53 protein-coding genes, 1 tRNA gene and 7 pseudogenes (2 of these 61 only partly in view) are annotated in these 57,146 nt (G+C 51.0%); 37 read left to right on the forward strand and 24 right to left on the reverse strand.

The window, feature by feature from the left end; translation table 11 throughout:
* The 3 genes from HBM92_RS21220 to HBM92_RS21230 form a co-directional block, all read right to left on the reverse strand.
* Positions 1-1,621, reverse strand: the 5' portion of a protein-coding gene (locus tag HBM92_RS21220; protein ID WP_001546341.1) for an Ag43/Cah family autotransporter adhesin. It extends 1,226 nt beyond the left edge of the window; only the first 1,621 of its 2,847 coding nucleotides appear in the window; its start codon is at positions 1,619-1,621; its stop codon lies beyond the left edge, outside the window.
* A 371-nt stretch (positions 1,622-1,992) separates the two neighbouring features.
* On the reverse strand, positions 1,993-2,865 hold the full coding sequence (locus HBM92_RS21225; RefSeq protein ID WP_001069743.1) for a GTPase family protein: 873 nt from the start codon (positions 2,863-2,865) through the stop codon (positions 1,993-1,995).
* Between the two features lie 84 nt (positions 2,866-2,949).
* Complete coding sequence (locus HBM92_RS21230) at positions 2,950-3,867, reverse strand: hypothetical protein (RefSeq protein WP_000250228.1); 918 nt, start codon at positions 3,865-3,867, stop codon at positions 2,950-2,952.
* A 1,096-nt stretch (positions 3,868-4,963) separates the two neighbouring features.
* On the opposite strand from HBM92_RS21230, the gene HBM92_RS25745 reads away from it, so the two are divergent.
* Complete coding sequence (locus tag HBM92_RS25745; protein WP_001333284.1) at positions 4,964-5,161, forward strand: hypothetical protein; 198 nt, start codon at positions 4,964-4,966, stop codon at positions 5,159-5,161.
* On the opposite strand, the gene HBM92_RS21235 is transcribed toward HBM92_RS25745, so the two are convergent.
* Together HBM92_RS21235 and HBM92_RS21240 are read right to left on the reverse strand one after the other, a co-directional pair.
* Positions 5,067-5,669: a hypothetical protein gene (locus HBM92_RS21235; RefSeq protein ID WP_000813435.1), complete on the reverse strand. Its 603-nt coding sequence runs from the start codon at positions 5,667-5,669 to the stop codon at positions 5,067-5,069. The two genes, HBM92_RS25745 and HBM92_RS21235, sit on opposite strands and share 95 nt — an antisense overlap.
* A 95-nt stretch (positions 5,670-5,764) precedes the next feature.
* Positions 5,765-5,971 carry a helix-turn-helix transcriptional regulator gene (locus HBM92_RS21240; protein WP_000211308.1) on the reverse strand — a complete coding sequence of 69 codons (207 nt, stop codon included), beginning with the start codon at positions 5,969-5,971 and terminating at the stop codon, positions 5,765-5,767.
* A gap of 743 nt (positions 5,972-6,714) precedes the next feature.
* Here HBM92_RS21240 and hha point away from each other — a divergent pair.
* Positions 6,715-6,894 (forward strand): annotated as a pseudogene (gene hha, locus HBM92_RS21245) (hemolysin expression modulator Hha); the annotation flags it as partial.
* Positions 6,895-7,225: 331 nt separating this feature from the next.
* Here the strand turns inward: hha and HBM92_RS25510 are convergent.
* The gene (locus HBM92_RS25510; protein ID WP_001547002.1) at positions 7,226-7,423 is read right to left on the reverse strand and encodes a hypothetical protein; all 198 of its coding nucleotides are present in this window, start codon (positions 7,421-7,423) and stop codon (positions 7,226-7,228) included.
* A 199-nt stretch (positions 7,424-7,622) separates the two neighbouring features.
* On the opposite strand from HBM92_RS25510, the gene HBM92_RS21250 reads away from it, so the two are divergent.
* The 6 genes from HBM92_RS21250 (at position 7,623) to tnpC (ending at position 11,789) form a co-directional block, all read left to right on the forward strand.
* Entirely contained in the window at positions 7,623-8,192 is a 570-nt protein-coding gene (locus tag HBM92_RS21250) for an inovirus Gp2 family protein (protein WP_000221530.1), read from the forward strand.
* Between the two features lie 259 nt (positions 8,193-8,451).
* Positions 8,452-8,853, forward strand: coding sequence for a putative zinc ribbon protein (locus HBM92_RS21255; RefSeq protein ID WP_000270962.1), 402 nt, complete (start codon positions 8,452-8,454; stop codon positions 8,851-8,853).
* The gene (locus tag HBM92_RS21260; protein WP_001221615.1) at positions 8,841-9,275 is read left to right on the forward strand and encodes a zinc-ribbon domain-containing protein; all 435 of its coding nucleotides are present in this window, start codon (positions 8,841-8,843) and stop codon (positions 9,273-9,275) included. Before HBM92_RS21255 ends, HBM92_RS21260 begins: the two co-directional genes overlap by 13 nt.
* A gap of 354 nt (positions 9,276-9,629) precedes the next feature.
* The gene (gene tnpA, locus HBM92_RS21265) at positions 9,630-10,010 is read left to right on the forward strand and encodes an IS66-like element accessory protein TnpA (RefSeq protein WP_001171523.1); all 381 of its coding nucleotides are present in this window, start codon (positions 9,630-9,632) and stop codon (positions 10,008-10,010) included.
* Positions 10,007-10,354: an IS66 family insertion sequence element accessory protein TnpB gene (gene tnpB / locus HBM92_RS21270; protein ID WP_000612591.1), complete on the forward strand. Its 348-nt coding sequence runs from the start codon at positions 10,007-10,009 to the stop codon at positions 10,352-10,354. The genes tnpA and tnpB overlap by 4 nt, the downstream gene beginning before the upstream one ends.
* 49 nt (positions 10,355-10,403) lie before the next feature.
* Positions 10,404-11,789 carry an IS66 family transposase gene (tnpC, locus tag HBM92_RS21275; RefSeq protein WP_000998019.1) on the forward strand — a complete coding sequence of 462 codons (1,386 nt, stop codon included), beginning with the start codon at positions 10,404-10,406 and terminating at the stop codon, positions 11,787-11,789.
* Between the two features lie 238 nt (positions 11,790-12,027).
* Here the strand turns inward: tnpC and HBM92_RS21280 are convergent, their stop codons facing one another.
* Positions 12,028-13,386 (reverse strand): esterase-like activity of phytase family protein, encoded by a 1,359-nt coding sequence (locus HBM92_RS21280; protein ID WP_000823243.1) that lies wholly within the window; start codon positions 13,384-13,386, stop codon positions 12,028-12,030.
* 281 nt (positions 13,387-13,667) lie between these two features.
* On the opposite strand from HBM92_RS21280, the pseudogene HBM92_RS21285 reads away from it, so the two are divergent.
* Positions 13,668-13,799 (forward strand): annotated as a pseudogene (locus tag HBM92_RS21285) (IS3 family transposase); the annotation flags it as partial.
* Between the two features lie 159 nt (positions 13,800-13,958).
* On the opposite strand, the pseudogene HBM92_RS21290 reads toward HBM92_RS21285, so the two are convergent.
* Both HBM92_RS21290 and ykiE read right to left on the reverse strand, forming a co-directional pair.
* Positions 13,959-14,656 (reverse strand): annotated as a pseudogene (locus HBM92_RS21290) (IS1 family transposase).
* 86 nt (positions 14,657-14,742) lie between these two features.
* Positions 14,743-14,811, reverse strand: a complete 69-nt coding sequence (gene ykiE, locus HBM92_RS25515) for a protein YkiE (RefSeq protein ID WP_211180522.1) — start codon at positions 14,809-14,811, stop codon at positions 14,743-14,745.
* Between the two features lie 136 nt (positions 14,812-14,947).
* Between ykiE and fecI the strand changes: the two genes are divergently transcribed.
* The 7 genes from fecI (at position 14,948) to fecE (ending at position 22,493) form a co-directional block, all read left to right on the forward strand.
* On the forward strand, positions 14,948-15,469 hold the full coding sequence (gene fecI / locus HBM92_RS21295; protein WP_001283626.1) for an RNA polymerase sigma factor FecI: 522 nt from the start codon (positions 14,948-14,950) through the stop codon (positions 15,467-15,469).
* Positions 15,466-16,419 carry a ferric citrate uptake sigma factor regulator FecR gene (gene fecR, locus HBM92_RS21300; RefSeq protein ID WP_001068910.1) on the forward strand — a complete coding sequence of 318 codons (954 nt, stop codon included), beginning with the start codon at positions 15,466-15,468 and terminating at the stop codon, positions 16,417-16,419. Before fecI ends, fecR begins: the two co-directional genes overlap by 4 nt.
* Positions 16,420-16,505: 86 nt before the next feature.
* Entirely contained in the window at positions 16,506-18,830 is a 2,325-nt protein-coding gene (gene fecA, locus HBM92_RS21305; RefSeq protein ID WP_000188262.1) for a TonB-dependent Fe(3+) dicitrate receptor FecA, read from the forward strand.
* Positions 18,831-18,874: 44 nt separating this feature from the next.
* Positions 18,875-19,777 carry a Fe(3+) dicitrate ABC transporter substrate-binding protein FecB gene (gene fecB / locus HBM92_RS21310; RefSeq protein WP_000879148.1) on the forward strand — a complete coding sequence of 301 codons (903 nt, stop codon included), beginning with the start codon at positions 18,875-18,877 and terminating at the stop codon, positions 19,775-19,777.
* Entirely contained in the window at positions 19,774-20,772 is a 999-nt protein-coding gene (gene fecC, locus HBM92_RS21315; protein WP_000125187.1) for an iron-dicitrate ABC transporter permease FecC, read from the forward strand. The genes fecB and fecC overlap by 4 nt, the downstream gene beginning before the upstream one ends.
* On the forward strand, positions 20,769-21,725 hold the full coding sequence (gene fecD / locus HBM92_RS21320) for a Fe(3+) dicitrate ABC transporter permease subunit FecD (protein WP_000684856.1): 957 nt from the start codon (positions 20,769-20,771) through the stop codon (positions 21,723-21,725). The genes fecC and fecD overlap by 4 nt, the downstream gene beginning before the upstream one ends.
* On the forward strand, positions 21,726-22,493 hold the full coding sequence (gene fecE, locus HBM92_RS21325; RefSeq protein ID WP_000175457.1) for a Fe(3+) dicitrate ABC transporter ATP-binding protein FecE: 768 nt from the start codon (positions 21,726-21,728) through the stop codon (positions 22,491-22,493). It begins immediately after the preceding gene.
* 557 nt (positions 22,494-23,050) lie between these two features.
* Here fecE and HBM92_RS21330 read toward each other — a convergent pair.
* Positions 23,051-23,308 (reverse strand): hypothetical protein, encoded by a 258-nt coding sequence (locus HBM92_RS21330; protein ID WP_000177060.1) that lies wholly within the window; start codon positions 23,306-23,308, stop codon positions 23,051-23,053.
* Positions 23,309-23,390: 82 nt separating this feature from the next.
* Positions 23,391-24,295, reverse strand: a pseudogene (locus HBM92_RS21335) (IS3 family transposase); the annotation flags it as partial.
* On the opposite strand from HBM92_RS21335, the pseudogene HBM92_RS25520 reads away from it, so the two are divergent.
* Together HBM92_RS25520 and HBM92_RS21340 are read left to right on the forward strand one after the other, a co-directional pair.
* Positions 24,283-24,363, forward strand: a pseudogene (locus HBM92_RS25520) (hypothetical protein); the annotation flags it as partial. The pseudogenes HBM92_RS21335 and HBM92_RS25520 sit on opposite strands and share 13 nt — an antisense overlap.
* Positions 24,360-25,511, forward strand: coding sequence for an IS30-like element IS30 family transposase (locus tag HBM92_RS21340; RefSeq protein WP_001254876.1), 1,152 nt, complete (start codon positions 24,360-24,362; stop codon positions 25,509-25,511). The pseudogene HBM92_RS25520 and the gene HBM92_RS21340, both read left to right, overlap by 4 nt.
* Before the next feature lie 12 nt (positions 25,512-25,523).
* On the opposite strand, the pseudogene HBM92_RS21345 reads toward HBM92_RS21340, so the two are convergent.
* A pseudogene (locus HBM92_RS21345) lies at positions 25,524-25,781 on the reverse strand (transposase); the annotation flags it as partial.
* Between the two features lie 100 nt (positions 25,782-25,881).
* Here HBM92_RS21345 and HBM92_RS21350 point away from each other — a divergent pair.
* Complete coding sequence (locus HBM92_RS21350) at positions 25,882-26,454, forward strand: hypothetical protein (protein ID WP_000227281.1); 573 nt, start codon at positions 25,882-25,884, stop codon at positions 26,452-26,454.
* 48 nt (positions 26,455-26,502) lie between these two features.
* Here the strand turns inward: HBM92_RS21350 and HBM92_RS21355 are convergent, their stop codons facing one another.
* Together HBM92_RS21355 and HBM92_RS21360 are read right to left on the reverse strand one after the other, a co-directional pair.
* Positions 26,503-27,327: an AbiJ-NTD4 domain-containing protein gene (locus HBM92_RS21355; protein WP_000594912.1), complete on the reverse strand. Its 825-nt coding sequence runs from the start codon at positions 27,325-27,327 to the stop codon at positions 26,503-26,505.
* Positions 27,328-28,364: 1,037 nt separating this feature from the next.
* Complete coding sequence (locus HBM92_RS21360) at positions 28,365-28,829, reverse strand: helix-turn-helix domain-containing protein (protein ID WP_000749342.1); 465 nt, start codon at positions 28,827-28,829, stop codon at positions 28,365-28,367.
* Between the two features lie 240 nt (positions 28,830-29,069).
* Between HBM92_RS21360 and HBM92_RS21365 the strand changes: the two genes are divergently transcribed.
* The gene (locus HBM92_RS21365; RefSeq protein ID WP_000145203.1) at positions 29,070-29,564 is read left to right on the forward strand and encodes a membrane protein; all 495 of its coding nucleotides are present in this window, start codon (positions 29,070-29,072) and stop codon (positions 29,562-29,564) included.
* Between the two features lie 60 nt (positions 29,565-29,624).
* On the opposite strand, the gene HBM92_RS21370 is transcribed toward HBM92_RS21365, so the two are convergent.
* Positions 29,625-30,470, reverse strand: a complete 846-nt coding sequence (locus tag HBM92_RS21370; RefSeq protein WP_000331917.1) for a hypothetical protein — start codon at positions 30,468-30,470, stop codon at positions 29,625-29,627.
* Positions 30,471-30,483: 13 nt separating this feature from the next.
* Positions 30,484-31,044 carry a recombinase family protein gene (locus HBM92_RS21375; RefSeq protein ID WP_000190110.1) on the reverse strand — a complete coding sequence of 187 codons (561 nt, stop codon included), beginning with the start codon at positions 31,042-31,044 and terminating at the stop codon, positions 30,484-30,486.
* Between the two features lie 192 nt (positions 31,045-31,236).
* On the opposite strand from HBM92_RS21375, the pseudogene HBM92_RS21380 reads away from it, so the two are divergent.
* Positions 31,237-31,703: pseudogene (locus HBM92_RS21380) on the forward strand (DUF1643 domain-containing protein).
* 1,005 nt (positions 31,704-32,708) lie between these two features.
* Positions 32,709-33,041, forward strand: a complete 333-nt coding sequence (locus HBM92_RS21385) for an NIPSNAP family protein (protein ID WP_001261095.1) — start codon at positions 32,709-32,711, stop codon at positions 33,039-33,041.
* A 132-nt stretch (positions 33,042-33,173) separates the two neighbouring features.
* Here the strand turns inward: HBM92_RS21385 and HBM92_RS21390 are convergent, their stop codons facing one another.
* Together HBM92_RS21390 and HBM92_RS21395 are read right to left on the reverse strand one after the other, a co-directional pair.
* Positions 33,174-35,084: a site-specific integrase gene (locus tag HBM92_RS21390; RefSeq protein WP_000083138.1), complete on the reverse strand. Its 1,911-nt coding sequence runs from the start codon at positions 35,082-35,084 to the stop codon at positions 33,174-33,176.
* Between the two features lie 90 nt (positions 35,085-35,174).
* Positions 35,175-35,259: transfer RNA gene (locus HBM92_RS21395), tRNA-Leu, on the reverse strand.
* 195 nt (positions 35,260-35,454) lie between these two features.
* Here HBM92_RS21395 and ahr point away from each other — a divergent pair.
* Together ahr and HBM92_RS21405 are read left to right on the forward strand one after the other, a co-directional pair.
* Positions 35,455-36,474, forward strand: a complete 1,020-nt coding sequence (gene ahr, locus HBM92_RS21400) for an NADPH-dependent aldehyde reductase Ahr (RefSeq protein ID WP_000061768.1) — start codon at positions 35,455-35,457, stop codon at positions 36,472-36,474.
* A gap of 129 nt (positions 36,475-36,603) precedes the next feature.
* A complete protein-coding gene (locus tag HBM92_RS21405; protein ID WP_001332879.1) occupies positions 36,604-38,106 on the forward strand; it encodes a helicase HerA-like C-terminal domain-containing protein in 1,503 nt (500 codons plus the stop codon).
* A 118-nt stretch (positions 38,107-38,224) separates the two neighbouring features.
* Here the strand turns inward: HBM92_RS21405 and lptG are convergent, their stop codons facing one another.
* From lptG to ytgA, 3 genes are all read right to left on the reverse strand, one after another.
* A complete protein-coding gene (gene lptG, locus HBM92_RS21410; protein WP_001295681.1) occupies positions 38,225-39,307 on the reverse strand; it encodes an LPS export ABC transporter permease LptG in 1,083 nt (360 codons plus the stop codon).
* A complete protein-coding gene (gene lptF / locus HBM92_RS21415) occupies positions 39,307-40,407 on the reverse strand; it encodes an LPS export ABC transporter permease LptF (protein WP_000584109.1) in 1,101 nt (366 codons plus the stop codon). Before lptF ends, lptG begins: the two co-directional genes overlap by 1 nt.
* 62 nt (positions 40,408-40,469) lie before the next feature.
* The gene (gene ytgA, locus HBM92_RS25525) at positions 40,470-40,520 is read right to left on the reverse strand and encodes a protein YtgA (protein WP_211180521.1); all 51 of its coding nucleotides are present in this window, start codon (positions 40,518-40,520) and stop codon (positions 40,470-40,472) included.
* A gap of 153 nt (positions 40,521-40,673) precedes the next feature.
* Between ytgA and pepA the strand changes: the two genes are divergently transcribed.
* From pepA to valS, 3 genes are all read left to right on the forward strand, one after another.
* Positions 40,674-42,185 (forward strand): leucyl aminopeptidase, encoded by a 1,512-nt coding sequence (gene pepA, locus HBM92_RS21420; protein WP_000397144.1) that lies wholly within the window; start codon positions 40,674-40,676, stop codon positions 42,183-42,185.
* 353 nt (positions 42,186-42,538) lie between these two features.
* Entirely contained in the window at positions 42,539-42,982 is a 444-nt protein-coding gene (holC, locus tag HBM92_RS21425; RefSeq protein ID WP_000786398.1) for a DNA polymerase III subunit chi, read from the forward strand.
* Entirely contained in the window at positions 42,982-45,837 is a 2,856-nt protein-coding gene (gene valS, locus HBM92_RS21430; protein ID WP_000416368.1) for a valine--tRNA ligase, read from the forward strand. The genes holC and valS overlap by 1 nt, the downstream gene beginning before the upstream one ends.
* Positions 45,838-45,883: 46 nt before the next feature.
* On the opposite strand, the gene HBM92_RS21435 is transcribed toward valS, so the two are convergent.
* The gene (locus tag HBM92_RS21435; RefSeq protein ID WP_001000681.1) at positions 45,884-47,071 is read right to left on the reverse strand and encodes a YjgN family protein; all 1,188 of its coding nucleotides are present in this window, start codon (positions 47,069-47,071) and stop codon (positions 45,884-45,886) included.
* A 192-nt stretch (positions 47,072-47,263) separates the two neighbouring features.
* On the opposite strand from HBM92_RS21435, the gene HBM92_RS21440 reads away from it, so the two are divergent.
* Entirely contained in the window at positions 47,264-47,686 is a 423-nt protein-coding gene (locus HBM92_RS21440; protein ID WP_001103490.1) for a GNAT family N-acetyltransferase, read from the forward strand.
* A 177-nt stretch (positions 47,687-47,863) separates the two neighbouring features.
* Here HBM92_RS21440 and rraB read toward each other — a convergent pair whose 3' ends face one another.
* Positions 47,864-48,280, reverse strand: coding sequence for a ribonuclease E inhibitor RraB (rraB, locus tag HBM92_RS21445; protein ID WP_000002950.1), 417 nt, complete (start codon positions 48,278-48,280; stop codon positions 47,864-47,866).
* Between the two features lie 161 nt (positions 48,281-48,441).
* Here rraB and argF (HBM92_RS21450) point away from each other — a divergent pair, with 161 nt between their 5' ends.
* On the forward strand, positions 48,442-49,446 hold the full coding sequence (argF, locus tag HBM92_RS21450) for an ornithine carbamoyltransferase (protein ID WP_000012936.1): 1,005 nt from the start codon (positions 48,442-48,444) through the stop codon (positions 49,444-49,446).
* Between the two features lie 44 nt (positions 49,447-49,490).
* On the opposite strand, the gene HBM92_RS21455 is transcribed toward argF (HBM92_RS21450), so the two are convergent.
* Positions 49,491-49,943: a YhcH/YjgK/YiaL family protein gene (locus HBM92_RS21455; protein WP_000635216.1), complete on the reverse strand. Its 453-nt coding sequence runs from the start codon at positions 49,941-49,943 to the stop codon at positions 49,491-49,493.
* Positions 49,944-50,620: 677 nt separating this feature from the next.
* Between HBM92_RS21455 and arcA the strand changes: the two genes are divergently transcribed.
* The 8 genes from arcA to pyrI form a co-directional block, all read left to right on the forward strand.
* On the forward strand, positions 50,621-51,841 hold the full coding sequence (arcA, locus tag HBM92_RS21460) for an arginine deiminase (RefSeq protein WP_001346533.1): 1,221 nt from the start codon (positions 50,621-50,623) through the stop codon (positions 51,839-51,841).
* A 10-nt stretch (positions 51,842-51,851) separates the two neighbouring features.
* The gene (arcC, locus tag HBM92_RS21465) at positions 51,852-52,784 is read left to right on the forward strand and encodes a carbamate kinase (protein WP_000428627.1); all 933 of its coding nucleotides are present in this window, start codon (positions 51,852-51,854) and stop codon (positions 52,782-52,784) included.
* 23 nt (positions 52,785-52,807) lie between these two features.
* Complete coding sequence (gene argF, locus HBM92_RS21470) at positions 52,808-53,812, forward strand: ornithine carbamoyltransferase (protein ID WP_000235828.1); 1,005 nt, start codon at positions 52,808-52,810, stop codon at positions 53,810-53,812.
* Between the two features lie 56 nt (positions 53,813-53,868).
* On the forward strand, positions 53,869-55,272 hold the full coding sequence (locus HBM92_RS21475) for a YfcC family protein (RefSeq protein ID WP_001298046.1): 1,404 nt from the start codon (positions 53,869-53,871) through the stop codon (positions 55,270-55,272).
* A gap of 115 nt (positions 55,273-55,387) precedes the next feature.
* Positions 55,388-55,876, forward strand: a complete 489-nt coding sequence (locus HBM92_RS21480; RefSeq protein ID WP_000666045.1) for an arginine repressor — start codon at positions 55,388-55,390, stop codon at positions 55,874-55,876.
* 89 nt (positions 55,877-55,965) lie between these two features.
* Positions 55,966-56,100, forward strand: coding sequence for a pyr operon leader peptide (gene pyrL, locus HBM92_RS21485; protein WP_001296693.1), 135 nt, complete (start codon positions 55,966-55,968; stop codon positions 56,098-56,100).
* Positions 56,101-56,103: 3 nt separating this feature from the next.
* A complete protein-coding gene (pyrB, locus tag HBM92_RS21490; protein ID WP_000013046.1) occupies positions 56,104-57,039 on the forward strand; it encodes an aspartate carbamoyltransferase in 936 nt (311 codons plus the stop codon).
* 12 nt (positions 57,040-57,051) lie between these two features.
* On the forward strand, positions 57,052-57,146 hold the beginning of the coding sequence (gene pyrI / locus HBM92_RS21495; RefSeq protein ID WP_000148581.1) for an aspartate carbamoyltransferase regulatory subunit. It continues 367 nt past the right edge of the window; 95 of the gene's 462 nt are visible here — the first part of the coding sequence; its start codon is at positions 57,052-57,054; its stop codon lies off the right edge, out of view.

The raw sequence follows: 57,146 nt of genomic DNA on the forward strand, positions 1-57,146 counted from the left end.
CACCATTAATCACCAGCTGGTCAGAGGCATTGCTGCCATCAAGGCGAACACGCATATTGATAGTGCCACCCTGACCGGTGAGGTTACTGGTTGTCAGTTTATGGAACGTTACCGGGGCGTTGCCTTTTGCAACAGCACGGCTCAGTACGGCATCCGGTGTTGTCTGATTGTCAAAGTAAATCTCCCCTGCGTTAACAATATCGCCGGTACTGACCACATCACCATTCAGTACCATGCTGGCGCCTTTACTGAGCTGTGTTCTGCCACTCAGACTTCCCCCGGCAGCCAGCATCAGTGTTCCACGATGTCCGACAGTGGTGTTGCTGGCCTGTCCCCCGGCATTAACCGTAAAGCTGCCGCCATTTTCCAGCAGCAGGCCGCTGGCCTGACCGGATATGCCATCAATACTGAACTTACCGCTGGCATTGGTCCCCTCAACAGTGGCACCACTGTCTGCAATCAGGGCACCACCGGATGTCATGGTGACACCTGTTGCCTTACCACCGGCAGACACTGCCAGGGTACCGCCGTCATCCACCCGTGTTTTCTGCGCTGAATGGCCTTCCAGTACATCCAGGCGACCACCGGACTCCAGAACAACGCCGTCAGCCTTACCGTTTTCCACCGTGAAATTGCCCAGACGGTTGCTGCCAAGAACCGTTGCCGCAGTACTGGTGACCAGTGCTCCACCCTGTTTCAGGGTGACATGTGTGGCGGTACCACCGGCGTTCACCTGCAGTTTGCCTTTCTGGTTAACGGTGGTATTTTCAGCCACTGCCCCATCCTTCACTACCTGCCAGCCGTCACTGTTTACAACAGTGCCAGACGCTGTACCGCCGTTGTGCACATACTGGTACCCCCCATTCAGCGTGGTATCCAGTGCGTGACCATGTACCGTCTGGTCGCCGCCGGCATAAACCACAGTGGTATTTGCTGTTCCTTCAGCAGCCACAATCTGACGACCATTTTTATTGATGGTGGTACGTACGGCATTTCCGCGAACAAACTGCCCGGTATCACCATTTTCTGCATCCGGTCCCCCTTCTGCGCCGGTATTCACAACCGTGTCGGTTGCCACTGCGCCGGATTTGACGGCCTGCCAGCCCTTCTCATTAATGACGGTAACCGTTGCAATCCCGCCTTCATGTACCCACTGCTCACCGCCGTTCAGAGTGGTATTCACTGCCTGCCCCTGAAGGCTCTGTCCGCCTCCGGCACTGATAACCGTGTCTGAAACGCTTCCTCCGGCATTCACTCTCTGAAGACCACCACCGGTGACAGTAGTGTTGTTGGCGATACCGCCATTTTGTATCCATTGCCCGCCGGTATTGGCCTCGTTATCCGGCCCATACTCCAGACCGGTACTGATGGTCATTCCGTTGGCCGTACCGAAGACAATCTGGTTGTCATGATTTGTCAGTGTTCCGCCGCTCACGGTTTCTCCCGCCTGTACGACCGTGTCAGCAGCCAGTACCGGGACTGACGTGACAGCAGCAAGAGACAGCGCAACCGCCACACCGGTGCGTTTTCCCCGTGAGCGCGCCAGTTCGGAAGCCACCACCAGGGTGCCCGTAATGTGATTCCATACCAGCCTGTAGCTGGTGTTCAGATGTCGTTTCATCAGCTTTTCCTTACAGAGGGTGAATAAAAAAGCCGGTACCCACAAATGTGGATACCGGCAGGTACAAAACAGCATGGTCAGATAAAGTGGTTTTTCCCGGACATAAATGCTTCCCCTCTCTCATCCGCCAGAGAAGTATCAGTCCGTTGTGTGCAATTCCGTTCTGCATGATGAAGAGATTCAGCTGCATTTTCGCAGACCATTAACCACTATAAACGATCGATAGTAACGATCGATACCTGTTTTATCGATCGTTTTATTCTATTAACAGCAAGGCAGTCACGCAAGAGAAAGAGGTGGGTCTGAGGTGTTTGTGTCATGTTTTCAGTTGGTTAACGCAATGTAATCAGGCATTTCCCCTGGCAGAGTGTTCAGAAGAAAATCCAGTTCCATACAGCGCGGGCAACAGAGACCACCGAGTCACGGACGGCACGCAGAACCGCGCGTGCAACAGAGGCAATACAGACGCTCTCCGCAGTGTCAAATATCCGGTCCACCGCACCGGTAAACTGTTCACGGGCCTGAGACCGGACAGATTCCGTGCGCAGCTCGTCCTGCAGGCGGGTCATCAGGGGACTGGCGGCATGGTCGGGAAGCGCTGTCATGAGCGCACTGACCAGCGTATCCAGTTCCCAGCCGGTGCAGGCCGATACGGCCACAACCGGATGTACGGGCCGGAACAGCCGGAATACCGCATCTGTTTTCTCACGAATGTTCTGTGCCTGTGCGGGAGAAGGCTGAATGCCGGCCATATCCCATTCATGGCAGGGCTCCGTTTTGTCGGCCTGCGTCACCACAAACAGCACCTGCTGATGTCCCCGGTGCAGGATGTGTCGCCAGAAATACTCATCCACAGACAGGGCACGGTCATCGGCTTTAATCAGCCACAGTACCAGGTCAAGTTCAGGCAGAATGTCACGGTACAGGGCTTCATACTCTGCATCCCTGTCCCGGCTCTCGCCCACCCCGGGCAGGTCAGTGATAATCATGCTGTGACCGTGGCCACTCAGACGGAAGCGCCGCACTTCCCGGGTGCCGGCGTGAACATCACTGACCGGGGTGACCTCCCCCTGAAACAGTGCATTACAGAGTGAGGATTTACCGGCCCCGCTTTTACCCATAATGCCAATCACGGGTTCGTGACTGGTGAGTTTGCGCAGATGTTCCAGGATGTGACGGGAAAGTGAGTAAGGCAGGGAGGAGAGCGGTTTTTCAATTGCCTCAATGGCATCAGACGGATTCATACATGTATTCCCGGTGAAAAAAGACAAAACCCCCGCACACCGGAAAGGTGGCGGGGGACTCACGGAGATAATATATGTCTGAAATTATCTGGAATGTCGGTACCTTTTATACTCTTCAACAATCAGGTCATGCAGCATTTCGCCGGTACTGAGTCTTCTGACCCTCGATAATTCTTTGAGCTGCGCCCTGGTTTCTGCGTCAAGAAAAAACTGTACATTGACTTTATCTTCCTGCATTTTTTTGTACTTGCGCTGCGCCTTGGCCTTATTGAAACTGTTTCTGAAATTTTTTATATCGTCAGGTGAGGTGAGTGGACAGGTAACCCATATGTCAAATGAAAGGTGAATTGCGTGGTAAATATCAGCAGAACCAGGAAAACTGGCCAGTTTTTCCAGTGCAATATTTTTTCCCTTCAAATAATTCCATGTCCATATGCATTCATGTTCGTTCTCCGGGAGGAGGTAACTGAAAGGACTCTTTGATTTAAATGCCCGCATCCATCTGTCTTTGGTCTGGATTATCCACTCATCCCGCAAATTCTTATCAGAAAGAATATCGAGAACTCTGAGTATTTGTCTGAACTGTGTCGATGAGTCCGACGGGAAGGCATTCCCTTCCAGATACTCTTCTTTAAGATACAGTTTATTCTTTTGAAGCAAGTCTGCGCTTATTTTTGCCCTGTTATTCTGGATAAACTGCATCAACAGATACCAGGAAAATAAGCATGCGCGTTCACTGCCCGCGATCCAGGATATTTTTTCCAGGGGGACCAGGAAGGCCAGGGCCTTCAGACGCATACCAGAAATTATTTGTTCAAGTTCAAAATCTGAAAGTGTGATGTTCAGATTTTCTCTGTTTTTTTTTATGTAAGCGATAAAACGTTCCGGGGGATCATAAACATTAAGGGGCAGTACGGAGATATTACGCTCTCCAAGATAATAAGAGTAATACGCATTTGTTCTTTCATTCATAACCTTATCCGACAAAATTTTCTGAACCATCCTCTTTCTCCGGTTGCTTAAAAATTAAACATAATAAGGTGATAATAACATGATAAAAAGAAGTTTATAATAGTATATTAAGGTGGTCAATAAAAAGGCAATCTGCGCGCTGTACAGTCATTCTGACAGGAAATGCAGGAGGAAGGGAAGGTAACCGGCTTCGTTATGCTGACAGGAATACCTGTTATCATGGAAGTGCACTCATGTGGCCGACGTAGCTTAAGAGGATGGAAGAGTGGAGACTGCAGACAGGGGGTATTGAAAGGTAAACATGTTTCGCCCGCCAGCTGCACCGGGGGCCAGCATCACTTTTTTTACGTTGTAACCCGGTATGCATTCCGGCTTTGATGATTACAGTCAGAGGGAGCAGACTGACGTTATTTAACCGGACAGAAAAATTATGGACACTGAAATATCGTCTGTTAATACCTCGTTTGTCGGTGTGGTATTCCCTGTATTACCGGCGTCACCGATAAAGAGAGTTATAAACGCCAGAAAGGTACCTCCTTTATGCCGGGGAACACTTACGGAAAATGAAGTCTGAAAAGGAGCACAATGAAAAGAGGCGTGTCCCGTAAATATAACGAATCATCGCAGGATATGCATTATCAGGTGATACCAGAGGGCATTAAACTGTCGCCACGGATAAGAATATACAACATTTCTGATAACAAAACATCATAACGTGTTTCAGATATGTTCCGGCATCAGTCTGACGGATATTATTTCCCGGGAAAACAAACCTGCTACTGTGACGGTTAACTGTATCTGCATAAATTATTTATAATGAAAGAACAGTATTACGGATTCAAATATCATCCTGTTTGCATTCAGGCGGACATTCCCGGATGCCGGAAAGAATATCCTGCAGGCTGAGTGAGTCTCTTCCACAGTGCCGGGATCGCTGTCGCCACGTACATATTGTCACCAGGATGGGTATGTACCGCAGCATGCCATTTCTGGTGAATAACCGCACCTGCACATTCAGTCTGCTGAGAACCTGGCGTGCATCGGGCTGTAAAGAACATCCCTGTCCGTGGCTCCTCTGGTGGTGTTGCCTGCTCAGCAATGACAGGATGCCCTTAAGACGCCCGTCATGGCTCAGTATGATGACGACGAACACGCTCTGCAGGTGAGCATGCGGGGCCGGGAGCATCATCATTTCCGTATTTTGTCACACCTTCCGGAAGCAACCGGCATCAGTTGCGGTTATCGTCAACCGTTGTGCGGTATGCCAGGAGCACGTACTGATCCATCAGATCCGTCAGTGCTGCGCTCTGCCTCTGACGGTTGATGATCCATTCCTCCAGCTCTTTTTCTGATTTCCGTTTCAGGTTCTCTTTCCAGTCTTCAAGGCTGTTTCCGGTCATTAAATCAAGCCAGCAAAGCCAGACCAGTTTGAGGCGCAACTCCGTGCCACCAAACTGACGGAAGAGGCTAATCAGTTTATTTGCCAGAGAACGCTGCCTCAGACGTTCACATTCAGACAGGAGAATGCCTTCCAGCATCGGATGATGAACCAGCAGATGTTCACTGGTGCATAAATTCACTATCAGATCATCATCCAGGGGCGGCGTGGCCCGTTTGTCAGGGCCATAAATCAGCCGGTGCAGGCTCTGGGGTACGATGGCAATCTCCGGTTTTTCACCATTGAATGACACCCACCCGGGCGTCAGATTATGGAAGTAGTAGATATTCGGATGACACACGCCCCAGGATACGGCGTGCCGGGTGAAGCCGGTCAGCCATTTCTGGTAGCTTTCGTGGAGCAGTTCGTAACGGGTCTGATACTGTTGTTTCATTTTCATATTCCTCACGGGGGATATAACAGGCAGCAGAATGCCGCCGGCAGGCCGGGGATTACGTCTGCTGCGGGTGAACGGATAACGGTCAGAAATTACGGGCGGGGCTGTGCAATACGCGCCTGTAGCCAGGCTTCCACTTCACTTTTCAGCCAGCGGGAGCTGCGGCCCAGCTTGATGGGAGCCGGAAAGGCCCCATCCCTGATGAGCCTGTAAAACCACTTATCTGTCAGGCCGTTCAGTTGAGTGATAAATGCCATGTCGACCATCTGGTCATCCATCAGTGAAACTGGGGTGGTCATGAGAATGTTCCTCCGGATGTTGTTAATCTCAACCGGCGTTGGTGATGAAAACAACGCACCACCTTCACCGGCATAACAACCGGGGAGAAACGTAAAAAATAATCGGGAATGTGACCGTCAGGAGATAAACGGGGGGATTGCGGTGGCTGAGCCGTACCGGTATGTCGGGTGGTTGTTGCGAAACGATGCTTCCGCACGCGCACGCGATAAAGGAGGGAGGACTTTCGTGAGACAAGGGGAAAACTAGCGTTCTGATAATTGCAGAGTTGTTTTTGAAGGCGGTTGTGGTATATCAGCCTGTGACCTGTGGGCAGGCGACAGTTATCACTGGTGGGATAAGACTGTCTGATTGGTATTATAAATATATAAGAGAGATCAAACACATGAGATCAAATACATGAGTTCATATATGTGAAATAAACACTGTGAGTGCGATCAGTGGGCATGAGAACGCAGTAGCAGCAGATTGCGTTGTACCCACAGGGCTATCTCTGATAGCTGGCGTATAACCTGCGTATATAAAACGTACCTGCAACACACGTGAACAGAGTGCATTAAGCATCCGTCTGAGCGGTAAACGTATCCGACCTGGTGAGTGACAGTCTGAGAGACCGGTTAAGTGGTGGCACGGGAGTAATGAGTTTGGGGAGGGTACCAGAATGCCAGGCTGGTGCGGTATGCTGACAGCATCCTGTTAACCGCAGCATAAAGTAATGAGAGGCTAATGGAAGTTAAAACCACAGCAGTTCCGTCGTTGTTCATCCCGGGAGACGCTGGAAAAAGTGATTTCCCACACGCGTTATAAACTTACCCCTGCGGAGCTGGAAGCCTTTAACTCTGCCGTTGACAACCGGCTGGCAGAACTGACAATGAACAAACTTTACGATCGCGTGCCGGCTTCCGTCTGGAAATATGTCACCTGAATCTTGAATCCGCGCTACGATGACTCCGGTGTTATCTGTGCACCGGAAGATCGGGAACATTAAGCAGTATAACGGCAACAAAGAATTCGAAATCAAAAGGGAATGGTGTACAGAGGGGCAGGCGTTCAGGCATTACCGGCCTGTATCTTCTGAAGGGGACTCGTATTTGTCGGGGCTGAGTATTCCGCTCGATTCGATCACGGATTGGAAGAAACCTGACTGTGATTGATTCAGGTACCATTTTGCAGGGATCCGGTGCGTTACTGTCTGGCACAACAAACGCAGCGGGTCGCTCTGCCCCGCCGACTCCTGATAATCCCTCCCCTGTAACCTACTGCAACAGTACAAATACACTGACGCCTGAAACGGTAACCAGAATCAGCACCAGCAGTAACGTCAGTAAACAGAGCAGACGATCGGTCTTCCGGTAATAACCGAAGGGGTCGACAGCGCCACAATACGGGCAACAAACTGTATTATGAGTAATTGCGTTACCACAGTCCCTGCACTTCTTTTTGCGTATCACGATAGCTCCCTCGCCACGCCTTATCCGTAACCGGTTTTTTACATTAAAAAAAACAACGCCGGGAATTCAATCGTCAGTCCGGAGACGACCGTTCGGGTTATCACAGAGTGCCTGAGACAGTGTCCTGCCGGAGGTCACTTCAGGGACTCTGCGTATTTTTTACGACGTGGCTATTCCGTATGAACCATACGGAGATTTAACCATGACCTACAAATACAACCCCTTCTGGCAGCAACGTATTCGTGAGACGGTGCGGCACGCACTGAATGTTCATCCCCGCCTGACGGCATTGCGGGTTGACCTGCGTTTCCCGGATGTACCGGCAGCAACGGACGCAGCTGTGATATCCCGCTTCATCAATGCCCTGAAAGCCCGAATCGACGCTTACCAGAAACGTAAGCATCGGGAAGGTAAACGCGTGCATCCCACAACCCTGCATTACGTCTGGGCCCGGGAGTTTGGGGAGTGCAAAGGTAAAAAACACTATCACCTGATGCTGCTGGTTAACCGGGATACCTGGTGTCGTGCCGGTGATTACCGTGCTCCGGGATCACTGGCCGGGATGATTAAACAGGCGTGGTGCAGTGCCCTGGGAGTGGATGTCGGGTGCCATGCCACGCTGGTGCATTTTCCGGCCTGGCCGGCGGTGTGGCTGGAACGCGATGATGACACTGGCTTTCAGCAGGTGCTGGAACGTGCTGACTATCTGGCGAAGGAACATACCAAAGCTCACTGCACCGGTGAGCGCAATTTTGGCTGTAGCCGGAGTTGAGCACGACTGGCGCGCCAATACCCGGCAAACCAAAAGTATGGGTTGTTGTCTGGCGGCAACGATGTATCCACTCGCCCACTGACTGTTTTTTACGTCAGTGTTCCATTGTGTGACAACCACAGTGCTGTAACAGCAACCAGCCTGCTTTACCCAAACTCCAGTCCAGATTTTAACTGAACCGCCATTCACACCCTGACCACGCTGCCCGTACCGGGACGGCTGTTGCCTGCGTGTCGTCTGGCGGCTGAGGAATATGACTATGTACGCAAAATCCTTTATCGCTCTTGATGGCAACGGACGTCTGACGGGCGCCCGTACTGCACAGGCCGCACCTTATGCTCACTACACCTGCCACTTGTGTGGCAGTGCACTCAGATACCATCCGCAATACGACACTGAACTTCCCTGGTTTGAACACACTGACGACAGGCTGACAGAGCACGGTCAACAGTGCCCTTATGTCAGGCCGGAGCGCAGAGAAATACAGTTGATTAAACGTCTGCAGCAATTCGTACCGGATGCCTTACCCGTGGTGCGTAAAGCCAGCTGGCACTGCAGACAATGTCACCACGATTATTATGGGGAGCAGTACTGCACACACTGCCAGACCGGAGGATTCAGTATTCCCCGGACAACTCAGGAGGAAATATGCGAATTCTGAACTGTTATATGGCGAATGACAGCAAAGGCCATTTTGTTACGGCGAAAGAAGCTGCGAAGCACAACCGACAGGACGTTTTGTGCTGTGTGTCCTGTGGATGCCCGTTAACACTTCAGCGGGGCAATGACGGACAACCACCGTGGTTTGAACATGACCAGATGACTGTCGCTGAAAAAATCCTGCTGCGATGTACCTGGCTTGACCCGGCAGAGAAAGAGGCCCGTCGTTTGCATCTGCAGGGCATGACGGTTCCGGATTATACGGTGAAGGTGAGAAAGTGGTTTTGTGTGATGTGTGACGAAGATTATGAGGGGGAAAAGTGCTGCCCACGCTGCGGTACCGGGGTATACAGCAGGGCGTGGGGGCGGCAGGAGGTGCCGTCGGAAGATGCCAGGGCTGATAATCCGTTACAGAGGCTGTAATGGTTGCCTCCGGAGCAGTTTGCGGTGATGCCTTTCCCGGGAATGGATTGCCAGTGCGGGGACTGTGGAGCTTAATTCCGGTGTTGGTGGCCTTTCCATTGATTTTATGCCAACAGCCCCCTGTGACTGACAGGCTGCCTCGTCATTCCATTCGTATCTCCAGTAACAGGGGGTTGTATTGTATTTTATTGTACCGGTTCAGGTGTGCGTTTCCCGGCGCGTCTGCACCGGCTTAACCAAATTCAACAGGGATAAAATAGTGGTAAGCGTACAGCCTGAACCGTCTGGTCAGAATCTGACGAATTAGACAAAGTGGTGTCCACCAAATAAGTAGTGGGAACCAAAGTGTCAGATATGCAGAAAAATGTGACTCCCGGCAGGCGAAAAGGCTGCCCTAATTATCCTCCCGAATTTAAACAGCTGCTCGTTGCTGCCTCCTGTGAACCCGGGATATCCATCTCAAAACTTGCTCTTGAAAATGGCATTAACGCCAATCTGTTGTTCAAATGGCGACAACAATGGCGCGAGGGAAAGCTGCTATTACCTTCTTCAGAGAGCCCCCAGCTACTTCCTGTGACTCTCGATGCAGCTGCCGAACAGCCAGAATCGCTCGCAGAGGACCCGGAAACCCTCAGTATCAGCTGTGAGGTAACGTTCCGGCACGGGACGCTCCGCTTCAATGGCAATGTCAGCGAAAAGCTCCTGACTCTGCTGATACAGGAACTGAAGCGATGATCCCGTTACCTTCCGGGACCAAAATTTGGCTGGTTGCCGGTATCACCGATATGAGAAATGGCTTCAACGGCCTGGCTGCGAAAGTACAGACGGCGCTGAAAGACGATCCCATGTCCGGCCATGTTTTCATTTTCCGGGGCCGCAGCGGCAGTCAGGTTAAACTGCTGTGGTCCACCGGTGACGGACTGTGCCTCCTGACCAAACGGCTGGAGCGTGGGCGCTTCGCCTGGCCGTCAGCCCGTGATGGCAAAGTGTTCCTTACACAGGCGCAGCTGGCGATGCTGCTGGAAGGTATCGACTGGCGACAGCCTAAGCGGCTGCTGACCTCCCTGACCATGCTGTAAATCTCTTTATCCTGGTTGTCACAGAATAAGCCCGGTAAAATACGGGCTTATGAACGACATCTCTTCTGACGACATCTTCCTGCTGAAACAGCGCCTGGCCGAACAGGAAGCGCTGATCCACGCCCTGCAGGAAAAGCTGAGCAACCGGGAGCGCGAAATAGACCATCTGCAGGCGCAGCTGGATAAACTCCGCCGGATGAACTTCGGCAGTCGTTCCGAAAAAGTCTCCCGCCGTATCGCACAAATGGAAGCCGATCTGAACCGGCTTCAGAAAGAGAGCGATACGCTGACTGGTAGGGTGTATGACCCGGCAGTACAGCGTCCGTTGCGTCAGACCCGCACCCGTAAGCCGTTCCCTGAATCACTACCCCGTGACGAAAAGCGACTGTTGCCTGCGGCGCCGTGCTGCCCGAACTGCGGCGGTTCACTGAGCTATCTGGGCGAGGATACCGCCGAACAGCTGGAGTTGATGCGTAGCGCCTTCCGGGTTATCCGGACGGTACGGGAAAAACATGCCTGTACTCAGTGCGATGCCATCGTGCAGGCACCTGCACCTTCGCGGCCCATCGAGCGGGGTATCGCCGGACCGGGGCTGCTGGCCCGCGTGCTGACCTCGAAGTATGCAGAGCACACCCCGCTGTATTGCCAGTCAGAAATATACGGCCGGCAAGGTGTGGAGCTGAGCCGTTCACTGCTGTCGGGCTGGGTGGATGCATGCTGCCGGCTGCTGTCTCCGCTGGAAGAGGCGCTTCATGGCTATGTCATGACTGACGGCAAACTCCATGCCGATGATACCCCGGTCCAGGTACTGCTGCCGGGTAATAAGAAGACGAAGACCGGGCGGTTGTGGGCGTATGTTCGTGATGACCGCAATGCCGGGTCAGCGTTGGCACCTGCAGTGTGGTTCGCTTACAGCCCGGACAGAAAAGGCATCCATCCGCAGACTCATCTTGCTTGCTTCAGCGGTGTGCTGCAAGCGGATGCGTACGCCGGGTTCAACGAGCTGTATCGCAATGGTGGGATAACGGAAGCTGCCTGCTGGGCTCATGCCCGCCGAAAGATCCACGATGTGCACGTCCGCATCCCGTCAGCACTGACGGAAGAAGCCCTAGAGCAGATCGGTCAGTTGTACGCCATAGAGGCGGATATAAGGGGAATGCCGGCAGAGCAGCGGCTTGCTGAACGTCAGCGAAAAACGAAACCGCTGTTGAAATCCCTGGAAAGCTGGTTGCGTGAAAAGATGAAGACCCTGTTCTTCGGCTCTGGCCATGGTGGTGAGCGGGGAGCGCTACTGTACAGCCTGATCGGGACGTGCAAACTGAATGACGTGGATCCAGAAAGCTACCTTCGCCATGTGCCTGGCGTCATAGCAGACTGGCCGGTCAACCGGGTCAGCGAACTGCTTCCGTGGCGCATAGCACTGCCAGCTGAATAACACATCCCCGTCAATACGGCCCTCGCTGTACGCTTACTTTTGTTCGGACTGCTTATGGCCTTTTTCCACTGGTGTAGCAGGAAAGTTAACCGGCTGCCACCATGAGATGACGTGTAAACCGTGCAGGCATGTTTTCACGTGGTGACGCTTTCATTGGGGGTCTACGCCGGAACCCCAATATTGTTCACATACATGAATTTGAAAAACTAAGCGATACTGCTGTCCGTACCTTATAAACTTATTTCAACGCTTCCGGCAGCGTCACAATCCACAGTTCACTGTCAGACTCCGGTTTCTCCAGTGGCTTCACTCTGAGGGTCGTTTCAACCTGCTTGTCGTCAAGCGTCAGCTTTCCTTCCGCGTTCACCCGATAATCCTTGAATGTCTTGCCCTCGACCGGATGTTGCATCGCCACCTTCACGCCAAAGTCGTTATCGTTCGCCACCGCCAGCGTTTTGCTGTCGATCAGCGCCAACCCTTCAGCCTTCTCCTGCTGCCAGCCCAAGGAGCGCAGATCAACAACCTGCGTTTTCTGCGCAAGGGTAATGCCGCGCTGTGACAGGGTTTTCTCATCATCAAACTCCGGATACTCACCCGGCTTGTCGAAGCCTGACAGGTCGCTCGCCTTATTGAGATCGACCTCGTAAATCAGGTTACGCATTCTGTTGTTTTTATCTCTTCCCTGTTCGATCAGCAGGATGTGCTGGTTATCGAGCGCCACGATGTCTCCGATTTTAGCGTCGCTGTTTTTGCTGTAGGCCGCGCTGTCGATAGGATAACCGTACATCGCGGTTTTTCCGCTTGCCGGATCGAAGCTCACCAGACGCGTAAACAGCGCCTTTTTCTTGCTCTTAGCGTCGATATCCAGCGTACTTTGCACGGCGACAATAATACGCCCGTCCGGCATACGGGTGAGGCCTTCAAAGCCGCGGTTCGCCTGACGCCATTTGAGGATATTTGGCAAACCGCCCGCAATCGCTTTTTCCCCTTCCGCCGCCTGCGGACCGTGGATTGCCAGGATTTTCCCTTTACTGTCGATGTTAATCAGGAACGGGCCATACTCATCGCACAGCCAGTAACCTCCTTTACCATCCGGAGTGATCCCTTCCGTATCCAGCCCGCGATTATCCCCCTTCAGTCTATGTAACGTGTCGCTGAAGGCCACTTCATTGGTGGAGCCAATCACGTCGCTTGCCAGCGGCAGACCGTTGATCGCGCCTTTATCGTCATGCAGAGGACGGGGATCGATGGCCTCCGCTTTGCCGTTTTGTACACGAATCGTCATCAGCAGCGGCGCGAAATCTGGCGTAACGAAAATTTTAGTTTCGTTTTTCCCCTCTTTCGGTGAATCCGCGTTCGGACCGCGATCGGTAATGGTTGCGAATGTCAGGGCATCGCCCTGTTTACCGGTGAACAGCAGGCCAGAACCTATCCCAACCGGAAGGCCGTTCGGGAATGCACTGGCAAATGCGCCGGCGTAGTTCACGTGCGTGCCTTCTGGAAAACTGACGACATAGCGCTCAGCCGTAGGTTGTGCCGCCAGGGCAGAGAAAGAGAGCGTACAACCGATTAGCACGGGAATAATTTTTCTTTTCATATTGTTAGCATCCATAAAGTGAAGATCACACTACACCATAAAGAAGAAACGAGTCAGGAAAATGACATCGAATGGCAACATGCGCGGGCCTGAGGCCAAAGAAATGTAAAACACTGTTGTTATTTGTAACAACGGAAACATTTACGGAAATTATTTGTCTTTCTTCGTGATCAAAAATGCTGTGTCTTGTTGGATTGGAGTGATGAGGGCTGCGTTTAGGAAACGCCCTATATTGTACGGTTGCATTATCGCGGTAGGGGTAATGCACGTGTCAGTATGATGAGCTGACCACACTCACGTGGGTGGACTGGTATAACAATCGACGATTGCTGGAAAGGCAGGGCCATATCCCACCGGCAGAAGCAGAAAAAGCTTATTATGCTTCCATCGGAAACGATGATCTGGCAGCCTGAGTTCACAGATAAAACACTCTCCAGGAAACCCGGGGCGGTTCACTTAGCCGCGTGTCCATTATTGCTGGATAAGATCACACTTTAAAATGCCCTATATAGGGTTAACCAGTAATTATCTGTATGATAGCTTTGAGTTCGGGAGGAGGTAATGACTCCAACTTACTGATAGTGTTTTATGTTCAGATAATGCCCGATGACCTTGTCATGCAGCTCCACCGATTTTGAGAACGACAGTAACTTCCGTCCCAGCCTTGCCAGATGTTGTCTCAGATTCAGATTATGTCGCTCAATGCGCTGAGTGTAACGCTTGCTGATAACGTGCAGCTTTCTCTTCAGGCGTGATTCATACAGCGGCCAGCCATCCGTCATCTATACCACGACCTCAAAGGCCGACAGCAGGCTCAGAAGACGCTCCAGTGTGGCCAGAGTGCGTTCACCGAAGACGTGCGCCACAACCGTCCTCCGTATCCTGTCATACGCGTAAAACAGCCAGCGCTGACGTGATTTAGCACCGACGTAGCCCCACTGTTCGTCCATTTCAGCGCAGACAATCACATCACTGCCCGGTTGTATGCGCGAGGTTACCGACTACGGCCTGAGTTTTTTAAGTGACGTAAAACCGTGTTGAGGCCAACGCCCATAATGCGTGCACTGGCGCGACATCCGACGCCATTCATGGCCATATCAATGATTTTCTGGTGCGTACCGGGCTGAGAGGCGGTGTAAGTGAACTGTAGTTGCCATGTTTTACGGCAATGAGAGCAGAGATAGCGCTGATGTCCGGCAGTGCTTTTGCCGTTACGCACCACGCCTTCAGTAGCGGAGCAGGAAGGACATCTGATGGAAATGGAAGCCACGCAAGCACCTTAAAATCACCATCATACACTAAATCAGTAAGTTGGCAGCATTACCGAAATCCCCATCCTTTAGGGCAGTGAGGATGTCAATAATAGCAGACCACATCATGAGTCATTCTGACCGACACATGCCAGAAGCAGAGGCTCCATCCCATTTTATACCTACCTTATAACACTTAGAAAAACAACATGTTAAAAATGTCTATTGGAAACAATTTTATTTCCAATTGTAATGATAACCATTCTCATATTAATATGACTACGTGATAATTAACTTTTGATGCACTCCGCATGTCTGACCGCGCCACTACCACAGCTTCCTTAACGTTCGAGTCGCTTTATGGCACACATCACGGCTGGTTGAAAAGCTGGCTGACGCGCAAACTCCAGTCTGCTTTTGATGCAGATGACATTGCCCAGGACACTTTTTTGCGGGTAATGGTCAGCGAAACGCTCTCGACGATCCGCGATCCTCGCTCCTTCCTCTGCACTATCGCCAAACGCGTGATGGTGGACCTGTTTCGCCGAAACGCGCTGGAAAAAGCGTATCTGGAGATGCTGGCGCTTATGCCGGAGGGGGGAGCGCCTTCACCTGAGGAACGCGAAAGCCAACTCGAGACCCTACAACTCCTCGACAGCATGCTGGACGGGCTAAACGGCAAAACACGTGAAGCGTTTCTGCTTTCGCAACTGGATGGTCTGACATACAGCGAGATTGCGCACAAACTCGGTGTTTCCATCAGCTCCGTGAAAAAATACGTGGCGAAAGCCGTCGAGCACTGCCTGCTGTTCCGTCTGGAGTATGGGTTATGAATCCTTTGTTAACCGATTCCCGCCGTCAGGCGCTGCGTTCAGCTTCCCACTGGTATGCCGTGCTAAGCGGCGAGCGCGTCAGCCCACAACAGGAAGCGCGCTGGCAACAGTGGTATGAACAGGATCAGGATAACCAGTGGGCCTGGCAGCAGGTTGAAAACCTGCGCAACCAGCTTGGCGGTGTGCCTGGCGACGTTGCCAGCCGGGCGTTGCACGATACCCGCCTCACCCGCCGTCACGTGATGAAAGGATTACTGCTGTTGCTCGGCGCTGGCGGAGGCTGGCAGCTCTGGCAGTCGGAAACCGGCGAAGGTCTGCGGGCAGATTACCGCACCGCCAAAGGCACAGTCAGCCGTCAGCAACTGGAAGATGGCTCCCTGCTCACGCTGAATACCCAAAGCGCGGCGGATGTGCGTTTTGATGCGCATCAGCGCACCGTCCGGCTCTGGTACGGTGAAATCGCCATTACTACCGCGAAAGATGCCCTGCAACGCCCCTTCCGTGTCCTGACCCGTCAGGGCCAGCTCACTGCTTTAGGGACAGAATTTACCGTCCGCCAGCAGGATAATTTCACGCAGCTTGACGTTCAGCAGCACGCTGTGGAAGTGCTTCTCGCCAGTGCCCCCGCGCAAAAACGCATCGTGAACGCTGGTGAAAGCCTGCAGTTCAGCGCCTCTGAGTTTGGCGCAGTGAAACCGCTGGATGACGAGAGTACAAGCTGGACGAAGGACATCCTGAGCTTCAGCGATAAACCACTGGGTGAGGTGATAGCCACGCTAACCCGTTACCGCAACGGCGTGCTGCGCTGCGATCCCGCCGTTGCCGGGCTGCGCCTGAGCGGGACGTTCCCGCTGAAAAATACCGATGCGATCCTGAACGTTATCGCGCAAACGCTTCCCGTTAAAATTCAGTCTATTACGCGGTACTGGATAAACATTTCACCACTGTAAGGAAAATAATTCTTATTTCGATTGTCCTTTTTACCCTTCTCGTTCGACTCATAGCTGAACACAACAAAAATGATGATGGGGAAGGTATGACGCCGTTACGCGTTTTTCGTAAAACAACACCTTTGGTTAACGCCATTCGCCTGAGCCTGCTGCCGCTGGCCGGTCTCTCGTTTTCCGCTTTTGCTGCACAGGTTAATATCGCACCGGGATCGCTCGATAAAGCGCTCAATCAGTATGCCGCACACAGCGGATTTACCCTCTCGGTTGACGCCAGCCTGACGCGCGGCAAGCAGAGCAACGGCCTGCACGGCGATTACGACGTCGAGAGCGGCCTGCAACAACTGCTGGACGGCAGCGGACTGCAGGTAAAACCGCTGGGAAATAATAGCTGGACGCTGGAGCCCGCGCCCGCACCAAAAGAAGATGCCCTGACCGTGGTCGGCGACTGGCTGGGTGATGCGCGTGAAAACGACGTATTTGAACATGCTGGCGCGCGTGACGTGATCCGCCGTGAGGATTTCGCCAAAACCGGCGCAACCACCATGCGTGAGGTACTTAACCGCATCCCTGGCGTCAGCGCGCCGGAAAACAACGGCACCGGCAGCCACGACCTGGCGATGAACTTTGGCATCCGGGGCCTGAACCCGCGCCTCACCAGCCGCTCGACCGTCCTGATGGACGGCATCCCCGTCCCCTTCGCCCCTTACGGTCAGCCGCAGCTTTCACTGGCTCCCGTTTCGCTCGGCAACATGGATGCCATTGACGTGGTACGCGGTGGTGGTGCGGTGCGTTACGGACCGCAGAGCGTGGGCGGCGTGGTGAACTTTGTTACCCGTGCCATTCCGCAGGACTTTGGTATCGAGGCGGGCGTGGAAGGTCAGCTCAGCCCAACCTCTTCACAAAACAACCCGAAAGAGACGCACAACCTGATGGTGGGCGGCACAGCGGACAACGGTTTTGGCACCGCGCTGCTCTACTCCGGCACGCGCGGCAGTGACTGGCGCGAGCACAGCGCCACCCGCATCGACGACCTGATGCTGAAAAGCAAATATGCGCCGGATGAGGTGCACACCTTCAACAGCCTGCTGCAATATTACGACGGTGAAGCCGACATGCCCGGTGGCCTGTCTCGCGCGGATTACGACGCCGATCGCTGGCAATCCACCCGCCCGTATGACCGCTTCTGGGGTCGTCGCAAGCTGGCGAGCCTGGGCTACCAGTTCCAGCCAGACAGCCAGCATAAATTCAACATTCAGGGGTTCTACACCCAAACCCTGCGCAGCGGCTACCTGGAGCAAGGCAAACGCATCACCCTCTCGCCGCGTAACTACTGGGTGCGCGGTATTGAGCCACGCTACAGCCAGATCTTTATGATCGGCCCTTCCGCGCACGAAGTGGGCGTGGGCTATCGCTATGTGAATGAATCAACGCATGAAATGCGTTACTACACCGCCACCAGCAGCGGGCAGTTGCCGTCCGGCTCAAGCCCTTACGACCGCGATACGCGTTCCGGCACCGAGGCGCACGCCTGGTATCTGGATGACAAAATCGACATCGGCAACTGGACCATCACGCCGGGTATGCGTTTCGAACATATCGAGTCATACCAGAACAACGCCATCACAGGCACGCACGAAGAAGTGAGCTATAACGCACCGCTTCCGGCGTTGAACGTGCTCTATCACCTGACTGACAGCTGGAATCTTTATGCAAACACTGAAGGCTCGTTCGGCACCGTACAGTACAGCCAGATTGGCAAGGCTGTGCAAAGCGGCAATGTGGAACCGGAAAAAGCGCGAACCTGGGAACTCGGTACCCGCTACGACGACGGCGCGCTGACGGCGGAAATGGGGCTGTTCCTGATTAACTTTAACAATCAGTACGACTCCAACCAGACCAACGACACCGTCACTGCACGTGGCAAAACGCGCCATACCGGGCTGGAAACGCAGGCACGTTACGATCTGGGTACGCTAACGCCAACGCTTGATAACGTTTCCATCTACGCCAGCTATGCGTATGTGAACGCGGAAATCCGCGAGAAAGGCGACACCTACGGCAATCTGGTACCATTCTCCCCGAAACATAAAGGCACGCTGGGCGTGGACTACAAGCCAGGAAACTGGACGTTCAATCTGAACAGCGATTTCCAGTCCAGCCAGTTTGCGGATAACGCCAATACGGTGAAAGAGAGCGCCGACGGCAGTACCGGCCGCATTCCCGGCTTCATGCTCTGGGGCGCACGCGTGGCGTATGACTTTGGCCCGCAGATGGCAGATCTGAACCTGGCATTCGGTGTGAAAAACATCTTCGACCAGGACTACTTCATCCGCTCTTATGACGACAACAACAAAGGCATCTATGCAGGCCAGCCGCGCACGCTGTATATGCAGGGGTCGTTGAAGTTCTGATGTGTTAACGCCCGGCTTGCCGGGCTTTTAGCTGGAATGTGATTATGTTGGCATTTATCCGTTTTATTTTTGCAGGCCTGCTGCTGGTGATCAGCCACGCCTTTGCCGCCACGGTTCAGGACGAACACGGCACGTTTACACTCGAAAAAACGCCACAACGGATTGTGGTGCTGGAACTCTCGTTCGCCGATGCGCTGGCCGCCGTGGACGTCAGCCCGATCGGTATTGCCGACGATAACGATGCAAAACGCATCCTGCCCGAAGTGCGTGCGCACCTGAAACCGTGGCAGTCCGTCGGAACGCGCGCGCAGCCGAGCCTGGAAGCCATTGCCGCTCTGAAACCAGACCTGATCATTGCCGACAGCAGTCGCCATGCGGGGGTTTACATCGCCTTGCAGCAAATCGCGCCGGTACTGCTGCTTAAGTCCCGCAACGAAACCTACGCTGAAAATTTGCAATCTGCGGCTATCATCGGCGAAATGGTGGGTAAAAAGCGAGAGATGCAGGCACGCCTGGAACAACATAAAGAGAGGATGGCGCAGTGGGCCAGCCAGCTTCCCAAAGGGACACGCGTGGCCTTTGGCACATCACGCGAACAGCAATTCAACCTGCATACTCAGGAGACCTGGACCGGCAGCGTGCTGGCCTCTCTGGGGCTGAACGTTCCCGCTGCGATGGCGGGTGCGTCCATGCCGTCCATCGGCCTGGAGCAACTGCTGGCGGTCAATCCTGCCTGGCTGCTGGTTGCCCACTATCGCGAAGAGAGCATTGTTAAACGCTGGCAACAAGATCCGCTCTGGCAGATGTTAACCGCCGCGCAGAAGCAGCAGGTTGCTTCGGTCGACAGTAACACCTGGGCGCGGATGCGCGGTATTTTTGCTGCAGAGCGTATTGCCGCTGACACGGTAAAAATCTTCCACCATCAGCCGCTTACCGTTGTGAAATGACCGCGATAAAACACCCGGTGCTGCTGTGGGGGCTTCCCGTTGCAGCACTTATTATTATTTTCTGGCTGAGTCTGTTTTGCTACTCGGCCATTCCTGTTTCCGGAGCAGATGCAACCCGCGCCCTGCTGCCTGGACACACGCCAACGCTACCAGAAGCGCTGGTGCAAAACCTTCGTTTGCCACGAAGCCTGGTCGCCGTTCTGATCGGCGCAAGCCTGGCGCTCGCGGGCACGCTGCTGCAAACCCTGACCCACAACCCAATGGCCTCTCCTTCACTGCTCGGCATTAACAGCGGCGCGGCGCTGGCTATGGCGCTTACCAGCGCGCTGAGTCCGACGCCGATTGCAGGCTATTCTCTGTCGTTCATCGCGGCATGCGGGGGCGGCGTGAGCTGGCTGCTGGTCATGACCGCAGGAGGCGGATTTCGTCATACCCATGACAGAAACAAACTGATCCTCGCGGGTATCGCGCTGTCGGCCTTTTGTATGGGCCTTACCCGCATCACCCTGCTGCTGGCCGAAGATCATGCTTACGGCATCTTTTACTGGCTGGCAGGCGGAGTGTCCCACGCCCGCTGGCAGGATGTCTGGCAGCTCTTGCCGGTGGTGGTCACTGCAGTCCCTGTCGTGTTGCTGCTGGCGAATCAACTGAACCTGCTCAACCTCAGCGACAGCACCGCCCATACGCTGGGAGTGAACCTGACGAGGCTACGTTTGGTCATCAATATGTTAGTGCTGCTTCTGGTTGGTGCGTGCGTCAGCGTGGCAGGTCCGGTGGCGTTTATCGGTCTGCTGGTGCCACATCTGGCGCGCTTCTGGGCAGGCTTCGATCAGCGCAACGTACTGCCAGTGAGCATGCTGCTGGGGGCCACGCTGATGCTGCTGGCAGATGTACTCGCACGCGCACTGGCCTTCCCCGGAGATCTGCCCGCAGGCGCAGTGCTGGCGCTGATTGGCAGCCCTTGCTTTGTCTGGCTTGTGAGGAGGCGAGGATGAAAATTGCGCTGGTTATTTTCATCACCCTTGCCCTGGCGGGCTGTGCGCTGTTATCACTCCATATGGGAGTGATCCCCGTGCCGTGGCGCGCGCTGCTGACCGACTGGCAGGCCGGACGCGAGCATTATTATGTATTGATGGAGTACCGACTGCCGCGCTTGCTGCTGGCACTGTTTGTCGGTGCAGCCCTCGCCGTGGCGGGCGTGCTGATACAGGGGATTGTGCGCAACCCTCTGGCATCACCGGATATTCTCGGTGTTAACCATGCCGCCAGCCTGGCCTCTGTGGGGGCTCTACTTCTTATGCCGTCACTGCCCGTGATGGTGCTGCCGCTGCTGGCCTTTGCGGGCGGCATGGCGGGGTTGATATTGCTGAAGATGCTGGCAAAGACCCACCAGCCGATGAAGCTGGCGCTCACCGGCGTGGCGCTTTCTGCATGCTGGGCCAGCCTGACGGATTATCTGATGCTCTCGCGCCCGCAGGATGTGAACAACGCCCTGCTGTGGCTGACCGGCAGCTTATGGGGCCGTGACTGGAGCTTTGTGAAGATTGCCATCCCGCTGATGATTTTATTTCTGCCGCTGAGCCTGAGTTTTTGCCGCGATCTCGACCTCCTTGCACTCGGCGATGCGCGCGCCACCACGCTCGGTGTGTCGGTGCCCCATACCCGATTCTGGGCTTTGTTACTAGCTGTCGCCATGACATCTACCGGCGTGGCCGCCTGCGGCCCGATTAGCTTTATTGGTCTCGTGGTGCCGCATATGATGCGTAGCATCACCGGTGGACGTCACCGCAGACTGCTGCCTGTTTCGGCCCTGACAGGTGCGTTGCTGTTGGTGGTTGCCGATCTGCTGGCGAGAATTATTCATCCCCCACTGGAGCTCCCGGTTGGCGTGCTGACCGCCATTATCGGTGCGCCGTGGTTTGTCTGGTTGCTTGTGAGAATGCGATAAATGACTTTACGAACTGAAAATCTGACGGTCAGTTACGGGACAGACAAGGTACTTAACGACGTTTCACTCTCACTGCCAACGGGGAAGATCACCGCCCTGATCGGTCCTAACGGTTGCGGGAAATCGACGCTGTTAAACTGTTTTTCGCGGCTTTTAATGCCGCAGTCTGGCACCGTATTTCTCGGCGATAATCCCATAAATATGCTCTCATCGCGCCAGTTGGCCCGCAGGCTTTCGCTGCTGCCTCAGCACCATTTAACGCCAGAGGGGATCACAGTCCAGGAGCTGGTTTCGTATGGTCGTAATCCCTGGCTGTCACTCTGGGGGCGTCTCTCCGCTGAAGACAATGCACGAGTTAATGTCGCCATGAACCAGACCCGGATCAATCATCTTGCCGTTCGTCGGTTAACCGAGCTTTCCGGCGGTCAGCGCCAGCGCGCATTTCTGGCAATGGTCCTGGCCCAGAATACGCCCGTTGTATTACTTGATGAGCCAACCACCTATCTTGATATCAATCACCAGGTGGACCTGATGCGGTTGATGGGCGAACTCCGGACTCAGGGGAAAACGGTGGTCGCTGTGCTGCACGACCTTAATCAGGCTAGCCGGTACTGCGATCAACTGGTGGTAATGGCAAACGGACATGTTATGGCGCAAGGCACACCAGAAGAGGTGATGACCCCAGGATTGCTGAGAACAGTATTCAGCGTGGAAGCGGAAATACACCCCGAGCCGGTATCTGGCAGGCCGATGTGCCTAATGAGGTAGATTGCACAGGCCGTAAGAACCAAACCACGACTGAATGAAACTGGACTGGCGCCAGCAAGCCTGTTCAGACTGGGGCTGAACTTTTCCGGACTCTGAAAGATTACCAATACTCATCGTCCATCCGCTTGCTTTAGGCTGACAGGTTCATAATCAACGCAAACCAGAGCTGTACAGGCTTGGGCGCGGCTTTCAAACCAGTCGTGATCACGGCAATCAATTTTGAACTCTGCTTAACGGACATTTCTGTATAACCCTTACGGCAACGAAAAACGCGAAGTTAAAATTTTAGAAACCCAAAAACGTGACATGACTAAGTTTAGATTTCAGGGGGGGAGATCAAAAAATTTCGCTCTGTGCCAGAGCGGACATTCACGGAGCTGGTTCATTACCAATGAGGTTGGGCTTTTGAGGATAAATCAATGATCAGACGCCAACGTAAATCAAAAGCAACCCTGGAACGGAATTGCTAATCCAGTTTCTGACCATCGATTTTTCTAAAAAGTGTGCGTTTGCTACTACTTAGGTAGGTGCAGCTTTCTTAATCACCGGCAGCCACGTTATACAGGCCAGTTGATGGATCGATTGTTATCAATGATATCTTTATGAGTCGGTGTCTCACCCAGCTTACCGAAGCTGGCATAAAGTGAAGGCAGACGGGCCCGTCCTTCTCCCTTTTTCGCCAGAGGGAAAGCGCGAAGCATGGTGGCAGCCTCCCAGTCACAACAATAGGATGGTGTGCACGGCTGCTGACGCCATGATTCAGCGATAGAGCCGGAAAATACGGGGTCAAAGCCGGTATCATTAACCAGAGTCATCGTGACCTGTACTGCGGCTGGATGATCTCCTGCTACTGCAACTGCTAGGCGACCGCGGCTCCCTTCAGGTAGTCTGTTGTGGTCAACTAAAACTGGCCTCCGCGTTAGAGTTTTTCCAGTATCGGTTTTCTGATTCGTTTGGTGGTAACCCACCATTATATTCGTGCGGTCTTAGTGCGCTGTAATATCCAACGATATAGTCCGTTATTGCGTGAGCTGCATCGCTGAAGCTTACATAGCCCGTCGCTGGCACCCATTCGTTCTTCAGACTCCTGAAGAAGCGCTCCATTGGGCTGTTATCCCAGCAGTTTCCACGCCGACTCATACTCTGCCTGATCCGGTATCGCCACAGTAACTGCCGGAACTGCCTGCTCGTATAATGACTGCCTTGATCGCCTGGAACATCACCCCGACGGGCTTACCACGGGTTTCCCATGCCATTTCCAGTGCTTTCATGGTAAGCCTGCTGTCCGGCGAGAACGACATGGCCCAGCCCACTGGTTTTCTTGCGAACAGGTCGAGAACAACGGCGAGGTACGCCCAGCGCTTACCCGTCCAGATATAGGTCACATCACCGCACCACACCTGATTTGGTTCCGTTACGGCGAACTGTCGCTCAAGATGATTCGGGATAGCAACGTGCTCATGACCGCCACGCTTATACCGGTGAGTCGGCTGCTGGCAACTGACCAGCCCCAGCTCTTTCATGAGTCTGCCAGCAAGCCAGTGCCCCATCTGGTAGCCTCTCCGGGTTGCCATTGTGGCGATGCTTCTTGCTCCGGCAGAGCCGTGGCTGATGCCATGCAGTTCAAGTACCTGGCTGCGTAATACAGCCCGTCTGCCGTCTGGTTTTTCAGGACGGTTTTTCCAGTATCTGTAGCTGCTGCGATGAACCCCGAACACATGGCAGAGTGTGACCACAGGATAATGCGCTCTGAGTTTCCTGATTATCGAGAACTGTTCAGGGAGTCTGACATCAAGAGCGCGGTTGTAGATTCAATTGGTCAACGCAACAGTTATGTGAAAACATGGGGTTGCGGAGGTTTTTTGAATGAGACGAACATTTACAGCAGAGGAAAAAGCCTCTGTTTTTGAACTATGGAAGAACGGAACAGGCTTCAGTGAAATAGCGAATATCCTGGGTTCAAAACCCGGAACGATCTTCACTATGTTAAGGGATACTGGCGGCATAAAACCCCATGAGCATAAGCGGGCTGTAGCTCATCTGACACTGTCTGAGCGCGAGGAGATACGAGCTGGTTTGTCAGCCAAAATGAGCATTCGTGCGATAGCTACTGCGCTGAATCGCAGTCCTTCGACGATCTCACGTGAAGTTCAGCGTAATCGGGGCAGACGCTATTACAAAGCTGTTGATGCTAATAACCGAGCCAACAGAATGGCGAAAAGGCCAAAACCGTGCTTACTGGATCAAAATTTACCATTGCGAAAGCTTGTTCTGGAAAAGCTGGAGATGAAATGGTCTCCAGAGCAAATATCAGGATGGTTAAGGCGAACAAAACCACGTCAAAAAACGCTGCGAATATCACCTGAGACAATTTATAAAACGCTGTACTTTCGTAGCCGTGAAGCGCTACACCACCTGAATATACAGCATCTGCGACGGTCGCATAGCCTTCGCCATGGCAGGCGTCATACCCGCAAAGGCGAAAGAGGTACGATTAACATAGTGAACGGAACACCAATTCACGAACGTTCCCGAAATATCGATAACAGACGCTCTCTGGGGCATTGGGAGGGCGATTTAGTCTCAGGTACAAAAAACTCTCATATAGCCACACTTGTAGACCGAAAATCACGTTATACGATCATCCTTAGACTCAGGGGCAAAGATTCTGTCTCAGTAAATCAGGCTCTTACCGACAAATTCCTGAGTTTACCGTCAGAACTCAGAAAATCACTGACATGGGACAGAGGAATGGAACTGGCCAGACATCTAGAATTTACTGTCAGCACCGGCGTTAAAGTTTACTTCTGCGATCCTCAGAGTCCTTGGCAGCGGGGAACAAATGAGAACACAAATGGGCTAATTCGGCAGTACTTTCCTAAAAAGACATGTCTTGCCCAATATACTCAACATGAACTAGATCTGGTTGCTGCTCAGCTAAACAACAGACCGAGAAAGACACTGAAGTTCAAAACACCGAAAGAGATAATTGAAAGGGGTGTTGCATTGACAGATTGAATCTACAGTAGCCTTTTTTAATATTTCATTCTCCATTTCAATGCGTTGTAGCTTTTTCCTCAGCTTACGTATTTCGATTTGTTCTGGTGTTATCGGAGAGGCTTTTGGTGTTTTGCCCTGACGCTCATCACGCAGTTGTTTGACCCATCTTGTCATTGTGGAAAGGCCAACATCCATAGCTTTGGCGGCATCTGCCACCGTGTATGTCTGGTCAACAACCAGTTGAGCGGATTCGCGTTTAAACTCTGCGCTAAAATTTCTTTTTTTCATTGGAGCACCTGTGTTGTTCTGAGGTGAGCATATCACCTCTGTTCAGGTGGCCAAATTCAGTAAACCACTTCACCACTTCAGAGCAGACGAGACAAAAAGAATGGTTGACGCATCAGCTCAACCCCATATAGTTGTAACACTTGAGCCAAACCCTTGGGCCGCTTTTTACTTTGATATTAACATTGCTAATACAGGGAACGCACCTGCCTATAATGTTGAGGTTGTGTTTGATCCTCCACTAGTAAATGCGGAGCATAGAGAAAAAAGTGAGATTCCGTTTAGTAAGGTAAGCGTGTTAAAAAATGGGCAATCACTTACCAGCAATCTCTGTAAGTATGAACAAATCAAAGATCAAATTTATAATATTAATATAAGCTGGGCAAGCAAACCTAAATCAAACGATAGAGAAACAAATGAATATGTGTATGACATGGCGACATTTGAAGGAATAAGTTATCTAGGAGCGAGAAGCCCATTGACGCAAATTGCAGAACAAATTAAAGGTATAAGAGAGGATTGGAAACCTATTGCACAAGGAGCTAAAAAAGTAAAAGCAGACGTATATACTTCAAGCGATAGAAACGAAGAACGCACGTATCTGCAAGAGCAACACGATTTGGCAATAAAAAGGAGAGATGAGAAAAGAGAAAAAAGATTAGAGTCTGGTGAATAATTTTAAAGGGAGTGGGTAACTAACCCACTCGTAACTATAAACCTGTAATTAATCACTTATTTTTGACAACAGATAATTACTGAACGCACTGCAAGTGACTAACATAAATTTAGCTTCAGCTAAGGTAGGATTTACATCTTCTTCTGTTAGCGCATGACGTATTCCACCCTGATCACTTGTATAACCATAGAGCTGACTAAAAGCGCCTTTCATTGCAGAGTGTATATATCCTTTTTCCTCTATAGCTTTAAGACAAGCCCCCAAGGTTCCTTTATCATTGCCCGTGATTTTCCTGCATAAAGATTCAATTGCAGAGATAGACTCTTTAATCGAGTTTCTGTAGTCTGGCTGCTCTCTATCCGTCATTAGTTGTAACGCCCTTTCGAAATGGCTACGCGATGAATCAGTGCCATTATCAACTGCGTTCTGAACACTTTCAATTTCGTTATCATTTGAAATAGGAGTAATACAACCATTTATTATGGTATAACCAACGCCATGCTTTTTAAAGATGGAATTGAGATGCTTCGATAGATTAATATATGAATTAGTTCTCTCAATGATGAACTCAATTAAATCATATACCAAATACCATGCTTCCCCATATATATAATCTCGGATAGCAGTCAGCAACGTCTTATCACTTTTGTATCCACTTTCATAACGAGGAATATTATCCGCAGGTTGATTTAGATAATATATCCACACAGACTGCGCACATTTTGTTGCTGTAGCAGTTTGACGATTGTTAGTCCAAAGGAAAAGATATAAGCAATTCCACAATGCCATGCGTGTATCAGAATTAAGATCATTCAGCTGGACATGCTCTCTAACGTTAACATGACCATACCTCACAGAAAATGGCTTTATCATTCTTCCCCTGCCTGATTGTTATGTTCGTTTAAATTATGCAGTCTAAGTTTGATACAATCATATATTAAGCAATAGAATCCATAAAGCCCCGTTGGTGGTAAGACAACAAGCGGAGCCTCTTGCGACTTCATCAGGGTTATGTCAGTTAGTGAGGCTTATCAGGATGACCATGTACCCAAGGGGAGCGAGGCCGAACCGCTGGCAGAGCTTGCATATGGTCTGCAAGTACCGTGACCACCATAAACCTGTTTATCCCCTGCGGCGTCTCGCGACGGCGACAGAATGGGGGCATCGGGCTAAAATGCGCTGCACTAAAAGTTTTGGGATTGTTTAGAGACGGTGGCTACGTCATAGCTTTCAAGTTGAGTCAGTACGTGTTTGACGCTTGGAACGACACGCCGCTATGAGTTAACATCCCAATTACCACTATCAACCACAGCGGCTTTTTCAAGGGACATAACAGAGCATTTCTTACAGGCAAAAGAGACAGATTTAATCGTCTAACCAACTGTATTGTAAGGAATTTAGTAACTTGGTGCCGAAGGCCGGACTCGAACCTAAGTCTCTATAACCTGCTGTAATCACGTTCCTGTTAGCTGTTAAGAGAGCAATCGTAGGACCTTTTTGTTCTAGGGGCTACATATTAAGTTTGATCCGCTGGACGGAATCAAACCGAGTGTTCGTGGCGGCATAAAACATCAACGTGCCATACCTGCCTTTTAATGTTTCTGGAGGTCTGCCGAGTCGGGAGGAAAGAACATTTGTCAGCTATGTGGACGTTGAATAAACGCCACTGCGTTCGGATTTTGAAACCAGTTAGACCCCGGCAGACCTTGTTCAGAATAACTATTTAACTCAATGTTATTTATATGAATTAAGCCATTAAGAGCCAAAGCGAAACGCCACCGTAACGCACCCGCATTTTGCTGTTTTATTCACTCTTATAGAAACAAAGGGCTGATGAAACATAAGACTATCAGCATCTAATGAATACTGTTCATCCATACAGCATAAAAATTCATAAACTTACACTTGAGCTACTTTCTCAGTTTGTCCCACCGAACCGCTGATACGATACCCCAGTTGCCGCTAGGATTAGGCCTACGCCATTTTGCTGTCTCCATGCTACGAAGATACTCAAGAGCTTCAGCAAACGTGCCAAAACGCTTCTGAGCCGCTTTATCACCTACGCCAAACGAACCATCACGGGTGCTCGCCAAACCGGGGTGAAAACAGGAACCATCGGCTGCGTATGGAACCAACAGTTCCGAGTCGTTATCTTCAGATGGGCCAGGCGCTAACAACTGCCACGGCTCAACGCTCAGAGCGTTAGCCAGCACCTCAATCGCATCCAGAGACGCATTAGAGCCACCACGTTCAATTCTGCTCATATAACTACGTGCAAACCCGCACCGATCGGCAAAGGCCTCTTGGCTCAATCCGGTGGCAATGCGCAGTTCTTTTACCCGCTCGCCAAACTGTATTCTCAGGGATTTTTTCATGCACTGAATGTGCAATTTTGACCACTGTAAGGCCACGCTCCATATGAGATATTTTGAATCCAATCTCACTTCAGCGAGCTTAGTCACTAGCATTCATCGGCTGTATCATGACAATCCTTTTTGATTCAAAACAAACACCAATGGTGACATTTAAAACCCAACAAGTATGATGATCATCATCGGTTGGGCGTCACCAGCGTTCGCTATCAGGCGCGATGTGGTTTGGAAAGTGAGGGAATCATGACGGGAGCAGACTTTTTATTACCGATTGCAGCGGGAGCCGCGATTAGCTGGGCCAGTTATAGTGTAGTTGCCCATGCTGTATCAAAGCAGCACATCAGCACGCTACGCGCAACTGTATGGGGTGCTCTGGGCACTCTCTCATTGGTGCTGGGCGTATGCGCCTTTTCTGCTGTAGGTGCTGAGCATCAGACAGCACGAAAAGATATCGTATGTGCAGATGACAACCCGGAATGCTATGCGAAAACGCACCATAACCCGGTCAGGGAGTGCAAAAAGGTAATGGATGAGAAAGCGAAGTTTCGCCATGTGTGGCAAGAAAGCGAAGCGCCTGTATTTAATACTTATCTCTGGCACGATGAGAACGCGAAGATTATTCAGGCATTTGGGCAACAAGCTAAGGTAGTTAACAGCTTGGGGATGCTAGCTCCGCTTCAATACTTTTGTGTTTTCAACGCAAAAACAGGAGAAGTCATTGCGGCCTCTTTCGAATAAAAATGTGAGGGAATTCACCCTAACATCAAAAATAAACTTATGTAATGACCTCGCATTTAATTATTCATTTAAAGATTCAAGAAATGTCCAGCCTTTATGAGTAACATAATACATTTGTCCTTTTGCCCCTCTTTCAATCACAAAATCAAAGGATAACAGTTCGTTAAGTGCGCCCTCCCAACGGGCTACCTCTCTAGCCGAACTTCCACCAAAGGATTGATTTCCCGCTTGAATATCCGTGCCACCTAAATGCCTTATCACATAAATTGTTCCGCTATCATCGACACATGCTAATTTCAGCAAACTGAGTGCATCGGCGGACAAATTACTTTCTGGCAAAGATTGACTTGTATTCGCATCAGGAGAATTGTTAATGGTAGATATAAGAGAAGACAAATAAGGGCTACTAGAAATAATTATCGAAAGTTGCCTACGGACTTTTTCTTTGAAATCAGATAAGTCATTAAAAGACTCTATCAATCCCTTTTGCATGCACTCAGTTTTGAACAATTTAAGAGACTCATATTGTTCTCTATCAAGGCTTTCAGGGGCAACAGGCTTTGAGGAAAAGTAAATCATTGCCGGTTTTCCCGCATTCAAATGACGGTGGATTTCTTCGACTGTTCCGCTGGCCTCGTTCCCAGTCGGTGAGCCTAGACGAGTCCAAAACACACCGATTAATAAATCACAATCTACTAATAATCTTTGATTAATCAACTCCTGAGGCCTAACTCCTAATTCGGGTGATGTATGAGTTTCCCATCCAATTGGTGTCAACATTACTTTTGAACGAGCTGAATTTATATCATTCCACTCATGGATCATTTCACGAATGACTTGTCTCTCTTCAGCGACATCACCAGGAGAAGCAATCATTACAGGGATAACAGTTGCTGTGTAAGCCATAAACTCTCCATATTCAATCGGTAATAGCTGCTACAGTCGCTCTTGAAACGCCATATTGACGCGCTAACGCACTGATACTCAAACCGCTATTCTTTTTCTCTAAAATCTCTCTACGGGCTTCTGACGCGATTTTAGGAGGTCTGCCCAATTTCTTACCTTCGGCTTTTGCTCGTGATAGTCCCGCCTGAGTGCGCTCAATCAGCAGATCACGCTCCATCTCCGCAACCGCGGCGAGCATAGATAATAGCAACTTCCCAGCGGCAGAAGTGAGATCTGTGTTACCAAGCTGGTGGACAAGAACCTTGATATTACGGTCAGCCAGCGCCCTTACCGTTTGCAAGACGTCAATCGCATCACGCCCCAGACGATCAAGCTTCGCTACCACCAACGTTTCACCATCGCGGATTTTATTGAGCATTTCAGAAAATGCTTTACGTTGCATTGCCGGAACCTTCCCGCTAACAACATCGGCAAACCAGTAATCAATTTGCCACCCAGCCTGCCCAAGCTCCAGCCGTTGGTTCTCAGTATCCTGCTGCGATGTCGAAACACGTCCGTAGCCAAAAGTTGCCATTGTTATCTCCCCATCTGACCCCTGCCAGAAAACGAGGCCAACATTAGGATGGCCTGCCAGAAAAGCCAAGGCTATTTTTCCAACAGTGTGAAAGCGTGCGATTGGGAGGTGCCAGAAAACGGTCGTTTGTTGGCGCTTAAAACGGATAAAGACATGTTAGGCTGAAACCATCACTTCATAAGGACAACCGAAATGATTAAAGACGCGATTTTTCACCGTGCGGTCAATATCGCTACTCGTTATCACGAGTCTGGGACGAATCAAAACCATATGCCCTTTTCATAGGGCTAAACCCTTCATACGCCGATGCTGAGAAGGATGATCGCACCTTGAGCCGCTGCATATCGTTTGCCAAAAGCTGGGGCTACGGTGGCGTATACATGGCCAACCTGTTCGCATTCGTTCACACCCAGCGACATGAAATGATGAAAGCGTCTGATCCCATTGGCAAAGATAACGATAGCCACTTGATACGTCTTGTTAGCGGTGCCGGACTGGTTGTCGCCGCATGGGGAAATGAAGGAAGACACCTCAAACGCTCAACGACCGTCCGACAGCTATTGCCAGAGAGCACAATGTGCTTCGTCTTAAACGCTACAGGTGAGCCGAAGCACCCTTTGTATATGAAAAACGACAGTGTTCTCATACCTTTAGGTTAACATCGATAACTGCGTTCAGAATATGAACGCAGCCATATGATATATATGACTTTTCTTTAAAATGATGGTGTGCTAGCTTCTCTCCTGACACCTACCTCATGCGGTAAACCGGTCCGGGTAGGTGGAGATCACCGCTGTTTAGCGGAAGACGTCAGGATGGGAACTCTGCGTAACGTTGATTGTGGTAGGTAGGGCGCGCAAGCGTTTGATGCAGCCAAGCAGAGGGTGAAAGTAGCTATCGGCGGATTCTTGAGTAGCTTCTTTTGCGCATAATGCATCTTTCAAGAAAGGTCGTCACACCACGAGGAAGACTTGATCTTCATCTGGCAAGGGGAACCGAGCAACCTACAGGCTATCTTCTCAGATGGCCTTATGGTTGATATGTCCGGCTTCCCCCCCGAGGAAGGGTTTACATCTTAAAGAACAAGTTATGTTTTAACATTTTTAACAATTACACTTCTCTGCTGTTTGGTGTCTTATGGCGTTGCCGTCAAAAGTAAACCTGCCGTTTTTACCTCTCCTGCGTAACAACCAAATACGAACCAGAAGCTGCTAACGTTCAACGTGTTCGCGGTGTAAATGCAGCCAGATAAGTTGGGAGCGAAAAAGTGGATGCCCTAGGTTTGGAAGCGCCCCTCTCAGGCATAGCGTCCGAAAATTTCCACGGCGGCAGGCTTATCCTTATAGAGCCAAACAGACTCAAAAGTTAAGAAGCGCGGTAAAGCTTAAAGCTCGCCCAGATTTCTCATTGATTGCTCGAACTCCGCTACGCTTGTTTCAACTGGCTTCGCCAGTCACTCTATGAGAGCGCCGCGAATTCTGCACCATGATTTCGACTACCTTCTTTAAAACACTCGCCAGAGAGCCTTACAGCGCGTTTGAACCGCATATCGCAGCTTTTGCTTACGGATGACTGTCTGATTAGCAGTAGCTTCATGGCCCAGTCCGGTTTACTTTATTGCTATCAACAAGGGAGCCGTCCAGAGGCGACGCGGAGATAATGCTTTGAGAACCGTCGAGATACTGCAATACACCTTACGCAAAGGCAGCGGTGCCGCTTTTCACGCCATTATGCAGGAAATCAGTGTTCCCCTACACCAACGCCACGGGATCGATGTTGTTTCGTTTGGTAACTCTCTGCATGACCCGGACTGCTATTACCTGATTCGCGCCTTTGTCAGCCCTAAAAGCATGACTACGGTTCTCGACGCTTTTTACGCAAGCGATGACTGGCGCAGCGGCCCGCGCGAAGACATCATTGGCAACATAGAGGCCAGCATTAAAACAGTGATAAATCTACCATCAGAAAGCGTAGAAGGGCTGCGGGTGCAATCGTAGGTCATCAAGTTTCACCAAACGTGTTTTGAGCGTCTCCAAATTCAGCACTATGAAATCCACCACCCTTAATAAAAAATGCGCCAGGAAGCGTCCCAGCGCATTCAAGCATCACTCAACTGAATAGTAACTGATTCAACCTGTTTGTTTGCCACGCTTTCTTCGCAACGCATCTCTGACAGCATCCAGCCCGTCAGGAATGTTGAATTCCGCTATATCAGGTAACGAAAAATCAATTTTCTCCACGACTTCAATCATATGAATTGGTTTGAGGTCTTTGCTATATCGCACTTCCGTTTCAGTTTCGCCGCGCACATGCCCAAGTAGCTGCGCTCGTAATTCTGAGCTAACGCCCTTCTCCTTGAGCAAAGTCGAAACTGAGTGGCGAAAAGAATGGAAAGATTTGCTTCTGTTCCTCTCGAGTTTCAACCGCCCCGCAAGCAACGATTCATTGAACCATGCGGAAACTGGCCTACCATAGCCTTTTGTTTTATGTGGTTTAAGCTCCGGGAAGAGACGGGTATACCCTGCATCTTTTAAGGCGTTCACGTAGTCGATGAAACCGAGACTAATCAGCTTTGAATGGAGCGGAATCTTGCGGCGAGCATTAGCATTTTTGAGTTTCTTTCCGCTTTCATTATCGCTTTCAAGGTTCAAATAATAGACGCCGTCGTCTGCCAGAACATCACTCAGCAGTAACTGAGCGATTTCATTAACTCGCGCCCCCGTCATCAAGCCCAGCAAAGGTGCCCAATAGTTAAACGGGCAATATTGATGGAATCGCCCTTGCGCATTGCGTTCAACAGTTCCAGCCTCAAACCACGGTAACGAAAAAATCGCTTTAATTTCATGCGGTTCAAATATGTCAGTGTGATCCTGATCTCGCTCATCTTTATCATCGGATGGAAAAAAGTTTTCGCATGGCGATTTCAGTAGCTTACCGTCAGCAACAGCCCACTTCATTGCACCATAAATGCCGTTGATATACTTCCTAACGGATTCCTCAGTCATCAATTTATCGCCGCATTCTGCCGCTTTGGCGATTAACTGATCCAGCGTTTTCACTCCATATTTAGCTTTGACTAAATTACGGTTTGCTGGGATCGTGCGCAGTTTGCTCTCATAAGCCCGGAGGAAATCGCGATCAAAATCTTCCAACTGAATGTCACCCATCGCTTCGATCATAAAGCTGAAATAGTTACGGATATCACTTATAGCCGACTCCGATACCTTGCCCTTGCGCCGATGCTTTAGATATTCAGAGCATAACCACGACAGATTCTTAGTGTAATACTTTCGATTAACATACTCGTTATCGATAGTAGGGGCAGGAGCGGCAAGAGGCACGGTAGGATGAACACTAGCGACTGGAGGCGTGGTCTTAGCCAGCCAATCAAGCCTTAGGCTTTCTGCATGGACTTTATTGATCAAAAGCGTATCGGGTTTAATTACCGGCCAACCGGAGGTGAAAAACCAACCGCCTTTAGCGTCGCTTCCGGCAGTTTTGAACACCGAAGCTTCTGAATAACCGTCGCTAATAATGTTACGTAAATGTGCTGGTTGCGCAGTGAGTTGCAGATAGCCTTTAGCAACCCCCTCGATACCCTTCTCTTCGCCATAATTAAGAACGTAACTGCCATCAAGCGGGTCTAGCTCAGCCTCAGAGAGCGCTGCAACATAAAAGCCAGCCTGCCCCGTCGCCAGCCAGAATACGGGCAGATTACGGTTCATCACCGCCTGTATTAATTGCGCAACAGGCAACTCAACTGACTGAGCAAAGTTAGAAAGCGAGATCATACCCTCACCAGCAAGCAGCGGGGCGCAGTCACTTAAAGTTCGATAATCCAATTGTTCATACTCTTGTAAGGTCTGATACCAGACCGCCAACAGGAGCGCGGACTTCTGCTTTGCTTCATGAAGATCGTGAGTGCCTGTTGAAGTATGAATCTCACACTGTCCTGCGTATCGACGAAAACGTTGGGGAATGCTAATGCGGACAACATAAATGCCGCTGGTTCGACGATAGAGTTTATATCGCTGAGACATCGCCTCGTATACCCTTTTGTAAGAGGGGCTACGCGATTTCAAGCAAAATTATGGATTAAATTGTTTTAAAACAACGACTTAGATAAGACTTGGTGCCGAAGGCCGGACTCGAACCGGCACGTATTTCTACGGTTGATTTTGAATCAACTGCGTCTACCGATTTCGCCACTTCGGCACTGAAGAGGTATGCGGAAAACGTTGTGGATTATACCTGTCGCACGCCACCATGCAAGCGCCAGCTTGCACCCACCTCGCTAAGTGCTGAAATTTTCAGCATTACACTCAGCGATATGTAACCTTTGTCACACTCCAGGCACCCCGCCCTGCCATGCTCTACACTTCCCAAACAACACCAGAGAAGGACCCAAAAATGTCGATGATAAAAAGCTATGCCGCAAAAGAAGCGGGCGGCGAACTGGAAGTTTATGAGTACGATCCCGGTGAGCTGAAGCCACAAGATGTTGAAGTGCAGGTGGATTACTGCGGGATTTGTCATTCCGATCTGTCGATGATCGATAACGAATGGGGATTTTCACAATATCCGCTGGTTGCCGGGCATGAGGTGATTGGGCGCGTGGTGGCACTCGGGAGCGCCGCGCAGGATAAAGGTTTGCAGGTCGGTCAGCGTGTCGGGATTGGCTGGACGGCGCGTAGCTGTGGTCACTGCGACACCTGTATTAGCGGTAATCAGATCAACTGCGAGCAAGGTGCGGTGCCGACGATTATGAATCGCGGTGGCTTTGCCGAGAAGTTGCGTGCGGACTGGCAATGGGTGATTCCACTGCCAGAAAATATTGATATCGAGTCCGCCGGGCCGCTGTTGTGCGGCGGTATCACGGTCTTTAAACCACTGTTGATGCACCATATCACTGCTACCAGCCGCGTTGGGGTAATTGGTATTGGCGGGCTGGGGCATATCGCTATAAAACTTCTGCACGCAATGGGATGCGAGGTGACGGCCTTTAGTTCTAATCCGGCGAAAGAGCAGGAAGTACTGGCGATGGGTACCGATAAAGTGGTGAATAGCCGCGATCCGCAGGCACTGAAAGCCCTGTCGGGGCAGTTTGATCTCATTATCAATACTGTGAACGTCAGCCTCGACTGGCAGCCTTATTTTGAGGCGCTGACCTATGGCGGTAATTTCCATACGGTCGGTGCGGTTCTCACGCCGCTGTCTGTTCCGGCCTTTACGTTAATTGCGGGCGACCGCAGCATCTCTGGTTCTGCTACCGGCACGCCTTATGAGCTGCGTAAGCTGATGCGTTTTGCCGCCCGCAGCAAGGTTGCGCCGACCACCGAACTGTTCCCGATGTCGAAAATTAACGACGCCATCCAGCATGTACGCGATGGTAAAGCGCGCTACCGCGTGGTCCTGAAAGCCGACTTCTGATCCCTTTGCCGGGAGCCTGTCGCCCGGCACTTAAATCTCTTTGGAAGGCGTCTCGCAATCTGCTGAATTTAGCGGTGAAGAGTGCACAGCCGTTGCCTATACTCCAGGCAGGAAACTGGAGGAAATCTCATGAGCGAACCCCTGTTAATTGCCCGCACGCCGGACACAGAACTGTTTTTACTGCCGGGAATGGCTAACCGTCACGGGCTGATTACTGGCGCAACGGGGACGGGTAAAACTGTCACGCTGCAAAAACTGGCGGAGTCTCTATCGGAAATCGGCGTGCCGGTGTTTATGGCCGATGTGAAAGGCGATCTGACCGGTATCGCGCAGGCAGGAACGGCGTCGGAAAAACTGCTCGCAAGGCTTAAAAATATCGGCGTAAATGACTGGCAACCGCATGCTAATCCGGTGGTGGTGTGGGATATCTTTGGCGAGAAAGGCCATCCGGTGCGGGCGACGGTTTCGGATCTGGGGCCGCTGTTGCTGGCGCGGCTGTTGAATCTCAACGATGTGCAATCTGGCGTGCTGAATATCATCTTCCGAATTGCTGACGATCAGGGGCTGTTACTGCTCGACTTTAAAGATCTGCGGGCGATTACCCAGTACATCGGCGATAACGCCAAATCTTTCCAGAATCAGTACGGAAATATCAGTAGCGCATCGGTTGGTGCCATCCAGCGCGGGCTGTTGTCGCTGGAACAGCAAGGCGCAGCACACTTCTTTGGTGAGCCGATGCTGGATATCAAAGACTTGATGCGCACCGATGCCAACGGTAAAGGCGTTATTAATATCCTCAGCGCCGAGAAGCTTTATCAGATGCCGAAACTGTACGCCGCCAGCCTGCTGTGGATGATTTCAGAGTTGTATGAACAATTGCCGGAAGCGGGCGATCTGGAGAAGCCAAAACTGGTGTTTTTCTTCGACGAAGCACATCTGCTGTTTAACGATGCACCGCAGGTACTGCTGGATAAGATTGAGCAGGTGATAAGGCTTATTCGCTCAAAAGGCGTGGGCGTCTGGTTCGTTTCGCAAAACCCGTCTGATATTCCGGATAATGTGCTCGGCCAGCTCGGTAATCGCGTTCAGCACGCTTTGCGGGCTTTTACGCCAAAAGATCAGAAAGCGGTAAAAGCTGCGGCGCAAACCATGCGGGCCAATCCGGCGTTTGATACCGAAAAGGCAATCCAGGAACTGGGGACCGGCGAGGCGTTAATCTCGTTTCTCGATGCAAAAGGAAGTCCTTCTGTGGTGGAACGGGCGATGGTGATTGCGCCTTGTTCGCGGATGGGACCGGTGACGGAAGATGAGCGCAATGGCTTGATTAACCACTCCCCGGTGTATGGCAAGTACGAGGATGACGTGGACCGGGAATCCGCCTATGAGATGTTGCAAAAAGGCGTACAGGCGAGTATTGAACAGCAAAATAATCCTCCAGCGAAAGGGAAAGAGATAGCGGTAGATGACGGCATTCTTGGTGGATTGAAGGATATTTTGTTCGGCACTACCGGACCACGCGGCGGGAAGAAAGATGGTGTGGTGCAGACAATGGCCAAAAGCGCCGCTCGCCAGGTGACGAATCAGATTGTACGCGGGATGTTGGGGAGTTTGCTGGGAGGGAGAAGAAGGTAAGTCAGGCGCGATCTGTCCCCCTCACCCTAACCCTCTCCCCAAAGGGGCGAGGGGACCGATCGAACTCGTATTTGACTTTATCAACAATGTGAAAGGGAGCTTTCGCTCCCTTGCTTGGTTACGATTTTCTCATTAACAGCCACAGGCTGATTAAGAAGAAGCTGGCGCTTGGCAACAGTGCGCCGATAATCGGCGGGATGCCGTAAACCAACGTCAGCGGGCCGAAGATCTGGTCCAGTACGTAGAAGACAAAACCGAAGCTGATACCGGTGACCACACGCACGCCCATCGGTACGCTACGCAGTGGGCCAAAGATGAACGACAGCGCCATCAGCATCATCACCGCCACGGATAGCGGCTGGAAGATTTTGCTCCACATATTGAGCTGATAACGTCCGGCATCCTGACCGCTCGACTTCAGATACTTCACGTAGTTGTGCAAACCGCTGATTGAGAGTGCATCCGGGTCCAGCGCCACCACGCCCAGTTTGTCTGGCGTGAGGTTGGTTTTCCAGGTGCCGCTCACCGTCTGCGAACCGGTGATCTGTTTCGGATTGGTCAGATCAGATTCATCAACCTGCGACAGACGCCAGACTTTATGTTCCGGGTCAAACTTCGCAGTAGCGGCATAGCGTACGGATTGCAGACGACGATTTTCGTTAAAGGCATAAATGCTGATGCCACCTAACTCTTCGTCACCTTTAACCCGCTCAATGTAGACGAAGTTGTTGCCATCTTTCGCCCATAAGCCTTGCTGGGTAGAGAGCAACGAGCCGCCGTACATCGCCTGCGCACGGTAGTTACGCGCCATCTGCTCGCCCTGCGGCGCGACCCATTCGCCAATCGCCATCGTCAGCAAGACCAGCGGAATGGCGGTTTTCATCACCGACAGCGCCACCTGCATACGGGTAAAACCAGAAGCCTGCATCACCACCAGTTCGCTGCGCTGCGCCAGCATCCCAAGACCAAGCAACGCCCCAAGCAGAGCCGCCATCGGGAAGAAGATTTGCACATCTTTCGGCACGCTCAGCAAGGTATACATTCCTGCGCCTAACGCGTCGTAACTCCCCTGCCCGGCTTTTTTCAACTGATCGACAAATTTGATAATGCCCGACAGCGACACCAGCATGAACAGCGTCATCATGATGGTGGTGAAAATAGTTTTACCGATATAGCGGTCAAGTACGCCAAAAGGTTGCATCACACCGCTCCTTTACGCGAAAAACTGGCGCGCAGGCGGCGGACCGGCACGGTGTCCCAAAGGTTGAGAACAATCGCCAAAGCCAGATAAATCAGGTTAACGGTCCACATCCACAGCGTCGGGTCCAGCTTACCTTTACCGCCGTTCGATTTCAGGGAGGTCTGGATCAGGAAGAAAAGTAGATACAGCAGCATGGCTGGCAGCATCGACAGTACGCGTCCCTGACGTGGGTTAACCACGCTCAGCGGTACGACCATAAGTGCCATCATAAACACGGTGAATACCAACGTGATACGCCAGTTCAGTTCTGCGCGAGCACGATCGGTGTCAGTGTTCCACAATGTGCACATGTCCATCTGGTCGGTATCGTTCGGGTCGAGCGCCACCGCCTGGTGACCAATGATCGCCTGATAATCCTGGAAATCCGTAATGCGGAAATCACGTAACAGTGCAGTGCCTTCGAAGCGCGTTCCCTGGTTGAGAGTGACGACCTGGGAGCCGTCGCGCAGCTGGGTTAAATGTCCGGAATCGGCCACCACCACAGAAGGACGTGCATTACCTTTTGGTCGAATTTGTGCGAGGAACACATCTTTGAAATCGCTGCCGTCAACGCTTTCGATGAACAGCACCGAGCTGCCATTAGTCGCTTGCTGGAATTGCCCTTGCGCCAGCGCCGCCATGCCAGGGTTCGCTTTCGCTTCTGCTAACACTTCATCCTGATGACGCGATGACCACGGTCCCGCCCACATCACGTTAACCGCCGCGACGATTGCCGTGAATACCGCAAGGATCATTGCCGCTTTCACCAGAACCGCTTTGCTCAGGCCGCAGGCATGCATTACCGTAATTTCACTTTCGGTATACAGTTTGCCCAGCGTCATCAGCAGCCCGAGGAACAGGCTTAATGGCAGGATAAGCTGCGCCATTTCCGGCACGCCCAACCCGAGAAGGGAGAGCACCAGATTCGCCGGAATATCGCCGTCAACCGCTGCGCCGAGGATCCTCACTAACTTTTGACAGAAGAAGATCAAAAGCAAGATGAAGAGTATCGCCAGCTGGCTTTTGAGCGTCTCCCGCACCAGATATCTTATGATTATCACTTTAAATACGCCCGTAAAAACTCGTCTTTTGCAGGATTTTAGCTTGTTTCATGGCTTAAACGTCATTTATTCTCTTGAGTCGTCGAAATCGTCGCTAAGATAATTATACTCAACGGATTCACCTCTCAGATTTTGTTCTGACGTGCCAATGCCGTAATAACGTTAAGATTAACACGAAGTCATCGCAACAGCGGACATGAGTTACGAAAGCTTGCAATTCTATCTGTAGCCACCGCCGTTGTCTTTAAGATTCAGGAGCGTAGTGCATGGAGTTTAGTGTAAAAAGCGGTAGCCCGGAGAAACAGCGGAGTGCCTGCATCGTCGTGGGCGTCTTCGAACCACGTCGCCTTTCTCCGATTGCAGAACAGCTCGATAAAATCAGCGATGGGTACATCAGCGCCCTGCTACGTCGGGGCGAACTGGAAGGAAAACCGGGGCAGACATTGTTGCTGCACCATGTTCCGAATGTACTTTCCGAGCGAATTCTCCTTATTGGTTGCGGCAAAGAACGTGAGCTGGATGAGCGTCAGTACAAGCAGGTTATTCAGAAAACCATTAATACGCTGAATGATACTGGCTCAATGGAAGCGGTCTGCTTTCTGACTGAACTGCACGTTAAAGGCCGTAACAACTACTGGAAAGTGCGTCAGGCTGTCGAGACGGCAAAAGAAACGCTCTACAGTTTCGATCAGCTGAAAACGAACAAGAGCGAACCGCGTCGTCCGCTGCGTAAAATGGTGTTCAACGTGCCGACCCGCCGTGAACTGACCAGCGGTGAGCGCGCGATCCAGCACGGTCTGGCGATTGCCGCCGGGATTAAAGCCGCGAAAGATCTCGGCAATATGCCACCGAATATCTGTAACGCCGCTTACCTCGCTTCACAAGCGCGCCAGCTGGCTGACAGCTACAGCAAGAATGTTATCACCCGCGTTATCGGCGAACAGCAGATGAAAGAGCTGGGGATGCATTCCTATCTGGCGGTCGGTCAGGGTTCGCAGAACGAATCGCTGATGTCGGTGATTGAGTACAAAGGCAACGCGTCGGAAGATGCACGCCCAATCGTGCTGGTGGGTAAAGGTTTAACCTTCGACTCCGGCGGTATCTCGATCAAGCCTTCAGAAGGCATGGATGAGATGAAGTACGATATGTGCGGTGCGGCAGCGGTTTACGGTGTGATGCGTATGGTCGCGGAGCTACAACTGCCGATTAACGTTATCGGCGTGTTGGCAGGCTGCGAAAACATGCCTGGCGGACGAGCCTATCGTCCGGGCGATGTGTTAACCACCATGTCCGGTCAAACCGTTGAAGTGCTGAATACTGACGCTGAAGGCCGCCTGGTACTGTGCGACGTGTTAACTTACGTTGAGCGTTTTGAGCCGGAAGCGGTGATTGACGTGGCGACGCTGACCGGTGCCTGCGTGATCGCGCTGGGTCATCACATTACCGGTCTGATGGCGAACCATAATCCGCTGGCCCATGAACTGATTGCCGCGTCTGAACAATCCGGTGACCGCGCATGGCGCTTACCGCTGGGTGACGAGTATCAGGAACAGCTGGAGTCCAATTTTGCCGATATGGCGAACATTGGCGGTCGTCCTGGTGGGGCGATTACCGCAGGTTGCTTCCTGTCGCGCTTTACCCGTAAGTACAACTGGGCGCACCTGGATATCGCCGGAACCGCCTGGCGTTCTGGTAAAGCAAAAGGCGCAACCGGTCGTCCGGTAGCGTTGCTGGCACAGTTCCTGTTGAACCGCGCTGGGTTTAACGGCGAAGAGTAATTGCGTCAGGCAAGGCTGTTATTGCCGGATGCGGCGTGAACGCCTTATCCGACCTACACAGCACTGAACTCGTAGGCCTGATAAGACGCGCAAGCGTCGCATCAGGCAATGCTGTTATTGTCGGATGCGGCATGAACGCCTTATCCGACCTACACAGCACCGAACTCGTAGGCCTGATAAGACACAACAGCGTCGCATCAGGCAATGCTGTTATTGTCGGATGCGGCGTGAGCGCCTTATCCGACCTACACACAGCACTGAACTCGTAGGCCTGATAAGACACAACAGCGTCGCATCAGGCGCTGCGGTGTATACCTGATGCGTATTTAAATCCACCACAAGAAGCCCCATTTATGAAAAACGCGACGTTCTACCTTCTGGACAATGACACCACCGTCGATGGCTTAAGCGCCGTTGAGCAACTGGTGTGTGAAATTGCCGCAGAACGTTGGCGCAGCGGTAAGCGCGTGCTCATCGCCTGTGAAGATGAAAAGCAGGCTTACCGGCTGGATGAAGCCCTGTGGGCGCGTCCGGCAGAAAGCTTTGTTCCGCATAATTTAGCGGGAGAAGGACCGCGTGGCGGTGCGCCGGTGGAGATCGCCTGGCCGCAAAAACGCAGCAGCAGCCCGCGCGATATATTGATTAGTCTGCGAACATGCTTTGCAGATTTTGCCACCGCTTTCACAGAAGTGGTAGACTTCGTTCCTTATGAAGATTCTCTGAAACAACTGGCGCGCGAACGCTATAAAGCCTACCGCGTGGCTGGTTTCAACCTGAATACGGCAACCTGGAAATAATGGAAAAGACATATAACCCACAAGATATCGAACAGCCGCTTTACGAGCACTGGGAAAAGCAGGGCTACTTTAAGCCTAATGGCGATGAAAGCCAGGAAAGTTTCTGCATCATGATCCCGCCGCCGAACGTCACCGGCAGTTTGCATATGGGTCACGCCTTCCAGCAAACCATCATGGATACCATGATCCGCTATCAGCGCATGCAGGGCAAAAACACCCTGTGGCAGGTCGGTACTGACCACGCCGGGATCGCTACCCAGATGGTCGTTGAGCGCAAGATTGCCGCAGAAGAAGGTAAAACCCGTCACGACTACGGCCGCGAAGCTTTCATCGACAAAATCTGGGAATGGAAAGCGGAATCCGGCGGCACGATTACCCGTCAGATGCGCCGTCTCGGCAACTCCGTCGACTGGGAGCGTGAACGCTTCACGATGGACGAAGGCCTGTCCAATGCGGTGAAAGAAGTTTTCGTTCGTCTGTATAAAGAAGACCTGATTTACCGTGGCAAACGCCTGGTAAACTGGGACCCGAAACTGCGCACCGCTATCTCCGACCTGGAAGTGGAAAACCGCGAATCGAAAGGTTCGATGTGGCACATCCGCTATCCGCTGGCTGACGGCGCGAAAACCGCAGACGGTAAAGATTATCTGGTGGTTGCGACTACCCGTCCGGAAACCCTGCTGGGCGATACTGGCGTGGCCGTTAACCCGGAAGATCCGCGTTATAAAGATCTGATTGGCAAATATGTCATTCTGCCGCTGGTTAACCGTCGTATTCCGATCGTTGGCGACGAACACGCCGACATGGAAAAAGGCACCGGCTGCGTGAAGATCACCCCAGCGCACGACTTTAACGACTATGAAGTCGGTAAACGTCACGCCCTGCCGATGATCAACATCCTGACCTTTGACGGCGATATCCGTGAAAGCGCCCAGGTGTTCGATACCAAAGGTAACGAATCTGACATTTATTCCAGCGAAATCCCGGCAGAGTTCCAGAAACTGGAGCGTTTTGCTGCACGTAAGGCGGTCGTTGCTGCGGTTGACGCACTCGGCCTGCTGGAAGAGATCAAACCGCACGACCTGACCGTTCCTTACGGCGACCGTGGCGGCGTGGTTATCGAACCGATGCTGACCGACCAGTGGTACGTTCGTGCCGATGTACTGGCGAAACCAGCGGTTGAAGCGGTTGAGAACGGCGACATTCAGTTCGTACCGAAGCAGTACGAAAACATGTATTTCTCCTGGATGCGCGATATTCAGGACTGGTGTATCTCTCGTCAGCTATGGTGGGGTCACCGTATCCCGGCATGGTATGACGAAGCGGGTAATGTTTATGTTGGCCGCAACGAAGACGAAGTGCGTAAAGAAAATAACCTCGGTGCTGATGTTGCGCTGCGTCAGGATGAAGACGTTCTCGACACCTGGTTCTCCTCCGCGCTGTGGACCTTCTCCACGCTCGGCTGGCCGGAAAACACCGACGCACTGCGCCAGTTCCACCCAACCAGCGTGATGGTATCCGGCTTCGACATCATCTTCTTCTGGATTGCCCGCATGATCATGATGACCATGCACTTCATCAAAGATGAAAATGGCAAACCGCAGGTGCCGTTCCACACCGTTTACATGACCGGCCTGATTCGTGATGACGAAGGCCAGAAGATGTCCAAATCCAAAGGTAACGTGATTGACCCACTGGATATGGTTGACGGTATTTCGCTGCCGGAACTGCTGGAAAAACGTACCGGCAATATGATGCAGCCGCAGCTGGCGGACAAAATCCGTAAGCGCACCGAGAAGCAGTTCCCGAACGGCATTGAGCCGCACGGTACTGACGCGCTGCGCTTCACCCTGGCGGCGCTGGCTTCTACCGGTCGTGACATCAACTGGGATATGAAGCGTCTGGAAGGCTACCGTAACTTCTGTAACAAGCTGTGGAACGCCAGCCGTTTTGTGCTGATGAACACGGAAGGTCAGGATTGCGGCTTCAACGGCGGTGAAATGACGCTGTCGCTGGCGGATCGCTGGATTCTGGCGGAGTTCAACCAGACCATCAAAGCGTACCGCGAAGCGCTGGACAGCTTCCGCTTCGATATCGCCGCAGGCATTCTGTATGAATTCACCTGGAACCAGTTCTGTGACTGGTATCTGGAGCTGACCAAGCCGGTAATGAACGGTGGAACAGAAGCCGAACTGCGCGGTACTCGCCATACGCTGGTGACTGTACTGGAAGGTCTGCTGCGCCTCGCGCATCCGATCATTCCGTTCATCACCGAAACCATCTGGCAGCGTGTGAAAGTACTTTGCGGTATCACTGCCGACACCATCATGCTGCAGCCGTTCCCGCAGTACGATGCGTCTCAGGTTGATGAAGCGGCACTGGCCGACACCGAGTGGCTGAAACAGGCGATCGTTGCTGTACGTAACATCCGTGCAGAAATGAACATCGCGCCGGGTAAACCGCTGGAGCTGCTGCTGCGTGGTTGCAGCGCGGATGCAGAACGTCGCGTAAATGAAAACCGCGGCTTCCTGCAAACGCTGGCGCGTCTGGAAAGCATCACCGTGCTGCCTGCTGATGATAAAGGTCCGGTTTCCGTTACAAAGATCGTCGACGGCGCAGAACTGCTGATCCCGATGGCAGGCCTCATCAACAAAGAAGATGAGCTGGCACGTCTGGCGAAAGAAGTAGCGAAGATCGAAGGCGAAATCAGCCGTATTGAGAACAAGCTGGCGAACGAAGGCTTTGTCGCCCGCGCACCGGAAGCGGTCATCGCGAAAGAGCGTGAGAAGCTGGAAGGCTACGCAGAAGCGAAAGCGAAGCTGATTGAACAGCAGGCTGTTATCGCCGCGCTGTAATACTCATAGTGAAAACGAAGGCCGGAGCATGCTCCGGCCTTTTTATTTAGATAAACGGAACATACGGCATAATACCGCGAGATATCCACATTAACGAACCGCTATCCTGCGGTTTGTCATCATTGGTTAACTCCAGCGAATCAAGGTCGCCCTGGACATGGGTATTGTTAGCAATCCAGCTAACCATCCACATTTTCAGCCAGGGATAAGCCAGACCACAGGTAATTGAGGACCCCATTAATACCGCCAACATGCGCAGAAGCATACCGATCGCGGTAACAGATGAATGAAAACGAATTGTCCCATTTGCCAGCGTCAGATTATTCAAAAACAGATTGCGTAACGTGACATAGAGATAACTGGCAAAAACAAGGATCGCGACAAAATACAGGAAATAAGAAGCCATAATCTGCGGGTAATATTGTAATACAAACTCACTGCCAGCATCAGACCCACCCAACATGGTCATCATCATTAACTGCTGGAATACTGGTGCGATCATAATACCAATCACAATGATGAAAGGAACCATGGTTAATATTGCGAGCATGCAACCTTTAATGCATTCTTTTACGTTTACCTGAATAGAAAACTTATGAATGCCAAAAGTTGCATTATTACCCAGCAATGGCATCCATTTACTATAGGTTATACCATGGACAACACCTAGCCCGATGGCAGAAAGCAAACTTAATGCGACTAAGTTAAAGAATAAGCCTCCTATCGATGTCGTCACTTGCGCAATAAGATACAGTGCGAACCAAAAAACTAACGCCAACAGAACAGGCAGTCCTAGCATAACCCACCATGCACGCATCATTGAGCAGTTAAAGCCAAAGCGAATGTCATTCAGTGAGGTCATGTTCGCCTGATACTGCAGACTCTTCACTGCCATACAAGGAATACCGCAGATCAAGAGAGCAAACAGGAATAAACCGAGCGCAAAGTGTTGACCTGCAAAACAAGAAATACTGAGAAGATAAACCACCACAATAAGTAACATGCTAACAAAAATGGCACCACCTGTTCCCTTATAACTAAATGGTTGCCCCTTGAGTGTCACATGTTGATAAATATAACGACGGCATTTTATCAATGCCCACGGTCCATATATTCCCAGAGTAATAATTGTCAGTAAAAAATTCACAAGACAAATAAGAAAATACTCACCACCTTTGCCTGTGAAAACAAACGAGTGCCGAGAATTATCTTTCCCGATGTTTACATCATTCATGAACTATATCCCTAAAATAAATTCCATTCATACCGATAATAATTCCAGTCAATTGATACTGGTTCGCCTAGAATACGCTTTATCTCAGAGAGATATGCGTAATATTTTCTGATTTATCTTCTTCTTGCACCACCTAAGCGAGGGTGGTATTAAAGTGAGCTATAAATCATACATTTGAAATTGAGCTATGCTATGAATGTTGTCGCTTCTCCCGCACTCCGTTTGCGCAAACTTACCGTCGCCGATCCGAACCTTGACGAGCTGTATCAAGTGTATAGTCAGCCTGGCCACGCATATTGGGTGGTTGAGTACGAGGGTGAAGTGGTCGGCGGCGGTGGGATTGCGCCATTAACCGGGAGTGAGTCAGACATTTGCGAACTGCAAAAGATGTATTTTCTTCCGGCTATCCGCGGCAAAGGGCTGGCAAAAAAACTGGCCTTAATGGCAATGGAGCAGGCGCGAGAAATGGGTTTCAAACGCTGCTATCTGGAAACGACCGCTTTTTTAAAGGAAGCCATTGCGCTTTATGAGCATTTGGGCTTTGAGCATATCGACTATGCGCTTGGCTGCACGGGTCATGTCGATTGTGAAGTACGGATGCTACGCAAACTTTGAAAAAATGCCCGCGAGCTTAGACTCGCGGGCATTCGAACATTAACCACGTACTTTTTGAGTATGCTGGATGTGACGTAAATGCCTTATCCGGGCTACAAATTCACCAGGTTGCAGGAACTACCTGGGCCTGAAATGCGTAGCGCATCAGGTAACGCAGCCTTTGTCGTCAACGCTTAATTAGTGACGAATACCGTCATCGTCTTCATCGACAAAATCTTCATCGTCGCCGTCATCGCCGTTAGGATCTTCAAAGTAAGTGCCCCAACCGTCGTACTCAACGTCAAATTTCTCCGCCAGCGTCATCAGTTGTTCAACCTGGGCATCGATCAGGTCGGCATTCAACGCACACTCGCTGAGGATGTCGCAGCAAATCACGATGTCACCATCTTCAACTTCCAGCTCTTCTGGATCGGTCACTTCGTAACCGAGTTTAAACGCTTCAACTGCTGCTTTTTCCAGGGTTTCCAGATCGTCTGCGGAAAGATGGTGTTCGATGGTGTACAGCGCGTCCGGATCGCTGCCATCTTCCAGTAATTCTTCAATAATCAAACGTGTTTCTTCACGCTGTTCTTCCAGTTGTTCCGGGTTTGCCATGGCTCATTCCTCTTAATGTCCTGCCGATACTCTTATTGTCACACACCACTGACATTGCCTCCACCTTTGTGACAAAGATTTATGCTTTAGACTTGCAAATGAATAATCATCCATATAGATTGAATTTTAATTCATTAAGGCGTTAGCCACAGGAGGGATCTATGTCCGGGTTTTATCATAAGCATTTCCTGAAATTACTCGATTTCACGCCAGCTGAACTCAACAGCTTGTTGCAGTTAGCCGCGAAGCTGAAAGCCGATAAGAAAAGCGGTAAAGAAGAAGCCAGACTCACTGGCAAAAACATCGCGCTCATCTTCGAAAAAGACTCGACCCGTACCCGATGCTCTTTCGAAGTTGCCGCATATGACCAGGGTGCTCGCGTTACTTATCTCGGCCCAAGCGGCAGCCAGATTGGTCACAAAGAGTCGATTAAAGACACTGCCCGCGTGCTTGGTCGCATGTATGACGGTATTCAGTATCGCGGCTATGGTCAGGAGATTGTCGAAACACTGGCGGAATACGCTGGCGTGCCAGTATGGAACGGCCTGACCAATGAGTTCCACCCCACGCAGCTGCTGGCGGATCTCCTCACCATGCAGGAGCATTTGCCCGGCAAAGCATTCAACGAAATGACGCTGGTCTATGCAGGTGACGCGCGTAACAACATGGGCAATTCGATGCTCGAAGCTGCGGCGCTTACCGGTCTGGATTTGCGTCTGGTCGCGCCACAGGCATGCTGGCCGGAAGCTGCGCTGGTCGCCGAATGCAGTGCTCTGGCACAAAAACACGGGGGTAAAATCACCTTGACGGAAGATATCGCCTCTGGGGTTAAAGGTGCAGACTTTATCTATACCGATGTCTGGGTATCGATGGGTGAGCCCAAAGAGAAATGGGCGGAGCGTATTGCCCTGCTGCGTGACTATCAGGTGAATAGCAAAATGATGGCCCTGACCGGTAATTCGCAGGTTAAGTTCCTCCACTGTCTGCCTGCATTTCATGATGAGCAAACCACGCTGGGTAAAAAAATGGCCGCAGAATTCGGTCTGTATGGTGGAATGGAAGTCACCGATGAAGTCTTTGAATCTCCGGCAAGTATTGTCTTTGACCAGGCAGAAAACCGGATGCACACCATAAAAGCTGTTATGGTCGCTACATTAGCAAAATAACGTTTTGCCGGGCGGCGGCACAGGTCGCCCCCGGCAGTGATCACTTACGATTTTAATAGCTTAACTACTGCTTTCCGTACCTGAGCGGGGGCTCCCACCGCACAAAGCGGTTTGTGAACTTCGCCAGGATAGAAAACGACAAAATCCCCTTCATTAAGAATCACTGTTTTTTCATCGATCCCCTGCCCGATAAAAGCAATATCTTTATCTGCCAGCCAGTCAGTCTCTGGTACGCCTGCTGGTTGCGTGCTAAATGTCATCCCTTCCTGCCCTTTTAATACAATCTGGATATCGAGATAACGAGCATGATACTCAGCACGACGCAGTTCACCTGGTTCAGTCGTATCCTCAGAAATCAGATAAAACAGGCGGTCGCCGTCAATAGCGTGCTTACCTTTTGCTGTCTCATCGCTGACATGTGATTTGATGTACTCAATTGCTTCGCGAAGTTCTTCCGGCAGCCAGGATTGTAAGTGATGGATGTTGCCAACAATCATAATATCTTCCTTTATTAAAACAATGTTTCACTTCTTTCCTTATACGAAAAAAAGCCACCTCTCACCATAGAAAAATCATCAGGTTTTGCCCTTGCGCATGTTTATTGCTGGAGATGTTGTACTGATGTTAAGCAGGAGTAATTTTGTATGCAGTTTTGCTGCATAAATCTTATAACTTAGCTATGTATTTTGGTCCTAATATCTTGTTATTGCATATGTTAAAAGAAAACTCTCAGTCAGATCACAGTTCATTTTCTTAGCTTTTAATGCCCGTGCTGTCATAGTTATCCCGTGAAAATAGTGCTGTGAAAAATAATCACCTTATCCTTTCGCATAGATATGCAATGAATATTAAAATATACATAAATATCAATGCATTATACTTAAAGGCATTTCCTGAAAAATAAAACAATCAATTAACAACGAAGAATAACTCTGCGTATATTTGCGTATTAATGCATTATCGTATTTTGTTTCTTTATCATTTATCAGAACCGCATCAAATATTATTAACTTCGATTATTAATATCACCGCCGGTGTGAAAGTCGTCACATTTTCTGGAAGAAATAAACTGAATCATTGCATCTGAAAATTACTGAACAGACCTGACTACAAGCATTTAATTTGTTTGCAGCCATCTCCTCTTTATTTTTGAAAAAGTGTTAAAGGAATAATGATGGAAAAGCATTATGTTGGTTCTGAAATTGGACAACTACGCAGCGTTATGTTGCATCGCCCAAATCTCAGTCTGAAACGTCTAACACCATCCAATTGCCAGGAGTTGTTATTTGACGATGTATTGTCCGTTGAGCGGGCAGGTGAAGAGCATGATATTTTCGCCAATACGCTGCGCCAGCAAGGGATAGAAGTTCTGTTACTCACTGATTTACTAACACAAACATTGGATATCCCGGAAGCCAAAAGCTGGTTACTGGAAACACAAATATCAGATTACCGACTCGGCCCTACGTTTGCTACTGACGTTCGCACCTGGCTTGCAGAGATGTCACACCGGGACCTTGCTCGTCATTTAAGTGGTGGGCTGACTTATAGTGAAATTCCCGCCTCAATTAAAAATATGGTGGTTGATACCCACGATATTAATGATTTCATTATGAAGCCGTTACCGAATCATTTATTTACGCGTGATACCTCATGCTGGATTTATAACGGTGTATCGATTAATCCAATGGCAAAACCTGCTCGCCAACGTGAAACCAATAATCTACGCGCTATTTATCGCTGGCATCCACAATTTGCTGGCGGCGAATTTATTAAATATTTCGGCGACGAGAATATTAATTATGACCACGCCACGTTAGAAGGTGGTGATGTGCTGGTGATTGGTCGGGGGGCCGTGTTGATCGGCATGTCTGAACGCACCACGCCACAAGGAATCGAGTTTCTTGCTCAGGCATTGTTTAAACATCGTCAGGCTGAACGGGTAATCGCTGTTGAGCTGCCTAAACACCGCTCCTGTATGCATCTTGACACCGTTATGACTCATATCGATATCGACACCTTCTCGGTTTATCCCGAAGTTGTGCGCCCGGATGTTAATTGCTGGACGCTAACACCTGACGGTCACGGCGGCCTGAAACGTACTCAAGAAAGCACACTCCTCCATGCTATCGAAAAAGCCCTCGGTATTGACCAGGTACGTTTAATCACCACGGGGGGTGATGCCTTTGAGGCAGAACGCGAACAGTGGAATGACGCTAACAATGTGCTCACGCTTCGGCCGGGAGTGGTAGTGGGCTACGAGCGCAACATCTGGACTAACGAAAAATATGACAAAGCAGGCATCACCGTTTTACCCATCCCCGGTGATGAATTAGGCCGCGGACGTGGCGGCGCACGTTGCATGAGTTGCCCTTTGCATCGTGACGGTATCTAAGGAAGAGATCATGGAAAACAAACCAACACTGGTTATCGCTCTCGGCGGTAATGCCCTGCTTAAACGAGGCGAACCACTCGAAGCAGAAATCCAACGTAAAAATATCGATCTTGCGGCTAAAACTATCGCCCAACTGACTCAACACTGGCGGGTTGTACTGGTTCACGGGAATGGCCCACAAGTTGGACTTCTGGCACTTCAAAATAGCGCCTATGCCCATGTCGCTCCCTATCCACTCGACATTCTGGGGGCCGAAAGCCAGGGGATGATCGGCTACATGCTACAACAGGCGCTGAAAAATCAACTACCACAACGTGAAATCAGCGTGCTGCTGACGCAGGTTGAAGTGGATGCCAACGATCCCGCCTTCAGTAACCCAACTAAGTACATCGGCCCAATTTATGACCACGCTCAGACTCAGGTACTACAGGCAGAAAAAGGCTGGGTTTTCAAAGCAGATGGTCACTCTTTCCGCCGGGTCGTACCTTCTCCACAACCTAAACGCATCGTCGAGCGGGATGCCATCCAGACACTGATCGCCCACGATCATCTGGTGATCTGTAATGGTGGCGGTGGTGTTCCGGTGGTTGAAAAAGCCGATGGATACCATGGGATTGAAGCGGTTATCGACAAAGATCTTTCAGCCGCGCTACTGGCAAGTCAGATCCATGCTGACGCCTTGTTGATCCTCACTGATGCGGACGCAGTATATCTCGACTGGGGCAAGCCAACCCAACGCCCGCTGGCACAGGTCACGCCGGAATTACTCAACGAAATGCAGTTTGATGCCGGGTCTATGGGGCCGAAAGTCACCGCCTGCGCAAAGTTTGTTAGTCAGTGCCGGGGCATTGCAGGGATCGGCTCTCTTGCAGATGGTCCGGAAATTCTCGCCGGAGACAAAGGCACTCTTATTCGCCTTGATACCCCCCATAACCACGCTTGATCCATTTTTATAAGGACATCCCCATGGCTACTTCACTGAAAAACCGTAATTTTCTTAAGCTGCTTGATTACACCCCAGCAGAGATTCAATACCTGATTGATTTGGCTATCAATCTTAAAGCCGCCAAGAAATCTGGAAACGAAAAACAAACGCTGGTCGGTAAAAACATTGCGTTGATTTTTGAAAAATCCTCTACCCGTACCCGCTGTGCCTTTGAAGTCGCGGCCTTTGATCAAGGTGCGCAGGTGACTTACATCGGCCCCAGCGGCTCACAAATCGGCCATAAAGAATCAATGAAAGATACCGCTCGCGTACTCGGACGCATGTATGACGGTATTGAGTATCGCGGTTATGGTCAGAATATCGTTGAAGAATTAGGTGAGTTCGCTGGTGTTCCGGTATGGAACGGACTGACCAATGAATTTCACCCGACACAGATCCTCGCGGATTTAATGACCATGCTGGAACATGCGCCAGGCAAAACGCTGCCAGAGCTGAGCTTTGCGTATCTTGGTGATGCCCGAAATAACATGGGGAACTCGCTGATGGTTGGTGCTGCAAAAATGGGGATGGATATCCGTCTGGTGGCACCTAAATCTTTCTGGCCAGATGAAGCGCTGGTAACACAATGCCGTGAGATCGCCAGCGTGACTGGGGCGAGAATCACCCTGACAGAGGATGTGGAAGAAGGCGTATACGACGTTGATTTTCTCTATACGGATGTTTGGGTTTCGATGGGAGAGCCAAAAGAAGCCTGGGCAGAACGAGTGAGTCTGATGGCACCTTATCAGATCAATCAACAGGTGATTACTGCCACGCGTAACCCTGAAGTTAAATTTATGCACTGCCTGCCCGCCTTCCATAATGAGCACACCACAGTAGGACGCGAGATCGAGATGGCCTACGGCCTCAAAGGACTGGAAGTTACTGAAGAGGTTTTTGAATCGGCCCACTCTATTGTTTTCGATGAAGCAGAAAACCGGATGCACACCATTAAAGCGGTGATGGTAGCAACTCTCGGCGACTAACCCTGACGGGCATGCGTCGACGAGTGGCGTATGCCCGTGATTATGGAGATCACATTATGGGTAAATTCAAATTTCCCACCGCTTATACCATCTTGTTCGTGCTGATTGCGTTAGTTGCGGCAATGACCTGGATTGTACCTGCGGGAAAATATCAGATGGTGACAAATGCCGCACTGGGAAAGGAAGTTCCTGTTGCAGGTACTTACGCACCTGTTGAGGCACAACCACAGGGTATTACGGCTGTCCTGTTAGCGCCCATCGACGGCTTGTACAACCATCAAACCTACACTGCGGGAGCGATTGATGTCGCGCTGTTTGTCCTGATCATCGGTGGATTTTTGGGAGTAGTAAATAAAACCGGGGCAATAGATGCCGGTATCGAACGAGTGACAACTCGCCTTAATGGTCGGGAAGAGTGGATGATTCCGATCCTGATGGCGCTCTTCGCTGCTGGCGGTACTATTTATGGGATGGCGGAAGAATCACTCCCCTTCTACACGTTGCTGGTGCCCGTCATGATGGCTGCCCGCTTTGATCCTCTGGTCGCTGCCGCCACAGTGTTATTGGGATCGGGCATTGGCACGCTGGGCTCAACCATTAACCCATTTGCTACCGTCATTGCTGCCAACGCCGCAGGGATCCCCTTTACTCAGGGCATTTTGCTGCGTGTTATTTTGCTGTTAGTAGGCTACGTGATTTGTGTTTACTGGGTTATGCGTTATGCCCGCAAAGTTCGCAACAGTCCGGAAAGCTCTATCGTGGCGGATAAGATGGCTGAAAACCAGGCGCATTTTCTGGGAAATCGTTCAGAAACGATGCTGGAATTTACCCCCACGCGCAAAGCGATCCTGATACTTTTTGCTGCATCCTTTGCCTTTATGATTTACGGCGTAGCGGTACTGGGTTGGTGGATGGCGGAAATCTCTGCTGTCTTTCTGGCAGCTGCGGTCATCGTGGGTGTCATTGCCCGCATGGGCGAAGAAACCTTCACCAGTACCTTTATTGACGGCGCGCGGGATCTCCTTGGTGTGGCACTGATTATCGGCATCGCCCGCGGTATTGTGGTCGTGATGGATAACGGCATGATTACGCACACAATTCTGCACAGTGCTGAGAATCTGGTTTCAGGGCTTTCCACCACTGTTTTCATCAACGTGACCTATTGGCTGGAAGTATTGCTCTCTTTTCTGGTTCCCTCATCTTCCGGCCTTGCAGTGTTAACGATGCCAATAATGGCTCCACTCGCTGATTTTGCTCATGTACAACGCGATCTGGTGGTGACCGCTTATCAGTCTGCTTCCGGGGTGGTTAATTTGATTACGCCAACCTCTGCGGTAGTGATGGGCGGTCTGGCGATTGCCCGTGTACCCTGGGTCCGTTATCTGAGATGGGTAGCACCGCTACTGCTGATTCTCACGATGTTGAATATGATTGTGCTGAGTATCGCCGCGATGATTTAACGCGACAGGCCGCTTATCAAAGCGGCCTTCAAATCTGGTGTAGTGATAAATGAACCACTCTCACATTATAAAATGTGAAAAATATCATCAGGTAATAATAAATAAAAGGTGCATTATGAAGGAATACGATGATTACTCCGCCAAAGAAAAGAAGCAACTGGCGGTCTGTCAGCGCCTGATTACCGAAAAAAGTTATCTTTCACAGGAGGAAATCCGCCGCGATTTGCAAAACCATGGCTTTGACAGTATCAGTCAGTCAACCGTTTCACGACTACTGAAATTGCTGGGAGTCATAAAAATTAGAAATACAAAAGGACAAAAAATTTATTCGGTGAATCCTCAATTACTTCCCACACCTGACGCAGGTCGATCCGTCGCTGAAATGGTCCTGAGTGTCGAGCATAATGGTGAATTTATCCTTATCCATACCGTCGCCGGATATGGTCGGGCAGTAGCGCGAATCCTTGATTTCCATGCTTTGCCAGAAATTCTTGGCGTGATTGCTGGCAGCAATATCGTTTGGGTCGCACCACGTGTGGTAAAGCGTACAGCCCTGGTGCACAAGCAAATTAATTACTTATTAAAATTGAATATATATTCATGATAACCGTTTGCCTTGCTTTATAACTGCATCATCTTCTTGATCCTCTCTCAGAGCTGAGTATAATGCCGGACAATTTGCCGGGAGGATGTATGGTTCAGTGTGTTCGACATTTTGTCTTACCGCGTCTGAAAAAAGACGCTGGCCTGCCGTTTTTCTTCCCGTTGATCACCCATTCCCAGCCCCTCAATCGAGGGGCTTTTTTTTGCCCAGGCGTCAGGAGATAAAAGATGGCTAATCCGCTATATCAGAAACATATCATTTCCATAAACGACCTTAGTCGCGATGACCTTAATCTGGTGCTGGCGACAGCGGCGAAACTGAAAGCGAACCCGCAACCAGAGCTGTTGAAGCACAAAGTTATTGCCAGCTGTTTCTTCGAAGCCTCTACCCGCACCCGCCTCTCTTTCGAAACTTCCATGCACCGCCTGGGTGCCAGCGTGGTGGGCTTCTCCGACAGCGCCAATACATCACTGGGTAAAAAGGGCGAAACGCTGGCCGATACCATTTCGGTTATCAGCACTTACGTCGATGCGATAGTGATGCGTCATCCGCAGGAAGGTGCAGCGCGCCTGGCCACCGAGTTTTCCGGCAATGTACCGGTACTGAATGCCGGTGATGGCTCCAACCAACATCCGACGCAAACCTTGCTGGACTTATTCACCATTCAGGAAACCCAGGGGCGTCTGGACAATCTCCACGTCGCAATGGTTGGTGACCTGAAATATGGCCGCACCGTTCACTCCCTGACCCAGGCGCTAGCGAAGTTCGACGGCAACCGTTTTTACTTTATCGCGCCGGATGCGCTGGCAATGCCGCAATACATTCTGGATATGCTCGATGAAAAAGGGATCGCCTGGAGTCTGCACAGCTCTATTGAAGAAGTGATGGCGGAAGTAGACATCCTGTACATGACCCGCGTGCAAAAAGAGCGTCTGGACCCGTCCGAGTACGCCAACGTGAAAGCGCAGTTTGTTCTTCGCGCCAGCGATCTCCACAACGCCAAAGCCAATATGAAAGTGCTGCATCCGCTGCCGCGTGTTGATGAGATTGCGACGGATGTGGATAAAACGCCTCACGCCTGGTACTTCCAGCAAGCAGGCAACGGGATTTTCGCTCGCCAGGCGTTACTGGCACTGGTTCTGAATCGCGATCTGGTACTGTAAGGGGAAATAGAGATGACACACGATAATAAATTGCAGGTTGAAGCTATTAAACGCGGCACGGTAATTGACCATATCCCCGCCCAGATCGGTTTTAAACTGTTGAGTCT

Origin of the sequence: Escherichia sp. E.sYA108 (assembly GCF_011754335.1) — a bacterium.
GTDB classification, from domain to species: Bacteria; Pseudomonadota; Gammaproteobacteria; order Enterobacterales; family Enterobacteriaceae; genus Escherichia; species Escherichia coli.

What these genes read in the sequence shown, in the direction of transcription:
- HBM92_RS21225 (WP_001069743.1), bottom strand. Translation starts at nt 2,865, where the DNA reads ATGAATCCGTCTGATGCCATTGAGGCAATTGAAAAACCGCTCTCCTCC.
- HBM92_RS21230 (WP_000250228.1), bottom strand. Translation starts at nt 3,867, where the DNA reads ATGGTTCAGAAAATTTTGTCGGATAAGGTTATGAATGAAAGAACAAAT.
- HBM92_RS25745 (WP_001333284.1), top strand. Translation starts at nt 4,964, where the DNA reads ATGGCTCAGTATGATGACGACGAACACGCTCTGCAGGTGAGCATGCGG.
- HBM92_RS21235 (WP_000813435.1), bottom strand. Translation starts at nt 5,669, where the DNA reads ATGAAACAACAGTATCAGACCCGTTACGAACTGCTCCACGAAAGCTAC.
- HBM92_RS21240 (WP_000211308.1), bottom strand. Translation starts at nt 5,971, where the DNA reads ATGACCACCCCAGTTTCACTGATGGATGACCAGATGGTCGACATGGCA.
- HBM92_RS21250 (WP_000221530.1), top strand. Translation starts at nt 7,623, where the DNA reads ATGACCTACAAATACAACCCCTTCTGGCAGCAACGTATTCGTGAGACG.
- HBM92_RS21255 (WP_000270962.1), top strand. Translation starts at nt 8,452, where the DNA reads ATGTACGCAAAATCCTTTATCGCTCTTGATGGCAACGGACGTCTGACG.
- HBM92_RS21260 (WP_001221615.1), top strand. Translation starts at nt 8,841, where the DNA reads ATGCGAATTCTGAACTGTTATATGGCGAATGACAGCAAAGGCCATTTT.
- tnpA (WP_001171523.1), top strand. Translation starts at nt 9,630, where the DNA reads ATGCAGAAAAATGTGACTCCCGGCAGGCGAAAAGGCTGCCCTAATTAT.
- tnpB (WP_000612591.1), top strand. Translation starts at nt 10,007, where the DNA reads ATGATCCCGTTACCTTCCGGGACCAAAATTTGGCTGGTTGCCGGTATC.
- tnpC (WP_000998019.1), top strand. Translation starts at nt 10,404, where the DNA reads ATGAACGACATCTCTTCTGACGACATCTTCCTGCTGAAACAGCGCCTG.
- HBM92_RS21280 (WP_000823243.1), bottom strand. Translation starts at nt 13,386, where the DNA reads ATGAAAAGAAAAATTATTCCCGTGCTAATCGGTTGTACGCTCTCTTTC.
- fecI (WP_001283626.1), top strand. Translation starts at nt 14,948, where the DNA reads ATGTCTGACCGCGCCACTACCACAGCTTCCTTAACGTTCGAGTCGCTT.
- fecR (WP_001068910.1), top strand. Translation starts at nt 15,466, where the DNA reads ATGAATCCTTTGTTAACCGATTCCCGCCGTCAGGCGCTGCGTTCAGCT.
- fecA (WP_000188262.1), top strand. Translation starts at nt 16,506, where the DNA reads ATGACGCCGTTACGCGTTTTTCGTAAAACAACACCTTTGGTTAACGCC.
- fecB (WP_000879148.1), top strand. Translation starts at nt 18,875, where the DNA reads ATGTTGGCATTTATCCGTTTTATTTTTGCAGGCCTGCTGCTGGTGATC.
- fecC (WP_000125187.1), top strand. Translation starts at nt 19,774, where the DNA reads ATGACCGCGATAAAACACCCGGTGCTGCTGTGGGGGCTTCCCGTTGCA.
- fecD (WP_000684856.1), top strand. Translation starts at nt 20,769, where the DNA reads ATGAAAATTGCGCTGGTTATTTTCATCACCCTTGCCCTGGCGGGCTGT.
- fecE (WP_000175457.1), top strand. Translation starts at nt 21,726, where the DNA reads ATGACTTTACGAACTGAAAATCTGACGGTCAGTTACGGGACAGACAAG.
- HBM92_RS21330 (WP_000177060.1), bottom strand. Translation starts at nt 23,308, where the DNA reads ATGACTCTGGTTAATGATACCGGCTTTGACCCCGTATTTTCCGGCTCT.
- HBM92_RS21340 (WP_001254876.1), top strand. Translation starts at nt 24,360, where the DNA reads ATGAGACGAACATTTACAGCAGAGGAAAAAGCCTCTGTTTTTGAACTA.
- HBM92_RS21350 (WP_000227281.1), top strand. Translation starts at nt 25,882, where the DNA reads ATGGTTGACGCATCAGCTCAACCCCATATAGTTGTAACACTTGAGCCA.
- HBM92_RS21355 (WP_000594912.1), bottom strand. Translation starts at nt 27,327, where the DNA reads ATGATAAAGCCATTTTCTGTGAGGTATGGTCATGTTAACGTTAGAGAG.
- HBM92_RS21360 (WP_000749342.1), bottom strand. Translation starts at nt 28,829, where the DNA reads ATGAAAAAATCCCTGAGAATACAGTTTGGCGAGCGGGTAAAAGAACTG.
- HBM92_RS21365 (WP_000145203.1), top strand. Translation starts at nt 29,070, where the DNA reads ATGACGGGAGCAGACTTTTTATTACCGATTGCAGCGGGAGCCGCGATT.
- HBM92_RS21370 (WP_000331917.1), bottom strand. Translation starts at nt 30,470, where the DNA reads ATGGCTTACACAGCAACTGTTATCCCTGTAATGATTGCTTCTCCTGGT.
- HBM92_RS21375 (WP_000190110.1), bottom strand. Translation starts at nt 31,044, where the DNA reads ATGGCAACTTTTGGCTACGGACGTGTTTCGACATCGCAGCAGGATACT.
- HBM92_RS21390 (WP_000083138.1), bottom strand. Translation starts at nt 35,084, where the DNA reads ATGTCTCAGCGATATAAACTCTATCGTCGAACCAGCGGCATTTATGTT.
- ahr (WP_000061768.1), top strand. Translation starts at nt 35,455, where the DNA reads ATGTCGATGATAAAAAGCTATGCCGCAAAAGAAGCGGGCGGCGAACTG.
- HBM92_RS21405 (WP_001332879.1), top strand. Translation starts at nt 36,604, where the DNA reads ATGAGCGAACCCCTGTTAATTGCCCGCACGCCGGACACAGAACTGTTT.
- lptG (WP_001295681.1), bottom strand. Translation starts at nt 39,307, where the DNA reads ATGCAACCTTTTGGCGTACTTGACCGCTATATCGGTAAAACTATTTTC.
- pepA (WP_000397144.1), top strand. Translation starts at nt 40,674, where the DNA reads ATGGAGTTTAGTGTAAAAAGCGGTAGCCCGGAGAAACAGCGGAGTGCC.
- holC (WP_000786398.1), top strand. Translation starts at nt 42,539, where the DNA reads ATGAAAAACGCGACGTTCTACCTTCTGGACAATGACACCACCGTCGAT.
- valS (WP_000416368.1), top strand. Translation starts at nt 42,982, where the DNA reads ATGGAAAAGACATATAACCCACAAGATATCGAACAGCCGCTTTACGAG.
- HBM92_RS21435 (WP_001000681.1), bottom strand. Translation starts at nt 47,071, where the DNA reads ATGAATGATGTAAACATCGGGAAAGATAATTCTCGGCACTCGTTTGTT.
- HBM92_RS21440 (WP_001103490.1), top strand. Translation starts at nt 47,264, where the DNA reads ATGAATGTTGTCGCTTCTCCCGCACTCCGTTTGCGCAAACTTACCGTC.
- rraB (WP_000002950.1), bottom strand. Translation starts at nt 48,280, where the DNA reads ATGGCAAACCCGGAACAACTGGAAGAACAGCGTGAAGAAACACGTTTG.
- argF (WP_000012936.1), top strand. Translation starts at nt 48,442, where the DNA reads ATGTCCGGGTTTTATCATAAGCATTTCCTGAAATTACTCGATTTCACG.
- HBM92_RS21455 (WP_000635216.1), bottom strand. Translation starts at nt 49,943, where the DNA reads ATGATTGTTGGCAACATCCATCACTTACAATCCTGGCTGCCGGAAGAA.
- arcA (WP_001346533.1), top strand. Translation starts at nt 50,621, where the DNA reads ATGGAAAAGCATTATGTTGGTTCTGAAATTGGACAACTACGCAGCGTT.
- arcC (WP_000428627.1), top strand. Translation starts at nt 51,852, where the DNA reads ATGGAAAACAAACCAACACTGGTTATCGCTCTCGGCGGTAATGCCCTG.
- argF (WP_000235828.1), top strand. Translation starts at nt 52,808, where the DNA reads ATGGCTACTTCACTGAAAAACCGTAATTTTCTTAAGCTGCTTGATTAC.
- HBM92_RS21475 (WP_001298046.1), top strand. Translation starts at nt 53,869, where the DNA reads ATGGGTAAATTCAAATTTCCCACCGCTTATACCATCTTGTTCGTGCTG.
- HBM92_RS21480 (WP_000666045.1), top strand. Translation starts at nt 55,388, where the DNA reads ATGAAGGAATACGATGATTACTCCGCCAAAGAAAAGAAGCAACTGGCG.
- pyrL (WP_001296693.1), top strand. Translation starts at nt 55,966, where the DNA reads ATGGTTCAGTGTGTTCGACATTTTGTCTTACCGCGTCTGAAAAAAGAC.
- pyrB (WP_000013046.1), top strand. Translation starts at nt 56,104, where the DNA reads ATGGCTAATCCGCTATATCAGAAACATATCATTTCCATAAACGACCTT.